This is a genomic window from Paenibacillus sp. Y5S-9, assembly GCF_036894235.1.
Classification (GTDB): Bacteria; Bacillota; Bacilli; order Paenibacillales; family Paenibacillaceae; genus Paenibacillus.
Genome location: NZ_CP145887.1, coordinates 1 through 57,671 on the forward strand (window position 1 = coordinate 1; position 57,671 = coordinate 57,671).

Genomic DNA, 57,671 nt, shown 5'->3' on the forward strand with positions numbered 1-57,671 from the left:
GTGGACAGCCATACTTCTGATTTATGGCAGCAAATTTTATCAATCATACAAAACAAACTCAGCAAACCCAGCTTTGACACCTGGTTCAAAGCAACCAAAGCCACCAAGCTAAATGACCGTTCAATCGTCATTTCCGCACCAACCACGTTTGCCGTCGAATGGCTGGAGAGCCGTTACACCAAATTGGTTGGCTCGACGGTATACGAGCTGCTTGGCAAGCAAGTCGATGTGAAATTTGTCATTGAAGAGAACAAGCCTGCTGAACCGGACCCGCAATTGCCGGCGCCAACGCCTACAGTTGTACAGGAAGAAGCGGTACTCAGCATGCTGAATCCGAAATATACGTTCGATACATTTGTCATCGGGCCGGGCAACCGTTTTGCCCATGCCGCATCGCTGGCGGTCGCTGAAGCGCCCGCCAAAGCTTACAATCCTCTCTTCCTGTATGGAGGAGTAGGACTCGGTAAAACACACTTGATGCATGCGATCGGACATTATGTTCTGGAGCATGATCCGGGCAGCAAAGTCGTTTATTTGTCGTCTGAGAAATTCACGAACGAATTCATTAACTCGATCCGTGACAACCGCGGGGAGAGCTTCCGTAACAAATACCGGAGCGTCGACATTTTGCTCATTGATGATATTCAGTTCTTGGCGGGAAAAGAATCAACACAAGAGGAATTTTTCCATACGTTTAATGCGCTGCATGAGGAACGGAAGCAGATCATCATCTCCAGCGACAGACCACCGAAGGAAATTCCGACACTGGAAGAACGACTTCGTTCTCGCTTTGAATGGGGGTTAATCACGGATATCCAGCCTCCAGATTTGGAGACAAGGATCGCAATTTTGCGTAAAAAGGCACGTGCGGAAAACTTGGATATTCCGAATGAAGCGATGATGTACATTGCCAACCAGATTGACACCAACATCCGTGAACTGGAAGGCGCCCTGATTCGGGTCGTTGCTTATTCTTCACTGACTAATCAAGATGTAACCACTCATCTGGCAGCTGAAGCACTGAAGGATATTATTCCTTCCAGTCGTCCCAAAATGATCACTATTCATGACATCCAACAAAAGGTCGGCGAGTATTATAGCCTTAAGCTTGAAGATTTCAAAGCACGGAAACGGACCAAGGCAGTTGCTTTCCCAAGACAGATTGCCATGTATCTCTCTCGTGAACTGACAGACTTTTCTCTGCCCAAAATTGGGGAAGCATTCGGAGGACGAGATCATACCACTGTCATACATGCTCACGAAAAAATCTCCCAAGCGATTAAAAACGATCAGGATCTCTATAAAGTTATCAACAACTTAACCGAAAAAATTAAGAATCCAACCTGAACAAGTCCCAAGCCTATGCACAACGTATACACATGTGGATAGGCTTGGGTGTACGGGTTTATACCCACTTATCCACATATTCAGTGCCCCTATTACTATTATTACTAAAAAGATCTTAAAGATATCATCTCCAAAATAGCCATTTCGGAGCTTAGCCTTCGGCCTTTGAAAAACACCTTTCAACACCCCAACACCCAAAAAATCAGCTAGGAGTGAAACCATGAAAATCAGCATAATGAAAAACTACTTAAACGATTCCATACAGCAAGTATCCAAAGCGATCTCGAGCCGTACGACGATTCCGATTCTGAGCGGTATCAAATTCGACGTGAATCATCAAGGTGTAACGTTGACAGCAAGTGACACCGATATATCCATTCAATCCTTCATCCCGCTTGAAGATGGAGATAAAAGCGTAGTTCAGGTAGATCAACCCGGCAGTGTAGTTTTGCCAGCCAAGTTTTTCGTGGAGATCATCAAGAAGCTGCCATCACAGGAAGTACACATGGAAGTCAAAGAGAACTTCAATACCTTTATCTCTGCAGGTGCTACCGAAATTCAACTGGTAGGTCTTGATCCGGAAGAATTCCCGGTACTGCCAAGCATCGAAGAAAACCAAACGGTCTCCATTCCAGGAGATTTGCTGAAAAATATGATTAAACAAACGGTCTTCTCCATTTCCACACATGAGACTACTCCAATCCTGACAGGTGTACTCTGGAGTTTGGGTGACAACGAATTGAAATTTGTGGCAACAGACCGTCACCGTCTTGCTACTCGATCAGCAATGCTGGATAATGCAGAAGGTATCCGCTTCAACAACGTGGTCATTTCCGGTAAAACGCTGAACGAACTCAGCAAAATTGTTCCGGATCAAAATACCCTTGTGGATATCGTTGTTGCAGATAACCAGGTCCTGTTCAAAATCGACCGTGTATTGTTCTACTCTCGTATTTTGGACGGAACATATCCCGATACTTCTAGAATTATTCCAACGTCATACAAAACAGAACTTGTTTTAGATACAAAAAAATTAAGTGAATCCATAGACCGGGCTTATTTGCTGTCGCGTGAAGAGAAAACAAACATCGTGCGTATGCAAACGATGGATTCGGGATCCGTTGAAATTTCTTCAAGCTCTTCCGAGCTAGGTAAAGTAAGAGAAGAAATCGAACCTGCCGAGTTTACAGGAGATCCGTTAAAAATTTCGTTCAACTCCAAATACATGCTGGATGTGCTGAAAGTTGTTGAAAGTGAGCAGCTGATGATCGCTTTTACAGGAGTCATGAGTCCAATTATCTTGAAACCGCTGGATGACAGTCACAGCCTTTACGTGATATTGCCATATCGGACGACCAACTAACGAAAGGAAGATCACTGTGAACCAAGTTACGATTCGTACGGAATATATTAAGCTTGATCAATTTTTGAAACTGGCTGATTGCATCCCAACTGGAGGTATGGCCAAAGCTTTGCTTCAGGAAGGTCTTGTACGTGTGAATAAAGAGCCTGAGGAACGCAGGGGACGTAAGTTATACCCTGGGGATATCGTTGAAGTGGACGGAGAAGGCACATTCGAAGTTGCTGCAGAATAAGAAGACCAGTTCGATCCTGCTGCCTCCTGACGGACGGGATAAAAGGGAGGTTACCGCGTGTTTGTGAACAGCATTGATCTGCAGAATTTCCGCAATTATGAACATCTGAGACTGGATTCTTTTGGTCCCGTAAACTTGTTGATCGGGCAAAATGCCCAAGGCAAGACCAATCTTGCAGAGGCGATTTTTGTACTCGCACTCACCAAGAGCCATCGTACATCCCGTGACAAGGAGTTAATCCGTTTCGGTGAGGAACGTGCCAGACTTGCAGCAGAGGTCGACAAAAAGTACGGATCGGTCAAGCTTGAACTATCTTTGTCGCAACAAGGCAAAAAAGCAAAGATTAACGGCTTGGAGCAGCGCAAGTTAAGTGATTTTGTCGGAGCGCTCAATGTTGTGATGTTTGCACCGGAGGATCTGGAGATTGTAAAAGGCACACCGGGGGTCCGCCGCCGGTTTCTTGACATGGAGATTGGACAGGTTGCACCTGGCTACCTGTATCACCTGCAACAATATCAAAAAGTGCTCGTCCAACGAAACAATTTGCTTAAGCAGTTATGGGGACAAGGGGCATCAGCCCAGACCATGCTTGAGGTGTGGAACGAACAACTGGTTGAGCATGGTGTTAAAATCGTCAAAAAAAGGAAACAATTCATAAAGAAACTGCAAAAGTGGGCAGAAACGATTCATCAGGGGATCACCGGAGGCGGAGAAGTCTTGCGGCTGGCCTACCTTCCTTCCTTCAGCGAAGCCGCTGAGGAAGATGAAGCTGTCTTAATGGACCAATTTATGATAAAATTATCACAAATGAAAGAGCAGGAGATTCGCCGAGGCACAACCCTTAGTGGGCCGCATCGGGATGACCTGTCCTTTTTCATTAACGATCGGGAAGTACAAACATATGGCTCGCAGGGGCAGCAGCGCACAACAGCGTTGTCCCTTAAACTTGCGGAAATTGAACTGATTCATGAAGAAATCGGAGAATATCCAGTTCTGTTGCTGGATGATGTTCTGTCCGAGCTGGATCCTTTTCGCCAGACGCAGCTGATCGAAACGTTCCAGAGCAAGGTGCAAACCTTTATTACGGCTACGGGGATCGAGAGCCTGAACGTTGACAAGCTCAAAGATGCCAGTATTTATCACGTTCATGCCGGACAGGTTGAACGCTAAGGAGTGAGGGGCTTATGTACATTCATCTGGGCGGTGAGAAGATCATCCGTTCTTCCGAATTGGTCGCTATTTTTGATATATCGATTGAAAAATCCTCAAAGATCTCCAAGCAGTATGTCACGCATGCCGAGCAGGAAAAAACAGTGGAACACATCGGTGAAGAGGAAGCGAAGTCCATTGTGGTGACCAAAAACATTGTGTACTACTCGCCTATTTCCTCAGCCACGCTGAAGAAGCGGGCTCACATTTTTCCTGATCTCTAGCGTTTGTGTCGCATAAGGTATGTCTTTTTCTGCTTGTTTTTATGTGGACATCTGGCTGAAATGAAGGACGTTGCCTATTTCAGCAAACATTATTAGTTAACGCATATTTACGATATTGAATCTATAGAAGTAGGTGAAAGGCATGTCTATGAATCAACCGTCATATGATGCGAATGAAATTCAGGTCCTTGAAGGATTGGAAGCCGTACGGAAGCGTCCGGGGATGTATATCGGTTCCACCAGTTCCAAGGGCCTGCATCATCTGGTCTGGGAAGTAGTGGACAACAGTATTGACGAAGCGCTTGCAGGTTACTGTGACCACATTGAGGTCAGTATCCATGAAGACAATAGCGTGACTGTAGTCGATAACGGACGGGGTATTCCTGTCGGCGAACATACCAAAATGAAACGTCCTGCACTTGAGGTAGTTATGACTGTCCTCCATGCAGGGGGGAAATTTGGCGGCGGCGGATATAAAGTATCCGGTGGTTTGCATGGTGTTGGTGTGTCCGTTGTGAATGCACTCTCTGAAAAAGTGGTTGTAACGGTTAAACGTGAGGGACATATCTATCAACAGGAATATCGCCGTGGAGCTCCACAGTACGACCTGAAAGTGATCGGTACAACCGACGAAACAGGAACAACGGTTAGATTCCATCCGGACCCTGAAATTTTCACGGAAACAAGAGTTTATGAATATGACATCTTGCTGGCCCGTATTCGTGAGCTGGCGTTCCTGAACAAGGGTATTGGTCTTACACTGACGGATGAGCGTACAGGTGCAACCAACTCATTCCTGTATGAAGGCGGCATTATCGAATACGTCTCCTTCCTCAACCAGAAGCGCGAAGTACTGCATGAGAATCCAATTTACGTTGAAGGTTCCAGAGATAACATCCAGGTGGAAGTTGCCCTGCAATACAATGACAACTACACCGAGAATATCTATTCCTTCGCAAACAATATCAACACGCATGAGGGCGGAACGCATGAATCAGGTTTCAAGAGTGCCCTTACGCGGATTATCAATGACTACGCCCGTAAGGCGGGGGTAATCAAGGACAGCACGGGGAACCTTTCCGGGGATGACGTGCGTGAAGGCTTGACAGCTATTATTTCGGTCAAGATTCCGGAGCCGCAATTTGAAGGACAGACCAAGACCAAGCTGGGCAACAGCGAAGTGCGTGGGATTGTCGAATCCTTGTTTGCCGAGAAGCTGCAGGAATTCCTGGAAGAGAACCCTTCCGTATCCCGTCGCATTTTGGAAAAAGGACTGCAAGCAGCACGTGCGCGTGAAGCTGCCCGTAAAGCCCGTGAACTGACACGTCGTAAAGGTGCACTCGAAGTAAGCTCACTTCCAGGTAAACTGGCAGACTGTTCATCCAAGGATGCTTCAATCAGCGAATTGTACATCGTCGAAGGTGACTCTGCAGGCGGATCAGCGAAGCAAGGTCGGGATCGTCATTTCCAAGCGATTTTGCCGCTGCGTGGTAAGATTCTAAACGTGGAAAAAGCTCGTCTCGACCGCATCTTGGGTAATGCGGAGATTAGAGCAATTATTACGGCAATGGGTACAGGTATTGGTGATGACTTCGATATTGCCAAAGCCCGCTATCACAAAATTATTTTGATGACCGATGCCGACGTCGATGGTGCTCATATTCGGACACTACTGCTGACATTCCTGTATCGGTACATGCGTAAAATCATTGAGGCAGGTTATGTGTATATTGCACAACCGCCATTGTTCAAGATTGAGCGTAACAAAGTGATTCGTTATGCCGGTTCCGAGAAAGAGCGCGATGAAATTATTGCAACGCTCGGGGAAAATGCGAAATTCAACGTTCAGCGTTACAAAGGTCTTGGCGAGATGAATGCCGGACAATTGTGGGAAACGACGATGGATCCGGAGAGCCGGACCATGATGCAAGTATCGATTAATGATGCCATCCTTGCTGATACCATGTTTGACACCCTGATGGGGGATAATGTTGAACCGCGTCGTGACTTTATCCAGGAAAATGCGAAATACGTGAAAAACCTCGACATTTAACACATTCGAAGAGGCGCCTGAGAGGGCGCCTTTTTTTATATTAGAGAAGTATGGAACAGGGAAGGCGTAACTTAGACTTCCGTACCCTTTGTTATCTACGTACACGTTTTTTGGCAGACGAGGCCTGTGCTTTGGGGGATGGACGGGAGCTCTTAGCCTTTTTGGAGGGCAAACGACCGTACGCAATCGCATAACGTTTGATCTTCCGGTACGCCTCCTTGTCCGGTAATAAGCCAAAAGCATAAATGCCTGGCAGTGTGTTGACTTCAAGAATCCAGGGACGCCCTGCTTCGTCTAGCGCAATATCAATACCAATCTCTTTGAGTCTTGGAAATGATGTTTGCAATTGTACAGCGGTATGAATACCTAAGCGGTACAGCTCAGTGCGGAGTTTCTTGAAGCCATCCTGGTGAAGATGGGGGAGTACGAGTTCTTCAAACGTGGCCAATCGCCCACCACCATGAATGTTGGTGATGATTTTGCCCGGCGCAGCAACACGTCCCAGAATACCTGTTGTTTCCCAGTTGTGTTGCAGATTTTTCTGAGTTAACACACGCAAGTCAAAAGGCAAATCTTCATGCTTCATCAGCGATATTCCCTGTTGAATGATATATTCACGTTCCTGAATGCGATCATTCAGTGCTCGTTCGAGTTCGTCCAGGGAATGAAATGATCTCTCCTCTGTACCGTATTGGAGTTGATATGTTGTTGTGAGATAGGTAGCTCTGGAGGTAACAGCACTTGCTTCGGGTTCATCAGGCAGGTTCCGATCATCGGTTTCTTCCGAAACCTCTGCATCTGTGGTGGAATCTTCTGAATTAACGACAGGTTCGTATATACGCGTTGTTTTCACCCGCATGACCCCATTACCGTAAGTACCACGATCCGGTTTGATATAGTTGGACTCAAATAATTCAGTCATTCGTTCCAGAGTTTGACGGCTATATTTTCGGGTCACTGGGATATATTCATTCACAATGCGACTGCGTTGTAATACAGCTGTTTTGGCCCATTTGCTGGAGACGCGTTGGATACCCAAGATTCATCAGTCCTTTCATGTTTTGCTTAGTTCTAAAGAGGGACAGACACGGAGAAATCAAAGGACAAGAGACGATTTCAGTGGTATAATAGAGAAATATGGCGTTTTGTGCGATGAGCTGCACAATTTGCAGTTTGATCGTAGGACGGGAATGGCTTTAGCCTCGGTAGGCACAGTACATATGCCGTTTTTCTAGCATTGTATGTGCAATTGGGGAGGAAGGCAGGGCGTATCCCTAGACACGCAGAAGTTCCCGGAAGAAAGGCTATTGCCCAGCGGACGTTTAATTGTGTAACTTTTGTGAAAGTAATATAATAAAGAGTAGCGTTCTTGCGCGGTTTAGCCTTGTTAGGCTTTTCACATATAATCAACTTTTTTTGCATGACGGAATGGAACGTTTGTTGAAGGACAAGAAGGAGGTCCAGCATGGCGGAAGAAATGAACTCTCAGATTACAGATCGGGATATAGGCGTCGAGATGCGTGAATCGTTTATGGATTATGCGATGAGCATCATCGTTAGCCGTGCCTTACCTGATGTGCGTGATGGATTGAAGCCGGTTCACCGGCGTATTCTGTACGCGATGTCAGAGCTTGGCATGACACCCGATAAACCACATAAAAAATCAGCCAGAATCGTCGGCGAAGTTATCGGTAAGTATCACCCACACGGTGACTCTGCTGTTTACGAGACGATGGTACGGATGGCACAGGATTTCTCCCTGCGTTATATGCATGTAGATGGACATGGTAACTTTGGATCGGTCGATGGTGATATGGCAGCAGCCATGCGTTATACCGAAGCACGTTTGTCCAAGATTGCTATGGAAATGCTCAGAGATATCAACAAGGATACGATTGATTTCCAGCCGAACTATGACGGTGAAGAACATGAGCCAATCGTTCTGCCTGCTCGTTTTCCTAACTTGCTTGTCAATGGGGTCGGCGGGATCGCGGTAGGTATGGCTACCAATATTCCTCCTCATAACCTGGGCGAGGTCATTGATGGTGTACAGGCCATGATTCAAAATCCGGACATTACATCCATGGAACTCATGGATTACATTCAAGGACCAGACTTCCCTACATCCGGCTACATTTTGGGCCGCTCAGGCATTCGCCAGGCGTATCAGACCGGACGTGGTTCAGTAACGATGCGGGCCAAAACCAACATCGAAGAGAACAACAACAAGGCGCGAATTATCGTTACGGAGCTGCCTTATCAGGTAAACAAGGCGAGACTCGTTGAAAAAATCGCCGAGTTGGTACGTGATAAAAAGATTGATGGTATTACTGACCTTCGTGATGAGTCTGACCGTAATGGTATGCGGGTTGTAATTGAGCTTCGCAGAGACGTGAATCCGGGGGTTGTCCTGAACAACCTGTATAAACATACATCGATGCAATCCACTTTCGGGATTAACATGCTTGCGATTGTTAATAAAGAACCTAAAATTCTGAACTTGCGTGAGGTGTTGTATCACTACCTGCAGCATCAGATTGAGGTTATTCGCAGACGTACGCAGTTTGAACTGAAAAAGGCTGAAGCTCGTGCACACATTCTGGAAGGCTTGCGCATTGCGCTGGATCATATCGACGAGATTATTACGTTGATTCGTTCATCCAGTAATGCGGATGCAGCAAGAGAAGGTTTGATTGAGCGTTTTTCACTCAGTCATGACCAGGCTCAAGCTATTCTCGATATGCGTTTGCAACGCCTCACAGGTCTGGAACGCGAACGTATTGAAAATGAATATAACGAACTGATGGTCAAAATCAGAGAGTATCGCGAAATTCTGGCCAATGAGCATCTGGTACTTGAGATTATCAGTACGGAGCTGCAAGAGATCCGCGACCGCTTCAGCGATGATCGTCGTACGGAGATCACTGTAGGTGAAGAGAGTATTCTGGATGAGGACCTGATTCCACGTGAAGAGGTTATCATTACGATTACTCATACAGGCTACGTGAAACGTCTGCCGGTATCCACATACCGCAGCCAGAAACGTGGTGGTCGTGGGGTCGTGGGTATGGATACGAAAGATACCGACTTTGTTGAGCATCTGTTCGTGACCAACTCTCACAATTACCTCATGTTCTTCACTGACAAAGGTAAAGTGTATCGTCTCAAAGCTTACGAGATTCCAGAGCTTGGACGTACCGCACGGGGAACGCCGATTATCAACCTGATCCAGATTGAGCAGGGTGAATCAGTTAATGCCGTGATTCCGGTTCAGGAATTCGAAAGTGACAGATACTTGTTCTTTGCTACCCGCCAAGGGGTTGTGAAGAAAACACCACTTGAGGATTACACCAATATCCGCAAAGGCGGCTTGATCGGTATTTCCTTGCGTGATGATGACATTCTGATCGATGTTAAGCTGACCGATGGACAGCAAGAGATCATCATGGGTACAGCTCACGGAATGTCTATTCGATTCTCCGAAGGTAATGTACGTTCCATGGGACGTAGTGCCACCGGGGTTAAAGGGATCACATTGGATGAACAGGATGCCGTTATCGGCATGGATGTAGTTGATAAAGACCTTGATGTTCTAATCGTTACAGCCAAAGGTTACGGTAAACGTACACCTGTGAGTGACTATCGAATGCAGACTCGTGGCGGTAAAGGGATCAAGACTATTAATGTCACAGAGAAGAACGGCGCAGTAGTCAGCCTCAAAATGGTTAAAACCGAAGAGGATCTGATGATTATTACGTCTAGCGGTACGTTGATCCGGATGAGCATGGAAGGCATATCCACTATGGGTCGATACACGCAGGGTGTGAAGCTGATTCATATTCGTGACGAGGATTCAGTAGCTACAGTCAGCCGAATTGATAAGAATGAAGAAGAACCAGACGATGAGTCGCTTGAAGGCTTGGAAGGCGAGGAGTCCCAAGCTCCGGTAGTAAGCTTGGAAGAAGGCACCATTTCTGATGCTGAGGTTAATGAAGTTGAGGGCGACGACGATTCCGGTTCGGAAGCATAAAAATAGAATGTTATAAAAACCGATCTCTTGGAGATTGGAAGAAGATTGCGAGGGCTCCCACAGGGAGCCCTTTTGTTGTATAAAGGAATCTCTTCGTGTATTCTTCCCAATCTGGGATGTACAGCCTGATTTCTGAGTAATATAATGGGAAATATCATGAAAAACCGGGACTATGGTCTTGTTTGTTATTAACATAGAAGAACGATGAGTGAGGGGAATACACATGGGATTAATCACCCTGTCAGAAGTCAAACCAGGACTCAAACTTGGAAGTGATGTGCAAACACTTCGCGGCAACGTTCTGCTTCAGAAGGGAAAAGTTATTTTACCCAAGGATATGGAAGTGCTCAGAGCCTTTATGATTCAACAGGTAGATATTGAACAAGAAAGAATGGCGCTGAGTAGTACAGCAACCAAAGGTGCCTCTGTGTCCGCAGGAAGTTCTGCCAATGACAAGAATGGTGAACGGGCAGGGAAGACAGGGAACGTCACCACAGCTCCTGTAGTAACGTCTTTGCAGGATGAGTATGAGAAGATGGTCGGACTAACGAAAAATGCTTTCCTGTCCTCTCTGGCGGCTGAATTGCCGGTCTATGAGTTACGTACACAGTTGGAGGCTGTGTTTGCACATCTCAAACAATATAATGTGCTTACCTTCAGTCCACGAGTAATGCAAGAACATGATTATGTATATCACCATGCCGTACTGAGTGCGATCACATCGTATCAACTGGCTCAATGGATCGATCTGCCCTCCAAGGATTGGATGCAAGTTGCTTTTGCAGGCTTGTTACATGATATTGGTAACAACAAGGTAGATCCGCAGATTCTCCATAAACCATCCACGTTGACGGCTACAGAGCAGGAAGAGATTCGCCAGCATACGAAATATGGTTATCAGATCCTTAAACAGGCAAAGGCCATTAACGAGGGAGCCAGACTTGCAGCTTTGCAGCATCATGAAAAAGTTGATGGATCAGGCTACCCGTTGCAGCTTAGTGGGACGCAGATTCATATTTATGCCAAGATTGTAGCTATTGCTGATATTTTCCACGCCATGACGCTGGAGAAGATCTACCGCAAGGCACAATCACCATACCTAGTACTAGAACAGATCCAAAGTGAGGCATTTGGGAAATTGGATCCTGCAATTGTAAGAGTATTTGTTCAACGTTCGACCCAGATCCATAATGGCATCCGAGTAAAACTCAGCAATAACCAAATTGGAGAGATCGTATTCTCTGATCGAGATCATCCTACACGGCCTATGGTGTCAGTAGAAGGAACCATCATTAACCTGATGCAGCAACGGCAGCTTCACATCCAAGAGGTTATCGGATAACAATAGATATTAAAGTAACTTGAAGAGAGGGCCTTTCTTTTATAGAGAGGCTTTTTACGTGAGATAAATGTGGGAATGTAGAAAAACCAGAAATATTATAGAAAGATATATAATTACTCAAAAAAAAGACTTGCATTCAGTATCTGTACATGGTATATTCTAATTCCGGCCAAGAAAACACGGTTTACACGGTGCGGCAAGCAAATGAAATAAGCTTCGAAAGAAACTTAAAAAAAAGAGCTTGCTAAGTTGGTTCGGAAGTGTTATGATATAAAAGTTGCTGAGGAGAACAACATTCGGCAGCGAAACAAGTTTGATCTTTGAAAACTGAACAACGAGTGAGTAAACATTCTGCTTGCAGAATGAAACGCGAAAGTTTGAAACAAGCCTTGGCTTGGATCGGCTGAAGCACAAATGAGATTTTTAATCTCGTCAGATTCAAAATGAGCTTATCGCTCTTTTCAATACTTTATTGGAGAGTTTGATCCTGGCTCAGGACGAACGCTGGCGGCATGCCTAATACATGCAAGTCGAGCGGACTTGAAGAGAAGCTTGCTTCTCTGATGGTTAGCGGCGGACGGGTGAGTAACACGTAGGCAACCTGCCCTCAAGTTTGGGACAACTACCGGAAACGGTAGCTAATACCGAATAATTGTTTTCTTCGCCTGAAGGAAACTGGAAAGACGGAGCAATCTGTCACTTGGGGATGGGCCTGCGGCGCATTAGCTAGTTGGTGGGGTAACGGCTCACCAAGGCGACGATGCGTAGCCGACCTGAGAGGGTGATCGGCCACACTGGGACTGAGACACGGCCCAGACTCCTACGGGAGGCAGCAGTAGGGAATCTTCCGCAATGGGCGAAAGCCTGACGGAGCAATGCCGCGTGAGTGATGAAGGTTTTCGGATCGTAAAGCTCTGTTGCCAGGGAAGAACGCTTGGGAGAGTAACTGCTCTCAAGGTGACGGTACCTGAGAAGAAAGCCCCGGCTAACTACGTGCCAGCAGCCGCGGTAATACGTAGGGGGCAAGCGTTGTCCGGAATTATTGGGCGTAAAGCGCGCGCAGGCGGTCATTTAAGTCTGGTGTTTAATCCCGGGGCTCAACCCCGGATCGCACTGGAAACTGGGTGACTTGAGTGCAGAAGAGGAGAGTGGAATTCCACGTGTAGCGGTGAAATGCGTAGATATGTGGAGGAACACCAGTGGCGAAGGCGACTCTCTGGGCTGTAACTGACGCTGAGGCGCGAAAGCGTGGGGAGCAAACAGGATTAGATACCCTGGTAGTCCACGCCGTAAACGATGAGTGCTAGGTGTTAGGGGTTTCGATACCCTTGGTGCCGAAGTTAACACATTAAGCACTCCGCCTGGGGAGTACGGTCGCAAGACTGAAACTCAAAGGAATTGACGGGGACCCGCACAAGCAGTGGAGTATGTGGTTTAATTCGAAGCAACGCGAAGAACCTTACCAGGTCTTGACATCTGAATGACCGGTGCAGAGATGTACCTTTTCTTCGGAACATTCAAGACAGGTGGTGCATGGTTGTCGTCAGCTCGTGTCGTGAGATGTTGGGTTAAGTCCCGCAACGAGCGCAACCCTTATATTTAGTTGCCAGCATTTCGGATGGGCACTCTAGATAGACTGCCGGTGACAAACCGGAGGAAGGTGGGGATGACGTCAAATCATCATGCCCCTTATGACCTGGGCTACACACGTACTACAATGGCCGGTACAACGGGCTGCGAAATCGCGAGATGGAGCCAATCCCAACAAAGCCGGTCTCAGTTCGGATTGCAGGCTGCAACTCGCCTGCATGAAGTCGGAATTGCTAGTAATCGCGGATCAGCATGCCGCGGTGAATACGTTCCCGGGTCTTGTACACACCGCCCGTCACACCACGAGAGTTTATAACACCCGAAGTCGGTGGGGTAACCGCAAGGAGCCAGCCGCCGAAGGTGGGATAGATGATTGGGGTGAAGTCGTAACAAGGTAGCCGTATCGGAAGGTGCGGCTGGATCACCTCCTTTCTATGGAGAATCGTTTCCTGCAACGGAAACATTCAAATAAGCAGCTAAGCTGCAAAACACTCACTCGTTGCTCAGTTTTGAGAGCTCAAACTCTCAAACAGCTTGCTTTTGCATGGAGCTTGTTCTTTGAAAACTAGATATCGAAACGAAACAAACGCGAATTAGAACATTCCTTTTTAGCTGAACTTGTGTTAAACAAGTTTCAATAAAAACGGTAGATTGCTATTGCTCATATTGAGCAATTGGTTAAGCTACTAAGAGCACACGGAGGATGCCTAGGCGCTAGGAGCCGATGAAGGACGTGGCGAACAACGAAACTGCCTCGGGGAGCTGTAAGCAAGCTTTGATCCGGGGGTGTCCGAATGGGGAAACCCAGCTGGGGTAATTTCCAGTTACACCTAACTGAATACATAGGTTAGTGTGAGGCATACCAGGGGAACTGAAACATCTAAGTACCCTGAGGAAGAGAAAACAATAGTGATTCCGTCAGTAGCGGCGAGCGAACGCGGAGAAGCCCAAACCAGAGAGCTTGCTCTTTGGGGTTGTGGGACGTCTCACATGGAGTTACAAAGGAACCGGTTAAGCGAAGAGGTCTGGAAAGGCCCGCCAAAGAAGGTAAAAGCCCTGTAGTTGAAAGTCTGTTCCCTCCGAGACGGATCCCGAGTAGTGCGGGGCACGTGAAACCCCGTATGAATCCGGCAGGACCATCTGCCAAGGCTAAATACTTCCTAGCGACCGATAGTGAAGCAGTACCGTGAGGGAAAGGTGAAAAGCACCCCGGAAGGGGAGTGAAATAGAACCTGAAACCGTGTGCTTACAAAAAGTCAGAGCCCGTTTTAGGGGTGATGGCGTGCCTTTTGTAGAATGAACCGGCGAGTTACGTTCCCGTGCAAGGTTAAGGTGAAGAGCCGGAGCCGCAGCGAAAGCGAGTCTGAATAGGGCGACTTAGTACGTGGACGTAGACCCGAAACCGGGTGATCTACCCCTGTCCAGGGTGAAGGTGCGGTAACACGCACTGGAGGCCCGAACCCACGCATGTTGAAAAATGCGGGGATGAGGTGGGGGTAGCGGAGAAATTCCAATCGAACTCGGAGATAGCTGGTTCTCCCCGAAATAGCTTTAGGGCTAGCCTCGGAAAACAGAGTCGTGGAGGTAGAGCACTGATTGGGTGCGGGGCCCGCAAGGGTTACCAAGCTCAGTCAAACTCCGAATGCCATAGACTTACTTCCGGGAGTCAGACAGTGAGTGCTAAGATCCATTGTCAAAAGGGAAACAGCCCAGACCATCAGCTAAGGTCCCCAAGTGTGTGTTAAGTGGGAAAGGATGTGGAGTTGCACAGACAACCAGGATGTTGGCTTAGAAGCAGCCACCATTGAAAGAGTGCGTAATAGCTCACTGGTCGAGTGACTCTGCGCCGAAAATGTAACGGGGCTAAACACACCACCGAAGCTATGGCTTGATGCTTTGCATCAGGGGTAGGGGAGCGTTGTATAAGGGTTGAAGGTGTACCGTAAGGAGCGCTGGACATTATACAAGTGAGAATGCCGGTATGAGTAACGAAAAGATCAGTGAGAATCTGATCCGCCGAAAGCCTAAGGGTTCCTGAGGAAGGCTCGTCCGCTCAGGGTAAGTCGGGACCTAAGGCGAGGCCGAAAGGCGTAGTCGAAGGACAACAGGTCGAAATTCCTGTACCACCGTAAGCCGTTATGAGCAATGGGGGGACGCAGTAGGGTAGTGACGCGGACTGATGGATGTCCGTCTAAGCAGTAAGGCTGATGTGTAGGCAAATCCGCACATTGTAAGGCTGAGCTGTGATGGGGAGCGAAAATTATAGTAGCGAAGGTCATGATCTCACACTGCCAAGAAAAGCCTCTAGCCAGGTGAAGGTGCCCGTACCGCAAACCGACACAGGTAGGCGAGAAGAGTATTCTAAGGCGCGCGGAAGAACTCTCGTTAAGGAACTCGGCAAAATGACCCCGTAACTTCGGGAGAAGGGGTGCCCCGGTAGTGTGAATAGCACGAGGGGGCCGCAGTGAAAAGGCCCAAGCGACTGTTTAGCAAAAACACAGGTCTGTGCGAAGCCGTAAGGCGAAGTATACGGGCTGACGCCTGCCCGGTGCTGGAAGGTTAAGGGGAGTGGTTAGGAGCAATCCGAAGCTGTGAACCGAAGCCCCAGTAAACGGCGGCCGTAACTATAACGGTCCTAAGGTAGCGAAATTCCTTGTCAGGTAAATTCTGACCCGCACGAATGGCGTAACGACTTGGGCGCTGTCTCAACGAGAGATCCGGTGAAATTTTAATACCTGTGAAGATGCAGGTTACCCGCGACAAGACGGAAAGACCCCATGGAGCTTTACTGCAGCTTGATATTGAATTTGGGTACGATCTGTACAGGATAGGTGGGAGCCTTTGAAACGTGAGCGCCAGCTTGCGTGGAGGCAACGTTGGGATACCACCCTGATCGTATCTAGGTTCTAACCTGGTACCGTAATCCGGTGCGGGGACAGTGTCAGGTGGGCAGTTTGACTGGGGCGGTCGCCTCCTAAAGAGTAACGGAGGCGCCCAAAGGTTCCCTCAGAATGGTTGGAAATCATTCGAAGAGTGCAAAGGCATAAGGGAGCTTGACTGCGAGACCTACAAGTCGAGCAGGGACGAAAGTCGGGCTTAGTGATCCGGTGGTACCGCATGGAAGGGCCATCGCTCAACGGATAAAAGCTACCCTGGGGATAACAGGCTTATCTCCCCCAAGAGTCCACATCGACGGGGAGGTTTGGCACCTCGATGTCGGCTCATCGCATCCTGGGGCTGAAGTAGGTCCCAAGGGTTGGGCTGTTCGCCCATTAAAGCGGTACGCGAGCTGGGTTCAGAACGTCGTGAGACAGTTCGGTCCCTATCTGTCGTGGGCGTAGGAAATTTGAGAGGAGCTGTCCTTAGTACGAGAGGACCGGGATGGACGTACCGCTGGTGTACCAGTTGTTCCGCCAGGAGCACCGCTGGGTAGCTATGTACGGACGGGATAAACGCTGAAAGCATCTAAGCGTGAAGCCCCCCTCAAGATGAGATTTCCCAGTATGTAAGACCCCTTGAAGACGACGAGGTAGATAGGCTGGGGGTGGAAGTGCAGCAATGCATGGAGCTGACCAGTACTAATCGGTCGAGGGCTTATCCAATTAGCAAGTGATAATTCGCATGTTTCGTTTCGAATCTAGTTTTCAGAGAACGATCTCTGAAATGTAAGCTATGCGTTTGGTGGCGATGGCGGAGGGGTTCCACACGTACCCATCCCGAACACGACCGTTAAGCCCTCTAGCGCCGATGGTACTTGGACCGCAGGGTCCTGGGAGAGTAGGACGCCGCCAAGCAAAGAACCACTGCCGATGTTATTCGGTGGTGGTTTTTATTTGTTTGTAAGGATTAGATACGATGCGCGGAAGCCCTGACATGATCGATACTGGAAGGTAACATTTTTGTTACGGATAACAGCGGCAAAACCAGTATAATAGGACTATGTTAAATATGCTAAAAGTACCTGACCACAGAGCTGGAATGTGCAGCTGTGAAAAGGAGGGTGTGTGTGTTAAGTTGGCGGAGACTTGGACTACAATCATTTCTGTTGCTTTGTTTGACCGTTGTTCTGGCAGGATGCGGTGAAGCTTCAGGATCTGTATGGACTTCATATGAAGGTGCGGTGAACGAGAAAAGTTTTCCGGTGCCTAAAGTAGCGAATAAATCTGACCAGTCTGAAAATAATTCGGATATGGATTATGTTCGATATACGCTGTCTGGTATTAGTGAGAGTACTAGCTTACCTGAGGTATATCTAGACGAGATTAAAAGCTGGGGTTGGACAGAGAGGCAAGCCAAGGGTACATCCAATGAATCCAGTACCTTGCGCGTATTTGCAAAGGAAGGACATACTGTGCATTTAGCGGTACATGATGGTTCCTTTACACTAATGGTTCCTAGAAATGATGCTACTCAAACGACAGTTAAATCATTGGCTGAAGATGATTGAGCTGGTTCAGCTATGGTTCGGTATGATTAATTAACGCTGTGATGTTCCTTATAATATAGTAAGCTCCCGTGTACATGATCGGGGGCTTTTTGTTATTTAGCGAAGTAGGTTTTAGTAATGGTGGGAGAACTTATCACGTATGGTGGATCAGAGGTCATACAGGTACAGAAGGAATGGAGTGGTTTCTTTTGTACACGTATAGGTGGTATGTGTGCTTGAAGTGTAGGGGAGTGTGGACCACTAAAATAGAGGCGGAGGATATAAGTTGTATAAAGCTATTGAGGTAATAAGTGGCTGATGGGAAGCAATTAGAAGGCATATAGAGCTGAGACCGAGCAAGAGATTGCTCAAAGGTGCAAGATCTACGAGATATCTGGGGTTATGAGGAGATGGAACACCGGAGGAAAAGAGGAGAAGAGTAGAGCCTCGAGTGGGGATAACTCATTTTACTATACCCATACTGTGGATAAGGGATAAGAAGGGGACGATAAATAAAGGTTATCCACTGTGGATAACCTTTATTTGAGCATGTGAGGCTGAGTCAACTGAACGATACACGATCATGTTTTTGTATCAGATTACTCGAAGGGCTCAGCGATTATGTATTACAGGTAAGTGAGGTACGTTTAGCATTGCATAACTGAGGGAGCGTTATTGCAGATAGTATGAGACATCTTGTTCATTCAATTTGATGAGTCCATCTTTGCGCTCACGGGAGAGTACCATTACAACATACAAGCGAGGACCCAGCAACCACAAATGCCAGAAGATCAGCGAGAGGGTGAAGGACAATGGGGACCATATCAAACATACAGTAATGATACATAGTCCAATCCAGCTCATATTAAGGTGTACCCGGACAAACATACGGAAGCTGAAATGCTGATCAGGGATATAACCTAACCAGGGCATACGCATATTCCAGCGCCAGCGTTTGGCGTAAGAGGTACGGACCAGCAGTAATATCGTTCTGGCGATGACATAATGAATCCAGATGGTGATTGGACCTGCCAGTACAAAAAAGAAGAGGCCAGTCCAGGAGAATGCGAGTAGATTGAATAAGAGCATGATGACCGGCAGACACAGATAGCTGTAAATGACACTGCGGGCGATAGCCTTTTTTTTCAGAAGCCGGTATTGATAAAATGTTGCTTTATTCTCCGGTTCGGCGATCATACGATTATATATCCTCCTTCGGATTCACGTTTGTGTGGGAGTAGGTATTCGTTTTTCTTACACGAGTAAAAGGGAATGAATTATACATGTATGTATATATGAACCTTGTATCTCACGACATGACGATTGTACAAGATATTGAGATTCGACGGAGCTTATCTCAGTATACTCCCGAATACACGGACTGTCAGGCTTTGATATCGTTATCATGTATTATATATCGGCTGGGATTCCAAGTTTTTTTAAGGAAATTGAATATAAGTTTGAGTCAGGCCAAGGGATACGTGATGTAGAGGTAATTGCGATGGAATGCAGGATTACTGTATATACATAAGCAGGTGAATGTTCTTGTAGGGAGAATGAATGTATTTTTCGGTACAGACACCCAAGAGGGGGTGAGCGAATATATATATTTTATAGAAAGAAAGCACTATGAAAATGTTTAAAATAATAGAAACTGTGCAATACTGATAGTAAACGTAAAACAAGGTGGGATGGTTCATGGAAGAACATGCCGAACACACATGTATTATCTGCGAGCAAAGAAAAAAAGAAGGCATTTTTATTGTATCTGAATTCATATGTGACAGTTGTGAAGCGGAAATGGTTCATACCGACGCGCAGGATGCCAAGTACAATTATTTTATTCATCAAATGAAGCAAATTTGGGTACAAAAAAACGCATAATGAATGTTGCTAATAGAAGTAGAAGCGAAACATCACATTGTAACGATGCTGATGTGTATAGAGGCCCAATGGGCCTTTTTCTGTTTTTAAGAGGAGAGATTATCTTGTATGCCATCTTGGGAAGGCGTATGCTGATATAATGATATAGAGATTTTTGCAGTAGCGCGTGTGGAGATGGGGAAGAAGGGTGTTCCTTAGATTAGGAAGCGTACTGGAGCGTATCGGGCGCATATTATATATGTACAGGATGGTTATTTCATGGATCATAAAAATAAATCAACTAGAGCCCCTTTATATGAAGCGTTGCTTGCGTATCGTGATTCGAAGCAGCGTTCTTTTCATGTGCCTGGGCATAAGAATGGACAAGCTTATCGACATTTGGTAGAACAAGCAGAAGCAGGGCAACCTCCAGTTAAGGATATCGTTAATGAGGAACACCAGCACAACGGAGAGATTCAGACCGATGCAGGAGGGAATGTTAACGGAGGGATAGAGCGATCCAGTTCAGTGGAGAAACATGGGGCAGACATGAGGAGTGGGGAACGTCTTAGCGCTGAAGGAACTCGTTCGGAAATAGGATTGGTACCGGATCGTTCATTTCTGGAGATGATGGAGATGGATGTTACGGAGATTACGGGCACCGACGATTTGCATCATCCGGAAGGTGTGATCCAGGAAGCACAGGAGCTGGCGGCAGATTGTTTTGGTGCTGAGGAGAGTTTCTTCCTTGTGGGAGGCAGTACGGCAGGTAATTTGTCTCTATTGCTAACTGTGTGTGATGAGCCAAACAGTATTGTACTGGTGCAACGGAATGTGCACAAATCTGTTATTCACGGTTTGATGCTGGCAGGCGCAAGAGCTGTATTCCTGGAGCCATGGGTCGATCCTGCGTCTGGACTTGCGGTCATGCCGTCGGTGGAGACGGTGCAGGCTGCTGTCCAGTCCTATCCTGAGGCAAAGGGCGTACTTGTCACTTTGCCCAATTATTACGGCATGGGCGATGATCTGACGCCCATAGCCGAGGTATGCCACGCCGCTGGCATGCCATTGCTCGTGGATGAAGCGCATGGCGCGCATTATGGGCAGCATCCGGAGCTGCCTGTCTCTGCACTGTCGTGCGGAGCAGACGGTGTTGTGCAGTCGACGCATAAGATGCTGACGGCCTTCACCATGGGTGCCATGCTGCACATTCAGGGACCACGGTTAAACCGGTCCCTGTTAAGGCAGCGCCTGGCCATGGTGCAAAGCTCAAGCCCATCATACCCGGTGATGGCTTCGCTTGATCTGGCGCGCCGCCTGCTGCATGTGCAGGGCGCGAACACTTTCACGGCGGGGCTCGCCGCCGTGAATGCTTTTAAGCGCGGCCTCGCGGAGCTTCCGCGCTTTCAGTTGCTGCAGCCTGCACAGCCGCTGCAGCAAGAACCGCCAGCCGGAACAGCGAAGCCGGCTGGCCTGTCCGTGTCCGCTGCGCAGCAGACACGGGAGGGCCTGACCGCGGCGGCGAAGCCTTCTGCCGCGGGGTATACCGCTCAGGACCCATTCAAGGCAGTCATTTATGACGGCGCAGGGGTGCTGAGCGGTTATGGGCTACAGCAGCAGCTGGAAGCATGCGGCTGTGTGCCCGAGATGAGCGACGAACGGTACGTCGTCTTGCTCTTCAGCCTGGGCTCAACGGTGCAAGATGCTCAGCACCTGTTGCAGGCTTTACACCATATCAGCTCTGCCAATGGGCATGAGCAGGTCCAATCTAATACAGAGTCATCTCATCAGCTTGCGAAAGGTTCGGCGCATTATATTTCCACGTGGAACAATTTACAAGAAAACACTCGCTACTCGGAACCGATCTCCTTCACGCTGCAACCGATTGTGGATACGGATACGGTCAATGTTCCGATAGAAGAAAGCGTGGGTTGTCGATCAGCTGAGATGGTAGTCCCGTATCCTCCAGGGATTCCGCTTGTGTATCCGGGTGAACGCCTAAGTCCATCGATGGTGACACGTATACAACTCCTGCGGGATGAAGGAGCAAAGTTTCACGGGGTATCCGATGCATCTCTACAGGTATTGAAGGTCATGAAGAATTGACGATACACATGAAAAACTGAATTGCATTCACCAATAGGTAGTCTATATGACCAATACGGATAGCGATACTGGACCCTACATATGTGAGGGTCTCTTGGTCATTAATTTAGTTGCTAGGGTGTGTCTTCAAACTCAGGCATGCAATACGTTGAAGGATGTCAGGTCCAACATCTGGAAGTCAAGTGGTTGCTGATCTGGCGAATTGTCCAGACGATTTTGTAAGGAACAGAGGACGTCTTATTTAACCGTAGAGTCCTCCTTTTATTTTGTATGGAATCTGAGACACGTTATTAACCAAAATCATCTAACAAACACGCTGTAAACTGCCGGTTATTCCAACATAGCGTGTTTCAGATTCCTTAGATTGCTGCGGGCGTTTCAAATTGCTAAATAAGATGTCACAGGGTCGTTAGGGCTCCCGCTCCATGCTCTACTCCAGACACGTTCAGTTACGTTCCTGCTTTCGGCAGGTATGAAGACACGCTCTAGTTCAACTTATAGAGATAGACAGAAGAAAGAAGGGAACACTTTGGGTATTCCGCTAAAAAAATATACAGGAATAGTCCTGCAAGTTTTGCTGATGTACGGTTTTTATTGGATTGGAAACTTGATTCAAGCTGTATTACATCTGCCGTTAACAGGCAGTATTGTGGGCATGCTGGTTTTGTTTGTCACTATTCAACTGGGATGGATCAAAATGAGCTGGGGAGAAGAAGGGTCAACGTGGCTTCAATCTCATCTGCAATTGTTGTTTATTCCGCCAACTGTGGGCATTATGAATCATTTTGAATTTTTTAGAGCCAACACATTATTATTGGTTCTTGGTTTGATCATTAGCACATTAATCACATGTCTGATATCTGCCAAATTAAGTGAGTGGCTTATGACATGGAGATCGTCTCATTCAGGCAAAAAGGAGGCGATCACTTGTCAGCATTCATCCTCGGAATTGGAATGATCGCGCTAACCATCGCTGTATATATTCCAGCCACTCGTCTATATAAAAGGCTGAAATGGCCGATACTTATGCCTGTACTCACAACAACTGCCATACTGATCCTGATCTTGGTGATTTCCGGTATAAAGCTGGATACGTACATGCTGGGTGGCAAATGGATACAGGAGCTCTTGGGACCAGCAGTTGTATCTCTCGCTTTTCCCTTGTCCAGACATCTGCATGTGCTGAAGCAAAATATCATTCCAATTGTGGGTGGAACAATCGGAGGCAGTATTACAGGTGTCTCCACAGGTGCTTTAATCGCCATTCTGCTTGGCTATCCTCAAGAGATGGTTATCGCTTTATTGCCAAAATCCGTGACCACTCCTGTGGCTATTCAACTCGCTAATCAGGTTGGAGGGAATGCCTCATTCACATCGCTGTTTGTGATGATTGCAGGATTCTCAGGGATATTATTGGGGCCGATGCTCTTGAAATGGGCCAAAGTCCGCAGTAAACATGCCTATGGAATTGGACTGGGTTCAGCATCTCATGCCCTCGGCATGGCAAGGTCTTTTGAATATGGAGAGAATGCAGTAGCCCTTAGTTCAGTATCCATGATTGTCAGTGCCATTGCCGGATCAATTATGCTTCCATTATGGGTATGGATCATCTACGGTTGAACGCTTTACTTTGTTGTTCATGTTGGAGTAACCGCTGACCTATAGTATGATAGAAAGAAACAAGCTTGTATGATCTTGGTTTTATTATTACGTACCGATATAGCTGTAGCTATACACCTCTGGGCGGGGGATATCATATCCTGTAGCAAGAGGGTCTAAGCATATTCATTACAGCAGCAATAGATGCAATTATCGACATAGAAAGCAGGGAAGCATATGCAGGGCAGAGGTAAATTCATTACGCTGGAAGGGGGAGAGGGTTCCGGTAAAACAACGATGATCGGTAGAGTAGGTTCTTATTTTGAAGAACGGGGTATACCTTACGTAGTTACGCGAGAGCCTGGCGGAATTGAGATTGCGGAGAAAATACGTTCAATTATCCTGGACCCTCTTCATACGGCAATGGATTCTCGAACCGAAGCACTATTGTATGCAGCTGCACGCAGCCAGCATCTGGCGGAGAAAGTAGAGCCTGCTCTGAGAGCTGGAAAAGCAGTCATTTGTGACCGATTTGTCGATAGCAGTCTGGTCTATCAAGGATACGCTCGTGGACTCGGGATAGAGAATGTATGGGCCATTAATCGCTTTGCGATTGGTGATCTCATGCCGGATGTAACCTTATATCTGGACATTGAGCCTGAAGTGGGGCTTGCCCGGATCGATGCTCATGATGGCCGCGAAGTGAACCGTCTGGATCTGGAAAATCTGGAGTTTCACCGTAAAGTACGAGAGGGTTACTTCCTATTAAAAGAGCAGTTCCCGGAACGAATCAGAGTTATCGATGCTTCCATGAAGCAGGAGGATGTTTTGGCAGCGATGATTTTGTCGCTGGAGACAGGGATTTTGAAGGATTTTGACGAGTAATTGTCTAATATATAGACAGGGCATTTAGTAAAGGTGCTTATTCTAAAGGAGGTTATGCAGGATGAAACTGATTGTTGCGATTATACAGGATAAAGACAGCAACCGATTATCCAGCGCATTGGTCAAAGCAAACTTTCGGGCAACAAAGCTTGCCAGTACGGGCGGATTTTTGAAGGCAGGCAACACGACGTTTATGATCGGTGTCGATGATGGTCAAGTCGAATCCGTAATGAACGTCATTCGCAGCAGCTGTAAGGTTCGTGAACAGCTCGTGACTCCGGTCACACCGATGAGTGGAACAACCGACTCTTACCTGCCGCTACCTGTTGAAGTTCAAGTAGGCGGAGCTACTGTATTTGTTCTCCCGGTAGATCGCTTCGAACATTTCTAATTAAACCTATTGCATGGATCTCATGAGGATCCTTCATGATCGATAGCATGTTGGAAACGATGGATGCAAGAAGAGTTAACAGAGTTCGTGCGTGCCACTTACGGAACGCCTTTCTTGATGAGAAGAATCAGCATACTCTTTCCGGATGAGCATTTCCCAGCTGGGGAATGGTTCATCTAGGAAAGAGGTTGACTACAAAGAACAAGTCCTTGATGGTGATGTGTATCTACCATTATATATAGAGTGTGATCAGCATATATAAAAGCCTCATTCTCACGCACAGGCGCAACGCGCACTGTGCTGATGGGCGATTGGCTATCTATGATAGAAAGCGGGCGTATCCATGAAAATCAATCCTGGATTCAGACCGATTCAGAGCGGGATCAGTTCTACTGATTCAGGTTCCAAACCGGTTCAATCCAAAAATTTCTCTGATATGATGAATCACCAGGGGGAACGGGCCTCACAAGCTGAACTGAATCGCCGGTTTAGTGAAATCCAGCTTCAGGGCGATCGCTTGGCACGTTCCATGACGATTCGTGAACTGAAGGCGTATAAGCAACTTGTTAAAAGGTTCCTGGAAGAGACCGTTCGTCGCGGTGTATCCATGAAAGAGACAAGGGGTTGGGATCGTCGTGGCAGAGGCAAGCGGTATAAGCTGATTGATGAAATTGACTCCGCTCTGTTATCCATGGCTGATGAACTGCTGGATACAGAAGAAGGAAAAATCTCTCTATTACAACAAGTAGGCGAAATTCGGGGGATGCTTATTAATTTAAGCTTCTGAGGAGGAAGTATGTCCTTTCAACAGATTATGGGTCAACAAGCGGCCAAGCAAATGTTACAGAGCAGTTTGAGACGTCATGCAATAAGCCATGCGTATTTGTTTAGTGGTCCAGCTGGTAGCGGGCAACGGAAGACGGCAATTACCTTTGCCAAGGCAATATTCTGTACAGAGCTTGAAGATGACGCTTGTGGGCAGTGTCTTGAATGTCGTAAGGTGGATCATGGTAACCATCCGGATCTAACCATGCTTGCACCAGATGGAAACAACATTAAAATAGATCAAATCCGGGATCTGCAGCGTATCTTTTCATACCGATCAGAGGCAGGCCATCCCAAAGTATATATTATAGAACAAGCCGAGAAAATGACGGTGCAGGCAGCAAACAGTTTGCTCAAATTTCTGGAGGAACCGCAGGTACCAGCAGTCGGCATCCTGATTACAGATAATGGACAGGCCATGTTGCCAACCATCCGCTCACGCTCTCAATTGGTGCCGTTCAGCGCACTGAATCCGGAAGAGATGCTTCAATCACTAATTGAGGAAGGGCACCCTGCCAATCTGGCTCGCTCTGCCGTCCATTTAGCGTCAGGATTGGAAGCATGTAGAGAAATTCTCCAGCAGAATTGGTTTGCAGAAATTAGAAACGTAATGTTACAATTAGGGAAGGAGTCCCTGGGTAGAGGAAGTACATCATTGATCTCTGCACAGCAGAAGCTTTTTAAAACCGGACTCTCTGAACACCTGGACATGTTACTTAGTTTGTTCCATCTATGGTTTAGGGACATGCTGTATGTTCAGTACGATAGGCATGAACATATCGTTTTTATAGATCAGTTAGACATGTTATCTCAGTTGGCACATACCCGCAGCACAGAGCAGTGGGTCTCCTATATGGATATGGCCGCAGCATGCAGAAAAAAATTGCGTTTCAACGTCAATGGCCAGCTTTGTCTGGAGCAATTTTTGATCGGTTTGGCATAAGACTGGGAGAGGGCAGAGTTAGCTCCAATCATATGCAAACGGTTATAACTTCATCCGGTTCCCTAAGAAGACGGGGCTTCAGACGAAGTGGGGTTGGCTTACAAGGGGGTTAATTTTTTGTATAGTGTAGTGGGTGTCCGTTTCAAAAAAGCGGGCAAAATTTATTACTTCGATCCCCTGGACCTTCCCATTGAGAAAGAAAACTGCGTTATCGTGGAGACAGCGCGGGGGGTTGAGTACGGTAAGGTTGTCGTAGGTAAGAAGGAAGTGGGCGAGTCCGATGTGGTGTTGCCGCTGAAGAAAGTCATCCGCGTTGCGGGCGAGACAGATGCCCGTGTGGTTGATGAGAACAAGCGTGCAGCGAAGGAAGCATTCGGTACTTGTTTAAATAAAATCAAAGACCATGGCCTCAAAATGAAGCTGGTCGATGTGGAATTTACGTTTGATCGCAATAAAATTATATTTTATTTTACAGCTGAAGGAAGAGTTGATTTCCGGGAGCTGGTCAAGGATCTGGCAAGCATATTCCGGACACGAATCGAGCTGAGACAGATTGGTGTACGTGATGAAGCGAAGATGCTTGGCGGAATCGGACCTTGCGGCCGTGTGTTGTGTTGTTCTTCCTGGCTGGGAGACTTTGAGCCGGTATCAATCAAGATGGCTAAAGATCAGAGCCTGTCACTGAATCCGACGAAAATTTCAGGGTTGTGCGGAAGACTCATGTGCTGTCTGAAATTTGAGCATGATAACTATGAAAGTGTGAGAGAAGAACTGCCAGCTGTAGGCAAATTGGTCGTCACCTCATTGGGTGAAGGAAAAGTTGTCGGAATTAATGCCGGTAGCCGCACAGTCCATGTTCAACTGTTCGACATCAGTAAAGTCAAAGAACTTCCGCTGGATGACGTCGTTATCAAGTAAACCATAAAGGTTGCTTCGGGGTGGAAACTTGGAAAAGAAAAATCTGTTTACGCACATTCATGAAATGGAAACCCAACTGGGTCAGTTGCACGGTGATTTAGGAGAGTTAAAAATGATTGTGAAGGAGCTGCTTGAGGATAATCAGCGGCTTACCATCGAGAATGAGCAGTTACGCAAACTGCTCAAACGTGAGGCTCCGACAGATCTGCCGATCTCCTCAGCACTCGCTCCTGTAGCAAGACCAGCAGGCCCGGCTACAGGCGAGGACGTTGTCGGTGAAGGGTATGATAATCTGGCCCGGTTGTATCACGAAGGCTTCCATATCTGCAACGTCTATTATGGACATTTGCGGACGGAAGGCGATTGTCTGTTCTGCCTGTCTTTTTTGAATAAATGAAGTGACCGTAGGGATCCCCTACGGTTTTTTTTCAAGGTTATAAACCTAAACTCAACAAACATGTGATAAGAGTACCGGAGGATGAGCGTAACATATGAAAGCAAATGAAGTTGTGTTACATGAGTCAGAGCGGATTGATGATCTGCTCTCTCATGATCTGAGAATTATTCAAAGTGATGAAGTGTTTAGTTTTTCGATGGATGCCGTATTATTAGCCCGGTTTGCTTCCGTACCTAAACGGGGTCGTGTACTTGATTTGTGTACAGGTAACGGGGTGGTTCCCATTCTGCTTACAACGCGTACGCAGGCTAGTCTGGAAGGGATTGAGATCCAGCCACGTTTGGCTGATATGGCACGTCGCAGTGTGCAATTAAATACATTGGACGAGTCGATTATGATTCGTGAAGGTGATTTGCGAGAATTGGTGAAAGAAACAGGACACGCTGTATACGATGCAATTACGGTTAATCCTCCATATATGCCTTTGAATGGCAGTGACCTTAAGATGAACACACATCAGGCAATGGCACGTCATGAAATCGGATGTACCCTGGAAGAAGTGATTCAGGCTTGCAGTCGACTTGTACGTAATGGCGGCAAAGTATCGATGGTTCATCGTCCACAGCGCCTTGCAGAGATTATCTCGCTCATGCGCGAATATAAGCTGGAGCCAAAACGGATTCGGATGGTACATCCCCGTGCTCATCTGGAAGCCAACATGGTATTAATTGAAGGCATGAAAGATGGTAAACCCGAAGTAAGGATGCTTCCTCCACTCATTGTCTACAATGAAGAGGGGAAATACTGCGAAGAGATTATGGATATTTACTATGGTCAGCAACATGCTGAGCGTACTACGAAAGGAGGGATTTAGATGACTTTGCATATTCAGAAAAGCTATGCGGAGCAGCCTGAAGGATCAGGCAAGCTATATCTGGTTGGAACACCTATTGGTAATCTGGAGGATATGACCTTCCGGGCCATCAAGACATTGCAGAGTTGTGACATCATTGCAGCAGAAGATACACGCCAGACCCGAAAGCTGCTTACCCATTTTGAAATTACACCTTCGATGCTGTTTAGTTATCATGAGCATAATAAGGGGGCAAGTGGACCTGAACTGATACGATATATAATAGAAGGAAAAAATTTGGCACTCGTCAGCGATGCCGGTTTGCCAGCCATTTCGGATCCTGGTTCCGACCTTGTACAGCTTGCATTGGAAGCCGGAATAACGGTCATTCCCATCCCTGGACCCAACGCTGCGTTGTCTGCTCTGATCGTGTCCGGATTACCGACGGAGCGTTTTACATTCGGCGGTTTTTTGCCGCGGGAGAAAAAGGACATGCGAAAAGTGCTGGAGGCTTTTGACGAATCGAACGGGACTTTGTTATTTTATGAATCGCCTCACCGTATTCGGAAAACATTAGTCCACCTCGAAGAAATTCTGGGTGATCGCTCGATTGTCCTGGCTCGTGAACTAACCAAGCGTCATGAGGAATTCGCAAGGGGCACTGTGAAGGAATGTATAGATTGGCTTGAAGAACATCCGCCTCTTGGCGAGTACTGTTTGCTGGTAGAAGGCATTAAGGAAGAGGAGCGTAAGGCTGAACGCGAAGCATGGTGGCAGCTCATGTCACTCGCGGATCATGTCAGCCATTATGAGGGTGAAGGACATAACCGTAAAGATGCAATGAAAAAAACGGCTACCGATCGCGGCCTGACGAAGCGTGATGTATATAATGCATTAATCGAGTAGTAATCTAACCAAATATCTTCTGTTGTGGGGAACATAACCTGAAAAGAAGCTTATATCCAACCTTAGTGGAATATTAAAAAGAGCAGAGTGGCTCAAAAAATTCCAAACAAAATTTATCGTTCTCTTCCGGTTCGCGTGTAACAGAATCTTTTTGGGTAAAGGAACCCATAACAGGGCAAAAAAATACCTTCCGCGGTGGGGTTCACACCGGGAAGGTCATTAAGGAATATTAAAAAGGTTAGAAATAACAATTTAGATAAGTCCAGTATACCTGGTTTTTCTTATTTTGTCACAGGTGCAGGGATTTCAGAAATACATTCATTACAAACAATTTTACCTTTGAAGTAAGTAACGTTCTCTGCATTACCACAGAAGATACAAGCAGGCTCGTATTTTTTCAACATGATGCGCTCGCCGTCAACGTAGATTTCCAGAGCATCTTTTTCACCAATACCGAGCGTACGGCGCAATTCAATTGGAATAACTACCCGTCCCAGTTCGTCCACTTTTCTTACAATACCTGTTGATTTCATCATTATAATCAGTGCTCCTCTCAGCTAACTATCTTTGTCATTATTCGACATTATTTTATGTTTTATGATACTCATCATACCAACGATTCCCAAATCAGTCAACCTTAAAATTAGCTTAAAATTAAGGCTGTTTTTCATAAGGTTACTGGTGGTAAGGGATTGGAAGCCGTTTTTCGCATTTAAACCTCAATGTCAGCTTTGTCGATTTGGAAAACGACAAAACTACTTCATTCGACAAGATTCGTCATCTGGTGTCGAATCTTAGGTGAATCGCAGAGCTCAAAGCGTTAATATAAAAGAAATTAAAGGAGTGAGTCGACATGGAACAACGTTTAACGGAAGAGAAAGTATTCAAAGATCCGGTACATAATTATATCCACGTGCAAGATCCGGTTATATGGCAGTTAATTAACACCCCGGAATTTCAGCGTTTACGCCGGATTCGTCAGCTGGGTACTTCTTACCTTACCTTTCACGGAGCAGAGCATAGTCGGTTCTCACATTCACTAGGTGTTTATGAGATCACCCGCAAGATCATCTCTCAATTTGAAAGAAGTCATTATTCGGATTGGCCAAAGGAAGAAAAGATTGTAGCTCTGTGTGCAGCTCTACTTCATGATCTCGGACATGGGCCATTCTCTCACTCCATCGAGGAAGCTTTTGACATGAATCACGAAGATTGGACTTGCCGCATTATTACAGGTGATACCGAAGTAGGGGCGATCTTAAGACGGTATGCTCCTGATTTTCCTGAGAAAGTAGCGTCTGTCATTCAAAAAACGTATGAAAAGCCGATTGTGGTGAACTTGGTGACCAGTCCGCTTGATGCAGACCGAATGGATTATTTGCTCAGGGATGCCTATTTTACAGGTGTAAATTACGGCACGATTGACCTTGATCGTATCCTTCGGATGCTGCGTCCTTATCATGGGCGGATTGTAGTCAAGGAGTCAGGCATGCATGCTGTGGAGGATTATCTAATGTCTCGGTATCAGATGTATTGGCAGATTTACTTCCATCCGGTAACTCGTAGTTCTGAAATTATATTGCGGCAAATATTCAAGCGAGCGAAAACACTCATACAGCAAGGTTTTCAATTCCGCTTCATGATTGATCCACTCCCTCAATTATTTGATGGAGAATTATCCGTAGATGAATATTTGCAGTTGGATGAAGCATTGATTCAGACGGCATTTACGCAGTGGCGCAAGGAGGACGATACTGTTCTGAGTGAGTTATGCGAACGTTTTATGGATCGCAAGTTATATAAGTATGTAGAGCTTGAACAGGTCGACTTGACAATGATGGAAGAGATTCGGGAAGCTTTTGTACAGGCAGGCCTCGATCCCGAATATGATCTTGAAATTGATTTTCCTTCGGATAATCCGTATGATGTGTTTCGTCCGGATGAATCCACAGATAAGCAGATTCTTCTTCTGGATCGACAGGACAATTTACGTGAGTTGTCAGAAGTATCTGACATTGTCCGTTCCATAAGTGGGCTTCACCGAGGGAAACATCATTTGTATTACCCGCAAAACAAGGTGGATGCGATTATTCACGAATTACCGTCACATATACGCCCCTATTTCTTGTAATCATGTGGGTATAATCCGATGAAGAATTTTGATATCAAAACACTTTCTAAAAGAGCTATTTTTCATGATACAGTAATCTGCTTTAATGGGGAGTATATGTAGATCGACATAATTTTGTAAATGCAAGCAGGTAGAGTGGGCACAATCAGCAATATATAGATCAGAATATCCGTTTATCTTCTATATATTGTAGTTGTGAAGAAACAAACGTAATGATGTAATACACAGATACCCAAAATGTTTTATGTATGAGTCATTGAATTATTGAATTTTACAAATTGAATTTTGATAAAGAAGATAGTCGTTATTTCGACATGAAGGGAGATACAAACATGATGCTGTTCGACACACATACACATCTGGATGCACCACAATTCGACGAGGACCGCGAGGACATGATTCAGCGTGCTGTGGATGCAGGAGTTGGTCGCATGATCAACATTGGCTTTAACCGGGAGACGATTCCAACCACAATGAAACTCGCTGAAACATATGACTTTATCTATGCAGCTGTAGGGTGGCATCCCGTAGATGCGATCACAATGCAGGAGGGCGATTTGGAGTGGATTGCATCTTTATGCAAGCATGAAAAAGTGGTTGCGATCGGTGAGATTGGATTGGATTATCACTGGGATACTTCACCAAAAGAAATACAGCATCGCGTATTACGACAACAAATTGCTTTGGCGCGTGAAGTGAACATGCCGATTGTCATCCATAATCGGGATGCACATGAGGATATCATAAGAATTTTGCGTGAAGAGAAGGCGGGTGAGGTTGGTGGTGTAATGCACTCGTTCTCGGGCAGCTGGGAAACAGCGAAAAGTTGTCTCGATATGGGCTTCCATCTCTCTTTCGGAGGACCGATCACATTCAAAAATGCAAAGCAGCCCAAAGAGGTGCTGGCGAAGGTTCCTATGGACCGGTTTTTCATTGAAACAGATGCTCCATATTTGACACCTCACCCTTATCGTGGGAAGCGAAATGAGACAGCGCATGTACGTCTGGTTGCAGAGGCAGCAGCGGAAATTAAAGGCATTTCGGTGGAGGAAATTGCTGCAATAACAACCAAAAATGCCATGGAACGATTTGGAATTCGTTAAAAAAACGAGCAAATGAGGTGAAAAAGGCAGGTAAGCGGAGGTAATTTGCCCTTTGCTCCAAATAAATCAAGAATATTACAATATTTTAACCAAATATTCAGAAAAACGTACTTGATCAACGCTTTACAACATGCATCAAAACAGGATATCATCTTTTCAGTGAATTGTTGTGCGGAAAATTGGACAGATGTTCGGGGGATGAACAAAGGGACACTTTCCGATGAAACAACATTACTTTCATGAATCAGTCTCGCTGAGTCTCCGTTAACGGAGAGCGGGGGAACCAATAGGGCTTAAACATCGGTGTATTTGGCCGATGCGCAACGTTCGCTGACCCAAAAGCAGCGAAGGGAACTGCGAAGCCGTATTTGATTTCTTCTTTGGGTCTCGGGGTGAATTCAAGGGCGTCCGCCATGAGCGGGTGACCTAAGATAGGGCGGCTCTCTTTCGCCCGAACCCGACAGCTAACCTCGCAAGCGGAAAAAGAGAGGCAACCTCGTGCATGAATTTCCGATATTCAGAATCATTCGGAAGCCACGAAAGAGTTCCTCTTACACTCTTTCTTTGGCTTTTTTGTTTTTGAATAAAAGAAATATTGTCATCATACGGTAGGTATTCAGGAGGATGACATCATGTTGCGAAGATTGATTCATGGTGCAGAACCGGATTATGTTGGTCCAATCTGTGTTCTGTAGAAAATTTGGTATAGTCACGTCAAAGACATCATGCATTACTTTAGACGGCGAGGCTATGAAGGAGGACGGAGAAGTGGGCACATTCCAACCAGAAGAGACCCATGAGTCACGATCATCCAGTAAGTCTTTCGCGTTGCGGTGGAAGCATGAGAACATGCGTCAAATGGCATTGATCGCGATTTTCTCAATTGCGCTTACAATCATGATCTTGTTAGTCGTTTACGGTCAGGCCGGGAAACAAATTTCACTGGTTATTGATGGCAAAGCTCAGGTGGTAGAGACTCGTACAGGAATGCTTCAGGAAATGCTGGAGGAGCAGTCGATCACAGTCAGCCCTCACGATAAGGTATCCATGTCCATGAATGGGGCGATTACAGATGGAGACCGAATCGTTATTGAGCGGGCCGTTCCAGTCAACATTACGGCAGACGGAGACACCAAGACTCTGTATACAACGGATTCATCGGTAGAAGATGCAATTCAAAAATCAGGTATTCAAGTTGAGAGTAATGATAAAGTGTATCCGGCGCTTGGAACTGCCATCAAAGCGGATATGAAGATCCGTGTAGTGCGCGTAACAAAGCGTACAGTGGAGGTAGAGCAGCCAATCGCTTACAAAGTCATTAAAACGGCTGACCCTAGCTTGTACAAAGGGGATAACCGTGTCGTTGTAAACGGCAAAGAAGGCACACTTGTACAGCATATCGAAAAGGTATTTCAGGATGGAGAATTGGTCTCCAAAAAAATGGTCGGCAAATCTGTCGCGAATAATCGTGTAGATAAAGTGATCGCTGTCGGCACCAAAGCAAAACCGGTCGTGAAAGAACCTGTGATTCAGACCGTATCGGCTCAAACTTCAACAACCAAAAAGGCTACAACAACGAACTCGAAGAAAACATCTGCCTCGGGCAGCAAAGTCATTACCGTATCCGGGACTTCTTTTAAATACTCAAAAGTACTTAAAAATGTATCCATGACTGCCTACTCTTCCGAAGAGCCTGGCATTGGAACTAAAACAGCTTCCGGTACTCGTGTAACGGAAGGGCGCACCATTGCGGTTGATCCCAAAGTCATTCCAATTGGCTGGTGGGTATATATCGAAGGTCTGGGATTCCGTCGTGCGGAAGATACAGGCGGTGCCATTAAAGGCAACAAAATTGATGTATATTATGACAGTGTGAAGCATGCCCTGAATTTTGGACGTAAGAAAGGCAAGACGGTCTACGTGATCGGTCCGGTGAAGCCGGAAGCGAACTAAAATCGTTTTACTTTGAAATGGGAATGCTATAAAATAGTTGCATGAATGATTCATGCGGAATATGCGGCGGAGGAGTCTGAATTCAGTCTCCCCCGCCGTTGGCAGAGAAGAGGATATTCCTCTTCTTTTTGCGTTAGAAAGGAAGAAATGGAACATGATAAAAGAAGTCATTGTGGTGGAAGGCCGTGACGATACGGTAGCCATCCGTCGGGCCGTTGAAGCCGATACAATAGAAACAGGTGGCTCAGCAATCAACCAACGCATTCTGAAGCGGATTGCGCTTGCTCAGGAGAGACGGGGAGTCATTGTACTGACAGATCCGGATCATGCTGGCGAACGCATTCGTAAAATTATTGCGAACAAGGTGCCTGGCTGCAAACATGCCTTCATTCCGGAAGCCGATGCAACACGCAAAGGGGACATTGGGGTGGAGAATGCCTCACCGGAGGCGATCCGTCATGCTCTGGCACGCGTACATACTTCATACGAAGGTGCTCCGAGCCTGATCGATTGGGAGGACCTGATCGCGGCAGGACTTATCGTGCATCCGCAGGCTGCTGCACGTCGCATGGAGATGGGCAATCTGCTGGGCATCGGTTATTGTAACGGGAAGCAGTTCCACAAACGTCTCAGTGTATTTCAGATTACACGGGAAGAGTTCTCTACAGCATTAGCGCAAATTGAACGTGAAGGATTGTGAGCATATGAAGGACATGGAAGAGACGATAGAAATTGCAACGCCCAAGCGAACGAAAGAGATTATTCAAAGACACGGATTCTCATTCAAGAAAAGTCTGGGTCAGAACTTTCTGATCGATCAAAATATATTGAACAAAATCGTTAATGCAGCCGATTTGGACGAGTCCAAGGGCGCGTTAGAGATCGGGCCGGGTATTGGAGCCCTTACGGAGCGACTGGCTCGGGTAGCCGGTCCTGTCACAGCCGTAGAGATTGATCAGCGCTTAATCCCAATCCTGGGAGAAGTGATGCAGCCTTATTCAAATGTACGTGTTCATCATGGGGATGTGCTGAAGCTTGATCTGGCTGAATTGTTTAATACGGATTTTGCATCCGTGGACAAAGTCAGTGTTGTGGCTAACCTGCCTTATTATGTAACGACTCCAATCATGATGAAACTGTTGGAAGAGAAGCTGCCGGTAGACAGTATTGTTGTCATGATCCAAAAAGAAGTGGCTGAACGCATGGCGGCTGCACCAGGATCAAAAGACTACGGCAGTCTGAGCATCGCAGTTCAGTACTACAGTATGCCGGAGCTTGTGTGCATTGTGCCTCCTACAGTCTTCATTCCGCAACCTAATGTGGAATCAGCTGTCATTAAGCTGAAAGTGCGTGAGCAACCGCCAGTGGAGATTCCGGATGAAGCACACTACTTCGAAGTGGTACAGGCTTCTTTTGCCCAGCGGAGAAAAACAATCTCAAACAACTTGAAGGCACGCTTCTTCACGAAGGAGAACCGGGAACAGGCAGACATTCTGCTGGAGCAGGCAGGTATTCAACCGTCCCGACGTGGAGAGACGTTGAGTCTGCAGGAGTATGCTACACTCAGCACCGTAATGTGGGAAGCAGGGGTACGTGCAGCGCTGTAAAATTTGAATGAACCAAACCGGGTCTTTGCCCATACGATGGGGTAGAGGTGATTACGTTGATGAATATCGGAGACTTGGTCGTTCGGAAGTCATACGGCGGCGATGTGACTTTTCGGGTGGAAGGCCTCCAGTTGGATGCTGCGGTCATTAAAGGGACTGAGTTCCGGCTGATTGCCGATTCCCCGGTGGACGATTTGATACAGGTTCCCTACGAACCACAAAGCGCCAAGACCAGACAGGCGCATATTAAAGCACATCAGACCCTGTCCCGTCTGCAGCAGAATCGTATGGAACAGGCTGAGCGGAATCGTGAAGGTCTGGTACAGGATTGGTCTGTTCAGCAGGAACCAGCTTATTTTGAAATGCCTGGAAAGGTGCTTCATCTGGATGGAGATCCGAACTATTTGAAAAAAAGTATGGATCTCTATGAGCAACTTCGTGTGCCCGCAGAGGGACAATATGTCCATGAATCGGCAATGGCAGATACCTTATACCGTTTATTACCCAAAGTACGTCCGGATATCGTAGTTATTACGGGTCATGATGGGGTGTTAAAGACACGTCAGCCCTATGACTTATATAGTCTTGGTAGCTACAAAAACTCGCAAAATTTTGTGTCGGCCATTCAGGTGGCCAGACAATATGAACGCCATCTGGACGCACTCACTATTGTGGCAGGGGCCTGTCAGTCCCATTTTGAGGCACTACTGCGCGCTGGAGCGAACTTTGCCAGTTCTCCAGGCAGAATTCTCATTCATGCACTTGATCCGGTCTATGTGGCAGCCAAGGCCTCCTTCACCTCTGTGCGGGATACGGTTAACATGAGTGATGTTCTGCACAATACCATCAGTGGTAGCCAAGGTGTGGGTGGTGTCGAGACACGGGGGAGTTACCGGGTAGGTCTGCCGGGGCTGAATGATTTATCCACGCTAAAAGTGAACCCGTCGGCAGTCTGATGTAGGCCATTTAAAGTCCCAATTTGGGGCTTTTTTTGTTTGCAAAAAAATTCATTGACAACAACTTTTTGATGCTGATATAATAATTAGTTTTGATTTGACAATGACTGTAAAATCCGGTATAATGGACAAGAAAAGAGGTGGTCGTCGACAATGGCTAAAAACACGCTGTTGGATATCAAACGCAATCTCGATGCACATATTGGTCAGAAAATTATGCTGCGGGCTAATGGTGGCCGCCGTAAGACCATTGAGCGTACGGGTGTATTGGAAGAAACGTACCCTTCTGTTTTTATTGTTAAGCTTGATGAGGAACAAGAAACCTTCAAGCGAGTATCTTATAGTTATGCGGATATACTTACGGAATCGGTGGAAGTCATGGTTTTTGACCCGGGCAGCCAGACGCATAGCTCCTATATGGAGACGTAAGTATCGATTTACAGGCGATTCGCCCCACAAGGCGGATCGCTTTTTTATATTTTCTTTTTCTATAAAATCACCCGTCCATCTTCTAAACTAACCCATACATACTCAGGAATGAGCGAGGAACGGTCGCGGCATACTATATGGACAGGTGAAGGGACAGTTTCTTGAGCAATGCAGGAAACTGAATTTGGCCTGATGGCAAGATGTCCAAAACGTGAACGAACTCATCACATTATGAAGGATACATTGGAGGAGGATGGTTCATGAGTCGCAGAAGAAGAAGTGTCATGTCAGAGGATCTGAAGAATGAGCTTGCGAAAGACCTGGGCTTCTATGATACGGTCCAACAGGAAGGTTGGGGTGGAATCAAAGCCAAGGATGCAGGAAACATGGTGAAAAGAGCCATTCAACTTGCTGAGCAGGCTGCCCGCAAATCTTAATCCGGTTCAAGCAGACTGAAAAGCGGGGAAATCCGTCAGGAACAACCCCGCTTTTTCCCCTTAGATACGGAATAGAAATGACTTGACAGCCCCATTTTGATATAATATGTTAAGTTGTCTTAGGGAAAAGGTGAGGACGGGTGAACGCCTTGAAAATTTACGAAAAAGCGCCTGCTAAAATTAATTTGATGCTGGACGTTTTACATAAAAGAAGCGATGGATTCCATGAAGTTGAAATGATCATGACCATGGTCGATCTGGCTGATCGACTGGAAATGTCGGAGCTGCCGCGAGATACTATTTTCATCTCCAGTCAGGCGGGTTATATTCCGCTGGACGAGAAGAATCTGGCTTTCCAGGCAGCCAGACTCATTAAGGAGCGCTATAACGTGCGTACGGGCGTCCATATTCATCTGGATAAAAAGATTCCAGTTGCAGCCGGACTTGCCGGGGGCAGCAGTGATGCAGCAGCAGCGCTGCGTGGATTGAACCGTCTGTGGCGGTTGAATATACCGGATCACGAACTGCAGGAGCTTGGAGCTGAACTTGGTTCTGATGTTCCATTTTGTATCACAGGAGGGACTGCACTTGCTACAGGCCGTGGTGAGAAGTTAACTCCCATTCCTAATCCGCCGCAATGCTGGGTGATTCTGGCCAAGCCTCCGATTAATGTGTCTACAGCCGATGTGTACGGACGTTTCCGTAGTGACAAGATTGTTCGTCATCCGAGTGCGGCTAAAATGGAGCAGGCTATTCGCAACCAATCATTTACGGAAGTCTGTAACCAGATGGGCAATGTGCTTGAAGATGTAACGTTGAAGCTGTATCCGGAAGTTCAGCATCTAAAGGATGCCATGATTCGATTGGGTGCAGACGGCGTGTTAATGTCCGGTAGTGGCCCAACGGTATTTGGGCTGGTTTCCAAAGAATCGAAGGTTGCCCGGATATACAATGGTCTGCGTGGTTTCTGTAAAGAAGTGTACGCTGTACGTATGTTGACGTAAAAGTTCGCTTTTATAATATACAAACACGTATAAAGGTGGTATATTTTTAAATAATTATTCGGATTTGGATGTTTCCGTGATCGTGAGGATGGATCTCTGTGAAGAAGTTAAAACGAAGCGCAAGGCTGGTTGAAATGACGCAATACTTATTGTCCAGACCGCATACGGTTATTCCGTTGACCACATTTGCCGAACGTTATGGAGCCGCAAAGTCTTCAATTAGTGAAGATTTGGCGATTATCAAGGAAGTGTTCGAAGAAGGTGGGTCAGGAGAACTGCATACACTGGCTGGAGCAGCCGGGGGAGTAAGATGGATTCCGAAGGTATCCCGAGAACTGGCACTGGCATTTGCGGAGCGGCTCTCGACCCAGCTCGCGCAACCTGATCGGATCTTGCCTGGAGAATACCTGTACATGTCCGACTTGCTTGGTCAGCCCGCATTGATGAATGAAGCCGGCAAGATTTTTGCAACGGCCTTTGGCAATATGAATATTGATGTGGTAATGACGGTAGAAACCAAAGGAATTCCACTGGCTTATGCGACCGGAGCCCAGCTCAACCTGCCTGTCGTGCTCGTACGCAGGGACCATCAGGCTACAGAAGGATCGGCCGTAAGTATCAATTATGTATCCGGGTCCCATAAAAGTCTGCATACCATGTCCCTCTCTCGTAGGGCGATGCGTGAGCATTCCAGAGTACTTATTGTGGATGACTTCATGAAGGCCGGGGGTACGGTGCAAGGAATGATCGATCTTTTGGCCGAGTTTAATGCTACAGTTGCCGGGGTAGGGGTACTGGTGGAATCTGGTTCTGTAGATTCAGAAGAACGCCTGCTAACAGATTATGTATCTCTGGCGAAATTGACAGCGGTCGATGCCAAGAGCAGACAGATTTCCGTCAAGCCTGGCAACTATTTTGACCTGTAGAAAGATGACGAATGTTATGTCGTTAAAAGGTCTTTTCCATCGACCTGGCATGAACGTTGTCGAATTGTGTATTAAATAAAAAAATTCCTGAAATTAGGAAATTTTTGTGGTTATAAAAAGAAGGAGTTCGTATATGCTGTGTGGAATTATACACCAAGTTCTGATGGAAAAAGGTGGTGAACACACACATGCAAATTACGGATGTCAGACTCCGCCGTGTTAACTCGGAGGGGAGAATGAAGGCTATCGCATCCATTACCATCGATAACGAATTCGTCGTTCATGACATTCGTGTCATTGATGGTAACAACGGAATGTTTGTTGCTATGCCGAGCAAACGTACTCCTGATGGAGAGTTCCGTGATATCGCCCACCCGATCTCTTCCGGTACGCGTGAGAAGATTCAGGCAGCAGTTTTGACTGAATACGATCGTGCGGCAACTGAGGAAGAAGTCATTGAAGAAGGTGCCTGAGAACATTATTGGGGTTCGAAGGAAAAGAGAGCCATGTCTTATGGCTCTCTTTTCTTTTTGACCGGAATAAGATATATTCAGTATTGAGTTTATTAGCAGAGAACAAAAAGCGCATCGTGCGCTTGGTGGCAGGGCGGCATCTTAGGAATCATCGGGATTCGGTTAAGCTCGCAGGTACACGGCGTATACATATAGGTCACGATTCGTAGGTGTCCGCGTTGTTACGTGTGATTACAGAGACAGCAGGCGATGAACAGGCCCGGCTTGAAGCCGGCTGAACGATACTCATTGGATATAGATCAGCAGTGCATTTCAATGGGATTTTCAGAACAGGAGGTCGTTAATTTTGAAACGAATGGCAATCGTTCTTGCCGCAGGGCAAGGAAAACGAATGAAATCAAAATTGTACAAAGTACTGCATCCCGTATGCGGTAAACCTATGGTTGGACATGTGCTGGATGCAGCACTCAGCGCAGGCGTTGAACGCAGTGTGGTTGTAGTCGGTCATGGTGCCGAAGCGGTGCAGTCATTTTTGGGTTCCAGAGCGGAGTATGCACTTCAGGCGGAACAATTGGGTACAGGTCATGCAGTGAAGCAGGTTAAATCCTTGCTTGGCGGAGAGACAGGTTCTACAATTGTGGTCTGTGGAGATACACCGCTTGTGACCAGTGAGACGTTGGAAGGTCTGATGAAGCTCCATGAGAGTAGCGGAGCAGCAGCGACAGTTCTTACGGCTCAGTTGGACAATCCCAAAGGTTATGGCCGCGTTATTCGCGGAGAAGATGGATCTGTACAACGGATTGTGGAACAGAAGGATTGCACGGAGCAGGAAGATGCTGTGAATGAGATTAACACGGGCACATACTGTTTCGATAATGCAAAATTGTTCGCTGCCCTAGAAAAAGTGACGAATCAGAACGCTCAGGGAGAGTATTATCTCACAGACGTAGTTGGCATTTTCCGCAATGATGGAGAAGTGGTTGAGGCTTACATGTCAGATGACATCGCAGAATCCATCGGGGTTAATGATCGACTCGCACTTTCGCAAGCAGAAGCCTTCATGCGTGAACGTCTTGCCGTACGCCATATGTTGAACGGTGTTACAATCATTGATCCGTCATCGACATATATCGGAGCGGATGTTACGATTGGATCAGATACAGTTCTGTATCCGGGGACAATCCTCAAAGGCACAACTTCCATTGGTGAAGCATGTCATATTGGTCCTCAGGCAGATGTGGAAGACAGCGTTATTCAGGACGGAGTTACAATTAAACATTCGGTAGTATCCAATGCCGAAGTGGGTTCTGATGCAACGGTTGGTCCATATGCTAATTTGCGTCCAGGTACTAAACTGGGCCGCAACGTAAAAATTGGTGACTTTGTTGAAGTGAAAAATGCTACAATTGATGAAGGTTCCAAAGTATCTCATCTCAGCTATATTGGAGATGCCAAAGTAGGGAAAAACGTAAATGTTGGATGCGGGGCAATAACTGTCAATTATGATGGTTATAATAAAGCTGTGACAACGATTGAAGATGATGCTTTTGTAGGAAGCAACGTCAATCTGATTGCACCGATTACGGTAGGAAAAGGCGCTTATGTGGTTGCTGGCTCGACCGTTACCCATTCCGTTCCCGAGAATGATCTGGCCATTGCTCGTCCACGTCAGGAGAATAAACCTGGTTACGCGGAGAAGATTCGCGGACGTGCCAAAGCCAAGAAACAAAATGCCAAACCCCAATAAGGGGTTTTGATAACAAGATTGCCTCCCGAAGATCGGGGAGGTGCCGACATGTCGCAGACGCTTATTGATTCCAATGAACCAGCACGGAGGGTTTTTATTTTATGACTTATTTTGATTCGAAATTAAAAATATTTACTTGCAATTCTAACCCCAAGCTTGCCCATCAAATTGCTGATTATATCGGGATCCCTATGGGTGAATCTCACACAACCAGCTTTAGTGATGGCGAGATTCAAGTGAAACTCTCCGAGAGTGTTCGGGGTTGTCACGTTTACATCGTGCAGTCCACTTGCTTGCCGGTTAATGATAACCTGATGGAAATGCTCGTTATGATTGATGCACTCAAACGGGCATCTGCCAAGACGATTAACGTCGTTATTCCTTACTATGGCTATGCAAGACAGGATCGCAAGGCACGTTCGCGTGACCCGATTACAGCGAAACTGGTTGCTAACCTTATTGAAAAAGCGGGTGCAACCCGTGTCATCGCGATGGACTTGCATGCAATGCAGATCCAGGGATTCTTCGACATTCCGGTCGACCATTTGCTTGGCGTACCAATTCTGGCTCAATATTTCCGGTCGAAACAGATCGAAAATCCGGTTGTTGTGTCGCCTGACCACGGTGGCGTAGTGCGCGCACGTAAACTGGCTGATTTCCTGAATGCACCCCTGGCGATTATCGATAAACGTCGTCCTGAGCCAAATGTGAGCGAAGTGATGAACATTATCGGTAACATCGAGGGTAAAACAGCCATCCTGATCGATGACATTATTGACACGGCGGGAACGATTGTACTGGGAGCGAATGCTCTGATGGAAGGCGGCGTAAAAGAAGTATACGCGTGCTGTACTCACCCGGTATTGTCCGGACCTGCGATGGAACGTTTGGAGAATGCACCATTGAAGGAAGTCATCGTAACGGATACCATTCCAATTACGCATGCTAATCCGACAAGCAAACTCAAAGTGTTGTCTGTAGCGCCTTTGCTCGGAGAAGCGATTATCCGGGTTCATGAGGAATTGTCAATCAGCAAGCTGTTTGAAATTGAATAAGGATGTCTGCATAAAGTAGTAGAGGGGTTACGTTTTCCGGTTCAATGGAAAATGTAACCCCTGTCGGCGTGCCGTTTTATTAAAAGTGAAACAGACGCTGGTCATTCCATATAATTTGAACTACTAATTTACACAGAACGAAGAGGGCAGAAAGGATCTGAAGAAGTGAAGTTAAAAGCTTTCTGAAAGAAAGCTGCTTCAGAAGCATATGCTTCGACTTAACAGCGATCGGAAGATGTTTCTGCACGCGCAGTGATCCAGTGTAAAATGGTTCGTTCATCTTATATGGTTAATACCCGGGGCGGGAGATAAATCGGAAACGACGCCGATGAAAAAGCGTGTCGGCAATTTCGACGAATTGATTATCGAAACGTGTGATTAGACCAATCTCAATATGGGTGTCGCGGTCGTATACCTGTACAGGTACGTGATATTCGAGATGATAGATAAAATCGCTATGTTGAGTCAGTTGTCCATTGTCTTCGCGCAAAACCCGCTCACCTTCCTGGGTCGATAAAATATGAACTGTAAATACTACAGTAAATCGATCTTTACTTTCCTGATATTATATGAAATATAAGATTCGAAGTCTATGCCTCACCTCAGGCTAATCCGAAGGAGGGAACAAGATGAAGTGGATTGTCGGACTTGGAAATCCAGGCTCGAACTATGCCAAAACCCGTCATAATATCGGTTTTATGGCACTGGATCGGTTGGCTGATCGTCATAATATCTCCATTACACAGAATAAATGTAAAGCGCTGATTGGAGAAGGCAATATTGGCGGTGTGAAAACCGTACTGATCAAACCAATGACCTATATGAACTTGTCTGGTGAATCGGTTCGAGCATATATGGATTTTTATAAAGTTAGTCTTGAAGATCTGATTGTTGTGTACGACGACATGGATACAGAGATTGGCAAAGTCAGATTGCGTTACCAAGGTAGTGCAGGCGGACATAATGGAATCAAGTCCATTATTCAGCATACCGGTACACAGCAGTTTAACCGGGTGCGCATGGGAATATCCCGGCCTGAACCAGGACATGCCATTGTTGATTATGTACTGTCGACATTCATGAAGAAAGAAAAGGAAGCCCTTGATCAGACCATTGAGCAAACGTGTGATGCCCTGGAGCATAGCTTGACTCATACGTTTGAACAAACAATGGCGAAGTTTAACGGTTAATTTTGTAAGACATACTGGTAAAATGATCATACAAGACGGGTTCGATTCAGCCATACTGGACATACTGGATGTATAAACCATGTTCAGGAGGCATAAACATGTCAGTGAATTACGTATGTAGGCATTGCCGTACCTTTATTGGACGAATCGATTCTGCCCGGATAACGGAAGTAGAGCTTGGCTTTCATTTCTTGACCCCCGACGAGCGGAGGGATATAATAGCGTATAATTCCGGTGGTGACATTACCGTTCGGATTACATGTGATTACTGTAAGGAAGCCCTGGAGCACAATCCGGAGCTTAGCCTGCTCGCGAGTCCGCTTCAGTAGACACGTACAGGATCGAATGACAGTTGAGGGCGGTTGCGTAATAACGCTCCACCTTTTATAGCCTTGGCAGCCTGCTGAGGCTTCTTTTCAGTTGGCATGAAAGCCATCGCTAGCTCGAAATTAGGCTCAGCCGCATCAACAGATGTGGCAATGTTGCGAGTAATCCGATATGATGAAACAGGACAAAAAGGAATTTGTATCCATTTTAATAGTGATGCTACGCGTATGCGTGAGATAATCAAGTAAGTTATAAGAGAGGTGCCCCTTTTGTTACAAGCACTTATACAGGCTTTTTCCAAAGATCCGGACTTCGGGTCCATTACAGCCGGAATCAAGTCCGGCATGAAGGAACAATTGGTTTCGGGTCTATCCGGCTCGGCGCGTCAGATTATGCTGGCTGCTCTGCATCAGGAAATGAACCGACCATTGCTCGTAGTAACGCACAATATGTTTTCAGCTCAAAAAATTGCAGAAGATTTACAGGAAGCGCTTTCACCTGATCAGGTGTTGATCTATCCTGCCAACGAACTTGTCGCTGCTGAAGCTGCTGTTTCCAGCCCGGAAACATTGGGTCAGCGTATTGATGTGTTGGTCCGCTGCGCCCAGGGATTCAGGGGCGTTGTTGTTATTCCATTTTCCGGGGTAAGACGTTATGTTCCACTTCCGGAAGTGATGGCCAATGCTCGAATTTTGATTAAACAGGGTAACACACTTCAACTGGACTCCTTCCTGCTGGAGATGGTAAAGCTCGGATATGAGCGTGTGGAGCGCGTAGAATCTCGTGGTGAGATGAGTGTACGCGGAGGTATCATCGATTTCTATCCGGTTACTTCATCGATCGCATATCGAGTGGAGCTATTTGATGACGAAATCGATTCCATTCGGACATTTGACCCGGCCGATCAGCGTTCAATTGAACGGATTGAAGAGATTACGGTTTTGCCATGCAAGGAATTAATTGCAGATCGTGAACGTATGGAAAAGGCTGCCGATGCGGCTGCTATTTTGCTGGAGCAACAGCTGGAGAAAATGACGGATCGACAGGCGAAGCTGCGTCTTCGTGAAGAAATTCACCGGGAGATCGAGCTTTTGCGGGAGCACGTGTATTTCTCTGAAATGTATAAATATATCTCTCCGCTCTATCCGGAGAACAAAACGATATACGACTATATGCCAGAAGATACCCTGCTGGTTCTTGATGAACCTGCGAGACTATCGGAGACATCGAAACAGCTTGACCGTGATGAATCGGAGTGGAACCTGCATCTGATGCAAAACGGAAAAACACTTCCGGACCTTCCATTATCCGCAGACGGTGATGAACTATTGTATGAGCGTCCATTCCAGACGCTGTTTATGTCAATCTTTTTGCGTCAGGTTCCACATACCCAACCACAAAACATTCTGAACTTCATCAGTCGTGGCATGCAGGATTTCCATGGACAGATGAACGTATTGAAGGCAGAGATGGAGCGCTGGCAGAAGGCCGGAGTTCAAGTGCTCATGCTGGCAAACGGTGAGGAGAGACTCGAGCGGATGCGCCGGGTACTGATGGACTATGATATTCCAGAGCCAGAGATGATGATCGGTAACTTGCAAACGGGATTTGAAATGCCGTCCATTCATTTGGCTGTCGTGACCGAGGGCGAGATGTTCTCGCAAAAACAGCGTAAAGTACGCAAACCAATTCGGAATGTAGACAATGCTGAACGGATCAAATCCTATAGTGAGCTAAAAGTGGGCGATTATGTCGTTCACCAGAACCACGGGATTGGTAAGTACCTTGGTATCGGCACCCTCGAGGTTGGTGGTATTCATAAGGACTACATGCATATTCTCTATGCGGGTGGAGACAAACTGTCTGTACCGATTGAGCAGATCGATCTGATTCAGAAATATGTTGGTTCCGAAGAGAAAGAACCGAAAATATACAAGCTGGGCGGAAATGAGTGGACACGGGTTAAAAATAAAGTCCGCACATCCGTACAGGATATTGCTGATGATCTGATCAAGCTGTATGCCGAGCGTCAGACCTCCAAAGGATTTGGATTCGACAAGGATTCTGCAGAGCAGCAGGAGTTTGAGGACATGTTCCCTTACGATGAGACACGTGATCAGGTGCGTGCGATCGAAGAAATCAAAAAGGACATGGAACAAAACCGTCCAATGGACCGTTTATTGTGTGGGGATGTTGGTTACGGCAAAACCGAGGTGGCTATTCGGGCTGCATTTAAAGCAGCGATTGAAGGCAAACAGGTGGCGGTACTCGTTCCAACAACGATTTTGGCACAGCAGCATTTTGAGACGTTCCGTGAGCGGTTCTCCGGTTATCCGTTCAACATTCATGTGCTTAGCCGGTTCCGCTCCCGTAAAGAGCAGAATGAAACAGCTAAAGGCATCAAGGCAGGCACAGTAGATATTGTCATCGGGACGCATCGATTGTTGTCGCAGGATCTGGTGTTCAAGGACCTGGGGCTGCTCATTGTTGATGAAGAACAGCGCTTCGGAGTAACCCATAAGGAGAAACTGAAGAAGCTGAAAACCAATGTGGACGTGCTTACGCTGACGGCAACGCCGATTCCGCGTACGCTTCATATGTCGATGTTGGGTGTTCGTGATCTGTCTGTTATTGAGACTCCGCCAGAGAATCGGTTCCCGGTACAGACCTATGTGGTTGAACACAGCCAGGCGCTTGTTCGCGAAGCCATTGAACGTGAGCTTGCTCGTGGTGGGCAAGTGTATTACCTCTACAACCGTGTTCAGGGAATTCAGGAGATGGCTGCCGAAATTTCTGAACTTGTGCCTGAAGCCAAGGTTGGTGTGGGACATGGTCAGATGTCGGAAACCGAGCTGGAGAAGACGATTCTGGACTTCCTGGATGGTGAATATGACGTGCTTGTGAGCACAAGTATCATCGAGACCGGGGTAGATATTCCGAACGTAAATACACTGATCGTACATGATGCGGATAAAATGGGACTGTCCCAGCTGTATCAGCTGCGCGGACGTGTGGGTCGTTCCAACCGTATTGCGTATGCCTATTTTACGTACCAACGGGATAAAGTGCTTACTGAAGTTGCTGAGAAACGTCTGCAATCAATTAAAGAATTCACTGAACTGGGTTCAGGATTCAAAATTGCCATGCGTGACTTGTCGATTCGTGGTGCGGGAAACCTGCTAGGAGCGGAGCAACATGGTTTCATCGCTTCCGTTGGGTTTGATCTGTATTCCCAGATGCTCGCAGAGGAGATCAACAAACGCAAAGTTACGATGCTTGGCGAAGAGCCGGTACCTTCAGACCAGTGGAACACAACCCTGGATCTCAGTATCGATGCCTACTTGCCGTCCGATTATATCTATGACAGTATTCAGAAGATTGAGATCTACAAAAAAGTGGCGGTTATTGCATCCTTCGACGATGCGATGGAGTTGGAAGACGAATTGGTTGACCGATTCGGTGATCTTCCGGAAGCCGTCATTAACTTGCTGGCTGTTGCGCGGATGAAAGTATACGGCAAAATCTACGGTATTGAGTCCATTTCCCAACGTGGTGAGGACATTACCGTGAAGTTTTATGAAGGGCGTGAACATGCCTTTGAACTCTCGAAAATCGCGCACATTGGAAATCAGTTCGAAAGACGTGTACAATTTGAACAAGGACCCCATATGCTGATTCACGCTAAAGGCAAGGGGCTTGGGGATAAGCAACTGATGGAGCTGGTAGAGAAAATTCTGGAGTCCATGAAAACTGCTTTTAAATCAAAGGGGGAACTAAAGGATGTTACCAAAGTATAAAAAAGTAGGAAAAGTACTGTCTGTGAGCATGGTCGCAGTACTATCCTTATCACTGCTTGCTGCATGTGGCAAGAAGGAAGAAGCAAAAACACCGGAATCGACGGATACAAGTGCTGTAGTCGCTACGTATGATGGTGGTACCATTACAGCCAATGAATTCGACATGGAGCAACGTGTCATGAAATTCCTCTATCCGGAGTATGCACAAATGATGGATATGGACGATTTCAAAGAGTATCTGGTAAAACAGGAAGTTGCTTATGAATATCTGAGTGGCAAAGCAAGCGAAGATGCCAAAACAGCCGGTACCAAAGCGGCAACTGAGCAATTCGATAAAATGAAAGCTTCTGTTCAGGCAGATCAATGGACAGAAATGCTCAAAGCTCAGAACCTGACAGACGATAACATTAAAGACTACATGACTCGGATCATGACAGTAATCAAAGACAAAGAAACAGGCGTTACGGACGATGCAATTAAGGCTGAGTTTGAGAAAAACAAAGATCAGTTCACAACGGCTTCCGTTCGTCACGTGCTGATTAACTTCACAGATCCAAAAACGCAAAAAGAGCGTAAAAAAGAAGATGCACTTAAAATTGCAAAAGAAGTAAAAACCAAGTTGGATGGCGGCGCTGATTTTGCTGAAATTGCAAAAAAATATTCAGAAGATCCAGGTTCTGCTGAAAAGGGTGGACTGTATGAAAATACACCTGTAGGCAGCTGGGTAGAGGCATTTAAGGAAGCTGCAAAAACGTTGCCGCTGAACAAAATCAGTGATCCAGTAGAGACAGAGTACGGTTACCACGTCATGAAAGTGGAAGCTCGTACTGAAGCGGACTTCACCAAATTGACGGCTGAGCAAAAAGAAAGCCTGAAGAGCCAATTAGCAGCTGCTGAGATCGATACGTTCATGCAAAATGAATTGGACAAGATCGTAAAAGAAGTTAATCTGCCAAAAACAGAAAAAGCTGAAGAAGGCACAACTGAAGGTACGACTGAAGGAACAACGGGTACAGGAACTGAAGGAGAGAAAACAACCGAACCAAAAACGGATGACTCCACAGGTACGGATACCAAGACTGACCAAGGTACGACTGGAACAGACAAAGATGCAACTACAGATGAAGGTACAAGCAGCAAGTAAGCTGGCAAAATTGCTGTGTTAGCATACGTTCAGGGTTAAATTCGCCAGAATGAATGCCTTGTACTACGTAAATATGGACAACCATACAGAGAAGCAAGGGGAGGACTTAGGACCTCCTTCTTGCTTCTTCTTGTATATATTCAAGCCGTATGGGTACATGGTCGCCTTCTTCGAAAGTTACACAACTATATTCTCCGAAGCATGTATAAGGAAATGGGAACAGATGAATACTATGGTCAAGATATCACACTAAACGTTCTGGGACTTTCCTCTACCCATTAAGGAACAGTAGTTGAAAAATCTTCTCGAGAAAGTGGGGCAACATGTGAAATGAAAGCTACTGGTATTGTCCGCCGTATAGATGACCTTGGTCGTGTGGTCATTCCAAAAGAAATCCGCCGTACGTTACGTATTCGTGAAGGTGATCCACTGGAAATTTTCGTGGATCGTGATGGAGAAGTTATCCTTAAAAAATATTCGCCAATTGGCGAACTTGGTGATTTTGCCAAAGAATATGCAGAATCCCTGTATGAGAGTACAGGACATGTAACGATGATTTCTGACCGGGATACCATTATCACGGTGGCAGGTGGTTCGAAAAAAGAGTATTTGGACAAGCAGGTAGGTCAACTGTTAGAGGGATGTATGGAAAACAGGAAGACCATTCTGGAAACAAACAACGGTTCTTATGAGCTTAGCAAAGATCATGACGAGACGTTATCCTCTTTTGTTATTGCGCCGATTATTTCAGGTGGTGACCCCATCGGAACGGTTATCCTGTTCAATAAGGATGAATCGGTGAAGATGTCTCAGATGGAAGTGAAGATGTCCGAGACAGCTGCTGGTTTCCTTGGCAAGCAAATGGAACAATAGACCGCAGATCAACTCCTGGTGCCCTGTCTTGGGCATACGGGAGTTTTTGCATTTTAAGGGACAACGAAGTTAATCTGATGATTATGATGGGGAGGGTTAGTCTGTGTGCCTTCAGGCAGTTATAATAGCAAGGTATGCTTAAAAGGATTACGCGGGAGGGACTTATGAAACAGCCGTCTACAGGCTCAAGGCTGCTACAGGGTGCATTTATACTTGGGCTTGCTGCCATTATCTCTAAAATCATTGGTGCTTTTCAGAAGATTCCGCTGCAGAATCTGGGGGGAGACGGTGTATTTGGCATCTACAATACGGTATATCCGTTATATATGCTCATTATTACACTTGCTGCTGCAGGACTGCCTCTGGCCGTATCCAAATTCGTAGCAGAGCAGAATGCACTTGGTAGACCAGACGAGAGCAGAAGAATTATCCGGTTATCTTCCTTACTGCTCGGGGGAATTGGAATTATAATGGCGCTCTTGATGTATGCAGGTGCGCCACTGATCGCTGACATGATTGGCAACCGCCATGTGGTTCCATCGATTCGTGCAGCTTCATGGGCGTTATTGTTCGTCCCGGTGATGACAGGGCTGCGTGGATATTTTCAGGGATTACAGCAGATGGTCCCAACAGCGGTATCACAAGTGGTGGAGCAGACGATACGTGTCACCGTCATGATTATTCTGCTTCTGTGGTTGATGAGACGGGACGCTTCGCTTGAGACTATTGCCGCTGGTGCCATGATGGGCTCCGTTGCCGGCGGAATGGTTGGGCTGCTTACCATGTTAGGGTACATGGCTCGTCATCGGCGGAAAGGCAAGGAAGTGCGAACTGGGCAACTGGTTTCGGAATGGAGCAGTAAAGGCGGAGAGGTTAGAGCGGACAGGCATGAGCGTCAGGAGCATAGGCTGGTTACGCTGCAAAAGAAAACGGTGAGTGCTATTAATCCCGCTCTGGGAGAACGGCCACGATCCAACGGGGAATGGATCAGGACGCTGCTCATGTATGCTATTCCTGTCTGCCTGGGGTCGCTCGCCGTGCCGTTGATGAATCTGGTGGATACCTTCACCGTGCCACGGCTGCTGCGGGGAGAAGGGCTGGATGAGCTTCAGTCGATGGTTTCCTTCGGCATCTACAACCGTGGATTGCCGCTGGTTCAACTGGTGACGATGCTGGCCACGTCACTATCTGTGCTGTTTATTCCGGCGATGGCGGAAGCCCGGTTAAAGGTCGGGCCAGAAGCCGTCCGGCAACAAGCAGGCCTCGCGCTGCGCTGGTTCTGGTTAATCGGCCTGGCGGCATCCGCGGGTCTCGCGGTGCTGGCGGAGCCGATTAACCGCATGCTGTACGGAGATGCCGCAGGCACGGAAGCACTGCGGTACATGGCGCTGACGGCTGCGGGCAGCACCGTCAGCATTATTGCGGCGGCGCTGCTGCAAGGCCTCGGCGCCGTGCGCGCACCCGCGTTCAGCATGCTGGCCGCCGCAGGCGTCAAGGCGCTGCTGAACGTCATGCTTGTGCCGGCGCTGGGCATCAGCGGCGCGGCCCTGGCAGGCGCAGTCGCCTACATGTTGGCGGCTGGCCTGAATGTGGCGCTGCTGGCGCGAATTGTCGCCCTGCGCCCTGCCCCTGGCGCCGTCCTGGCGAAGCCGGCGCTGGTGATCGCCGCCATGAGTCTGGCGGCGGTAGGCACGGCCTGGGCCGCCGAAGCGGTACTCGGCGGCATGGGTATCGCGGCCGACCGCCGGCTGGCCGCGATGGGCGTGAGCCTGCTGGGCATTGCCGCAGGCTCGGCCGTGTTCTTGCTGGCGGCGGCCCGGACAGGGCTACTGACCGCCGCGGAGCTGGCGGCTGTGCCCAAGTTGGGGCATCGCCTGGCCAAGCTGCTGCGCAGACTGCGTGTGCTGCGCTAGCTTCATGCTCACGGTGCTTCTACACCCAGCACAGCTAATATGCAATTATAGGATATCGAATGATTCTGGTATAATACGTGTAATTAGTCCTGTTCAGGCACGATGAATCAGTGAGCCTGAACAGGATAGTCCGGATGGAGGTTTACGTAATGAGTGCAGCTTTAACCGTAGTGGGTCTTGGATCTGGAGATGCAGACCAACTGACCGTAGGTATTATCAAAAAAATGAAACATGCAGCTACGCTGTATGTACGTACCCTGGATCATCCCGTATTGAATGATCTGAAGCAAGAGGGGCTGGAGATGACATCATTTGATGCTATCTATGAGGCGAAGTCCTCCTTCCCCGAAGTATATGATGAGATCGCGAATCAACTCATAGAAGCCGCTCGCAAGGGTGAGGCCGGAACTGAGATTGTGTATGCCGTACCTGGTCATCCGATGGTGGCAGAAGCAAGTGTACGCCTGCTCAAAGAGCGTTGTCCGCAGATGGGCATTTCACTGCGTGTCATGGGCGGAGAGAGCTTCCTGGATGAAGCTTTTATCCGGCTTGGATTCGACCCGATTGAAGGCTTTCAACTCCTGGATGCCAGCAGTCTGAACACGGAACTGGTACAACCACAGCTACATACATTGATTGGACAAGTCTACGATGTGTTCACTGCTTCGGATGTGAAGCTATGCCTGATGGAGGTTTACCCGGATGATTATCCGGTATTTGTGGGTCACGCGTTGGGTGTACAGGGCCAGGAGGTCATTCACAAGATTCCATTGCACGAACTGGACCGGATCGAAGGATACGGCAATCTGTCACTGATCTATGTCCCGAAGAACACCGATGATGCCCTGCGTCGTCGATCCTTTGCACGTTTGCATGAGATCGTCAATATTCTTCGCAGTCCGGGTGGCTGTCCATGGGATCAGGAGCAGACACATCAATCCATTCGCAAAAACCTGATTGAAGAGACCTATGAGGTCATTGAGACGATTGATGAGGATGACCCCGACCATATGAAAGAAGAGCTGGGTGATCTGCTGCTGCAGATTTTATTGCACTCCCAGATGGAAGAAGAAGTGGGCACATTTAATGTGTATGATGTCATCGAGGGTTTGAATGATAAGCTGATCTTCCGCCATCCACATGTGTTTGGCGATAATCAGGCAGAAGATGCGAATGAAGCTCTTCAGAACTGGGAACAGATGAAAGCAGAGGAGAAGAAGCGCAAAGGCCAGGATCAGCAGAACGTTTCCGTGCTGGACGGTATACCGCGTGACTTGCCTGCATTGATGAAGGGATACAAGTTACAGAAGAAAGCAGCCAAAGTTGGCTTTGACTGGGATGATGTTGAAGGTGTGTTTGCCAAGATCGAGGAAGAACTGGCGGAGTTGAAAGAAGCGGTGCAACAAGGCCAGTCTGCGGAAGAACGGAAGCTTGAACTGGGTGATTTGTTATTCGCAGCCGCGAACGTTGCAAGATTTATCGATACGGACCCGGAAGAGGCACTTGCTGCGACCAACCGCAAGTTCGTTGGGCGGTTCCAGTATATCGAGGAGCGTTTGCGTGAACAGGGAAGAACACCAGCAGATAGCAATGTAGAAGAGATGGAGAAATTCTGGCAGGATGCGAAGAAGGCAGGATTATAACGGGTTCAATTTTCTGGAAAATACCGATAAACCTTATTCCATCATGTTATGCAGTGTGTTATGATATACGAACATGTGTTCATCTGTGTAAACTGGAGTTGGTGTTTAGCGCCGGATAGTTTCGGGTACTGGTCTTAGACTGTTCCCTGCGGACCATCGACAAAAAGCTAAAAAAAGTCGCGGACCAAGGCAGGATTTCAGATGCCAAGCCAGAATACATGTGTAGTGACCTAACGCGAATCAGCGGCAATCCATGTATTGTCAGGAATCGCAGATACTTTTTTTTCAATTTGGGAGGCTTTTAAAAATGAACAAAACAGATCTGATTAACAACATTTCAACCAAAAGTGGTTTGACTAAAAAAGACGTTGAGTCCGTATTGAACGGCTTTTTGGGAGAAATTACAGATGCACTTGCCAGCGGAGACAAAGTACAATTGATCGGCTTTGGCACTTTTGAGACCCGCAAACGCTCCGGTCGTACCGGACGTAACCCACAAACAGGGAATGAAATCGTGATTCCTGAGTCTACTGTTCCTGCATTCAAAGCAGGCAACAAACTTAAAGAAGCCGTAAAATAATGCGTCTTGATAAATTCCTGAAGGTCTCCCGGCTAATCAAACGCCGCACTGTGGCCAAGGACGTCTCTGAACAGGGACGTGTTCTGGTGAACGGACGTGAAGCAAAGCCTAGCGCCGCTGTCAAAGTGGGCGATGAGCTGACGGTTCAGTTCGGTCAGAAACTGGTCACCGTGAGGGTGGAACGAATTGCCGAGAGTACTAAGAAGGATGAGGCGAGCAGCCTCTACACCTTGGTGAAGGAAGAGCCGATCGCCAAGGATAACGGAATGAACTGGTAACAGTACATCTGGTATTAAATATTCATTTAATGCAAGTTGAATCGAAACGTCCTCCTGTAACAGGGAAGGGCGTTTTTGTTTTTACTGGATGCCCAGTTATTTGTTCAACAACGCTGGTTCTATTCGAACCTCCACACCCATAAGCTAGGTGTAAGAAGGAGGGGTACATGCCATGGTTGAGCACGGTAAGGCCAAACAGCATCATCTGAGCATGCAGAATCGGAAACTGCTGGATCTGACGGGTGTCTCCAACGTGGAGAGCTTCGACAGTGAGGAATTTTTGCTGCAGACTGAACTTGGGCATCTGACCATCCGGGGGCACAATTTACATATCAAAAACCTGAGCCTGGAGGAAGGTCTGTTATCCATTGAAGGCACAGTCAGTTCGCTCCAATATCTGGACCCCGGTTCCCAGTCCAAAAATGGTAAAGGCCTGTTTGGCAAGATGTTCCGATGAGTCCGGATACTCAATGGATCACAATGATGTGGATGCTTACTTCGGGGGTCGTGATGGGAATGGCCTACGACAGTTACCGGGTACTGTCCGGACAGCTACGGTTTCCGAGATGGAGTATTCACACGCTCGATCTGTTGTACTGGGTTGCTTCCGCGCTGTTCGTTTTTCGGATGCTATACGCCGGAAACCACGGACAGTTGCGGTTTTATGTCTTTTTGGGGCTGATTATAGGGGTTTGCTTCTATTTTTGGCTTTTAAGTGTTACAACCCAGCGTTTTGTGGTAATGTTAATTAAACTCGCAAGAACGCTGATTCATTGGTGTGGACATATCCTTAACATCCTGATCGTTATGCCGGTTAAAGGAATTTATAAGTTAGTTCGCGTATTATTCGGTTTTGTAATTGCGATACTATTATTCCTGGGCAGGCTGGTGCTGCAGTGTTTGGTACCTTTCGGCAAGTTGTTCCGCTGGATGTTTAGGCCGCTCCTGAAACATTGGGTAACGCCACGCTTCATGATCCGTGTGGGTACAAGAATTGCAGCGATGTGGAAACGCTGGTTTTAAGGAGGTCCGTAATGGGTAAAACACCTGTGGGCAGAGCAAAGGCTCCAACTAACCAAGGAAAATCTGCCGGTGCAAAAAGGCGCCTCATGCTTTGGATGACGTTTATGATTGTATTTGTAATATGGGCAGGATATACATTCCTTGTGCAGACTGCACAAATTTCGGACAAGAGTTCTCATCTGGCCACTCAGCAAGCTTCAAAGGAAGATACCTTGAAGAAGCTGGAACAGTTGAAGTACGAAGTCAGCCGGTTGAATGACCCTGAATACATAGGACAGCTGGCACGGAAAAAAGGATATTATCTTCCTGAGGAAACGCCGATCCAGGTTGAAGAGTCAGGGAACTGATGGAATTCGGTCTATTACCGAGCTAGGTTTGTTATCCGTGTGTCTGAAGCCGTTAAACCGGAAAAAATAGGCTCTCTGATGGGGTAGTGTTCAGTTGACCTTGGTTTACGGCATAAGGTATAATTACATTAGCGCAGCATTGATTTTGGCATTCAAAAAATCGGGTTGTATATTTTTAAGGGAGGATCATTTTATTCTATGGCAATTGAAGTGGGCACCAAGTTAGAGGGCAAGGTGACAGGAATCACGCATTTTGGAGCATTTGTGGATCTGTCAGGAGGTGTCACGGGTCTCGTTCACATCTCGGAAATCGCCGACAATTACGTCAAAGATGTCAACGACCACCTGAAGCTGAATGACCTCGTTACAGTGAAGGTTATCAACGTTGACAAGGATGGCAAGATCGGACTTTCCATTAAGCAAGCTGTTGACAAACCGGTTGAGCAACAAACCCAATCTAGACCCCCGAGAGCTCCTAGACCGGAACGCAGTGGAGGAGATCGCGAACGATTCAGCGGCGGAGGCCCAAGTGGTGGCCAAGGTCGTGGTGGTGGCGGCGGTGGATTTAACCGTGGTGACCGCGGAGGCCGTTCTTTCAAGCCCGCAGCAGGCAAACCTTCATTTGAGGATAAAATGTCACGCTTCCTGAAAGATAGTGAAGAGCGGATCTCTTCGCTTAAGAAGAACACAGAAGGCAAACGCGGAGGCCGTGGAGCCAAGCGTGTGTAATCTGTCACAACCTGATCTAAACATATAAGTAAAACCGTTAGCCCATGGGCTAACGGTTTTTTTGCGTTTCTTTCACAGATAAGTAGTTGAATAGCTTTTTTTGTAAGGTGAAGCTCCATATCCCCAGTTTTTCTGCACGGCAAAATGGAACCATAAGAACATTTGTCGTCTACCATTTTTTACCGACAGGTTTCCGTGGCATTCCACAGTTATCCTGCTCAAATGATGGCGAGACCCAACCATCGCCGGTTCAAAATCAGACATTCCGATTGTCGGAATCAAGTAGCAGAATGAATGAAACCACAATAAGGCCGGGGGTTTCGCTCCACCGCGCCAGGCTTGTTTCTTTTGTCGTAAACTTTTTGGACCCTGCCCACCTATTCTGACAAACTACGTCTTCTAATCTATCTATAATCAGAACCATCGAGAACGAAACACGAAAATTCAAATTAATCGAATGGGGTGCCTTGAGGATGATGGAAAAGTGGAATGTCATTCAATTTC

At 46.9% G+C, this 57,671-nt stretch carries 52 protein-coding genes, 3 rRNA genes and 1 riboswitch (1 of these 56 running past the window's edge); of the genes, 51 read left to right on the plus strand and 4 right to left on the minus strand.

Annotation, left to right across the window (positions count from 1 at the left end; genetic code table 11):
- The 6 genes from dnaA to gyrB all read left to right on the plus strand — a co-directional run bounded on the left by dnaA (window position 1) and on the right by gyrB (window position 6,428).
- Window positions 1-1,347 (plus strand): chromosomal replication initiator protein DnaA, encoded by a 1,347-nt coding sequence (gene dnaA / locus V6669_RS00005; protein WP_036611990.1) that lies wholly within the window; start codon window positions 1-3, stop codon window positions 1,345-1,347.
- A gap of 220 nt (window positions 1,348-1,567) precedes the next feature.
- Window positions 1,568-2,710, plus strand: coding sequence for a DNA polymerase III subunit beta (gene dnaN, locus V6669_RS00010; RefSeq protein WP_017691408.1), 1,143 nt, complete (start codon window positions 1,568-1,570; stop codon window positions 2,708-2,710).
- A gap of 16 nt (window positions 2,711-2,726) precedes the next feature.
- Entirely contained in the window at window positions 2,727-2,942 is a 216-nt protein-coding gene (gene yaaA, locus V6669_RS00015) for a S4 domain-containing protein YaaA (protein WP_036611994.1), read from the plus strand.
- A 57-nt stretch (window positions 2,943-2,999) separates the two neighbouring features.
- The gene (gene recF, locus V6669_RS00020) at window positions 3,000-4,112 is read left to right on the plus strand and encodes a DNA replication/repair protein RecF (RefSeq protein ID WP_076216624.1); all 1,113 of its coding nucleotides are present in this window, start codon (window positions 3,000-3,002) and stop codon (window positions 4,110-4,112) included.
- Window positions 4,113-4,126: 14 nt separating this feature from the next.
- Window positions 4,127-4,375: an extracellular matrix/biofilm biosynthesis regulator RemA family protein gene (locus V6669_RS00025; protein ID WP_017691405.1), complete on the plus strand. Its 249-nt coding sequence runs from the start codon at window positions 4,127-4,129 to the stop codon at window positions 4,373-4,375.
- Between the two features lie 142 nt (window positions 4,376-4,517).
- On the plus strand, window positions 4,518-6,428 hold the full coding sequence (gene gyrB / locus V6669_RS00030) for a DNA topoisomerase (ATP-hydrolyzing) subunit B (RefSeq protein WP_076216622.1): 1,911 nt from the start codon (window positions 4,518-4,520) through the stop codon (window positions 6,426-6,428).
- Window positions 6,429-6,519: 91 nt separating this feature from the next.
- Here gyrB and V6669_RS00035 read toward each other — a convergent pair whose 3' ends face one another.
- Window positions 6,520-7,467: a YheC/YheD family protein gene (locus V6669_RS00035; RefSeq protein ID WP_338589682.1), complete on the minus strand. Its 948-nt coding sequence runs from the start codon at window positions 7,465-7,467 to the stop codon at window positions 6,520-6,522.
- 426 nt (window positions 7,468-7,893) lie between these two features.
- Here V6669_RS00035 and gyrA point away from each other — a divergent pair, with 426 nt between their 5' ends.
- From gyrA to V6669_RS00065, 6 genes are all read left to right on the plus strand, one after another.
- Complete coding sequence (gene gyrA / locus V6669_RS00040) at window positions 7,894-10,458, plus strand: DNA gyrase subunit A (RefSeq protein WP_338589684.1); 2,565 nt, start codon at window positions 7,894-7,896, stop codon at window positions 10,456-10,458.
- Between the two features lie 223 nt (window positions 10,459-10,681).
- Window positions 10,682-11,800, plus strand: a complete 1,119-nt coding sequence (locus V6669_RS00045; protein ID WP_338589686.1) for an HD-GYP domain-containing protein — start codon at window positions 10,682-10,684, stop codon at window positions 11,798-11,800.
- A 469-nt stretch (window positions 11,801-12,269) separates the two neighbouring features.
- Window positions 12,270-13,822: ribosomal RNA gene (locus V6669_RS00050) — 16S ribosomal RNA — on the plus strand.
- 244 nt (window positions 13,823-14,066) lie between these two features.
- A 23S ribosomal RNA gene (locus tag V6669_RS00055) occupies window positions 14,067-16,992 on the plus strand.
- A 75-nt stretch (window positions 16,993-17,067) separates the two neighbouring features.
- A 5S ribosomal RNA gene (rrf, locus tag V6669_RS00060) occupies window positions 17,068-17,184 on the plus strand.
- Together the 16S, 23S and 5S rRNA genes form the textbook arrangement of a ribosomal RNA operon.
- Window positions 17,185-17,396: 212 nt before the next feature.
- A complete protein-coding gene (locus tag V6669_RS00065) occupies window positions 17,397-17,837 on the plus strand; it encodes a hypothetical protein (RefSeq protein ID WP_017691399.1) in 441 nt (146 codons plus the stop codon).
- Window positions 17,838-18,488: 651 nt separating this feature from the next.
- Here the strand turns inward: V6669_RS00065 and V6669_RS00070 are convergent.
- The gene (locus V6669_RS00070; RefSeq protein WP_036606136.1) at window positions 18,489-19,013 is read right to left on the minus strand and encodes a hypothetical protein; all 525 of its coding nucleotides are present in this window, start codon (window positions 19,011-19,013) and stop codon (window positions 18,489-18,491) included.
- Between the two features lie 501 nt (window positions 19,014-19,514).
- Between V6669_RS00070 and V6669_RS00075 the strand changes: the two genes are divergently transcribed.
- From V6669_RS00075 to rsmI, 12 genes are all read left to right on the plus strand, one after another.
- On the plus strand, window positions 19,515-19,700 hold the full coding sequence (locus tag V6669_RS00075) for a sigma factor G inhibitor Gin (RefSeq protein WP_338589691.1): 186 nt from the start codon (window positions 19,515-19,517) through the stop codon (window positions 19,698-19,700).
- Window positions 19,701-19,958: 258 nt separating this feature from the next.
- Window positions 19,959-21,785, plus strand: a complete 1,827-nt coding sequence (locus V6669_RS00080; protein ID WP_338589693.1) for an aminotransferase class I/II-fold pyridoxal phosphate-dependent enzyme — start codon at window positions 19,959-19,961, stop codon at window positions 21,783-21,785.
- A gap of 529 nt (window positions 21,786-22,314) precedes the next feature.
- Window positions 22,315-22,743 carry a CidA/LrgA family protein gene (locus V6669_RS00085; RefSeq protein WP_338589695.1) on the plus strand — a complete coding sequence of 143 codons (429 nt, stop codon included), beginning with the start codon at window positions 22,315-22,317 and terminating at the stop codon, window positions 22,741-22,743.
- Complete coding sequence (locus tag V6669_RS00090; RefSeq protein ID WP_051449580.1) at window positions 22,713-23,405, plus strand: LrgB family protein; 693 nt, start codon at window positions 22,713-22,715, stop codon at window positions 23,403-23,405. The genes V6669_RS00085 and V6669_RS00090 overlap by 31 nt, the downstream gene beginning before the upstream one ends.
- A 216-nt stretch (window positions 23,406-23,621) precedes the next feature.
- Entirely contained in the window at window positions 23,622-24,269 is a 648-nt protein-coding gene (gene tmk, locus V6669_RS00095; protein WP_338589699.1) for a dTMP kinase, read from the plus strand.
- A 61-nt stretch (window positions 24,270-24,330) separates the two neighbouring features.
- A complete protein-coding gene (locus V6669_RS00100; RefSeq protein WP_017691391.1) occupies window positions 24,331-24,660 on the plus strand; it encodes a cyclic-di-AMP receptor in 330 nt (109 codons plus the stop codon).
- A gap of 343 nt (window positions 24,661-25,003) precedes the next feature.
- Window positions 25,004-25,447 (plus strand): YaaR family protein, encoded by a 444-nt coding sequence (locus V6669_RS00105; protein WP_017691389.1) that lies wholly within the window; start codon window positions 25,004-25,006, stop codon window positions 25,445-25,447.
- Between the two features lie 9 nt (window positions 25,448-25,456).
- The gene (holB, locus tag V6669_RS00110; protein WP_076216771.1) at window positions 25,457-26,428 is read left to right on the plus strand and encodes a DNA polymerase III subunit delta'; all 972 of its coding nucleotides are present in this window, start codon (window positions 25,457-25,459) and stop codon (window positions 26,426-26,428) included.
- Window positions 26,429-26,545: 117 nt separating this feature from the next.
- The gene (locus V6669_RS00115) at window positions 26,546-27,346 is read left to right on the plus strand and encodes a stage 0 sporulation family protein (RefSeq protein WP_053778939.1); all 801 of its coding nucleotides are present in this window, start codon (window positions 26,546-26,548) and stop codon (window positions 27,344-27,346) included.
- A gap of 28 nt (window positions 27,347-27,374) precedes the next feature.
- On the plus strand, window positions 27,375-27,743 hold the full coding sequence (gene yabA / locus V6669_RS00120; RefSeq protein ID WP_315939725.1) for a DNA replication initiation control protein YabA: 369 nt from the start codon (window positions 27,375-27,377) through the stop codon (window positions 27,741-27,743).
- Between the two features lie 94 nt (window positions 27,744-27,837).
- Window positions 27,838-28,617, plus strand: a complete 780-nt coding sequence (locus tag V6669_RS00125; RefSeq protein WP_338589708.1) for a tRNA1(Val) (adenine(37)-N6)-methyltransferase — start codon at window positions 27,838-27,840, stop codon at window positions 28,615-28,617.
- The gene (gene rsmI / locus V6669_RS00130) at window positions 28,618-29,502 is read left to right on the plus strand and encodes a 16S rRNA (cytidine(1402)-2'-O)-methyltransferase (RefSeq protein WP_307540904.1); all 885 of its coding nucleotides are present in this window, start codon (window positions 28,618-28,620) and stop codon (window positions 29,500-29,502) included. It begins immediately after the preceding gene.
- A gap of 281 nt (window positions 29,503-29,783) precedes the next feature.
- Here the strand turns inward: rsmI and V6669_RS00135 are convergent, their stop codons facing one another.
- Window positions 29,784-30,038, minus strand: a complete 255-nt coding sequence (locus V6669_RS00135; protein WP_024633700.1) for an AbrB/MazE/SpoVT family DNA-binding domain-containing protein — start codon at window positions 30,036-30,038, stop codon at window positions 29,784-29,786.
- A 317-nt stretch (window positions 30,039-30,355) separates the two neighbouring features.
- Here V6669_RS00135 and V6669_RS00140 point away from each other — a divergent pair, with 317 nt between their 5' ends.
- The 13 genes from V6669_RS00140 (at window position 30,356) to V6669_RS00200 (ending at window position 43,323) form a co-directional block, all read left to right on the plus strand.
- On the plus strand, window positions 30,356-31,633 hold the full coding sequence (locus tag V6669_RS00140) for an HD domain-containing protein (RefSeq protein ID WP_338589711.1): 1,278 nt from the start codon (window positions 30,356-30,358) through the stop codon (window positions 31,631-31,633).
- Window positions 31,634-31,965: 332 nt separating this feature from the next.
- Complete coding sequence (locus tag V6669_RS00145; RefSeq protein WP_190945000.1) at window positions 31,966-32,736, plus strand: TatD family hydrolase; 771 nt, start codon at window positions 31,966-31,968, stop codon at window positions 32,734-32,736.
- Window positions 32,737-32,977: 241 nt separating this feature from the next.
- Window positions 32,978-33,231, plus strand: a riboswitch (cyclic di-AMP (ydaO/yuaA leader).
- 273 nt (window positions 33,232-33,504) lie between these two features.
- Window positions 33,505-34,689: a ubiquitin-like domain-containing protein gene (locus V6669_RS00150; protein WP_338589713.1), complete on the plus strand. Its 1,185-nt coding sequence runs from the start codon at window positions 33,505-33,507 to the stop codon at window positions 34,687-34,689.
- A 154-nt stretch (window positions 34,690-34,843) separates the two neighbouring features.
- Window positions 34,844-35,389 (plus strand): ribonuclease M5, encoded by a 546-nt coding sequence (gene rnmV / locus V6669_RS00155; RefSeq protein ID WP_017691379.1) that lies wholly within the window; start codon window positions 34,844-34,846, stop codon window positions 35,387-35,389.
- Window positions 35,390-35,393: 4 nt separating this feature from the next.
- A complete protein-coding gene (gene rsmA / locus V6669_RS00160) occupies window positions 35,394-36,296 on the plus strand; it encodes a 16S rRNA (adenine(1518)-N(6)/adenine(1519)-N(6))-dimethyltransferase RsmA (protein ID WP_272907837.1) in 903 nt (300 codons plus the stop codon).
- A gap of 59 nt (window positions 36,297-36,355) precedes the next feature.
- Window positions 36,356-37,252, plus strand: a complete 897-nt coding sequence (gene yabG, locus V6669_RS00165; RefSeq protein ID WP_338589717.1) for a sporulation peptidase YabG — start codon at window positions 36,356-36,358, stop codon at window positions 37,250-37,252.
- 153 nt (window positions 37,253-37,405) lie between these two features.
- Window positions 37,406-37,681, plus strand: coding sequence for a Veg family protein (locus tag V6669_RS00170; protein WP_053778931.1), 276 nt, complete (start codon window positions 37,406-37,408; stop codon window positions 37,679-37,681).
- Between the two features lie 260 nt (window positions 37,682-37,941).
- Window positions 37,942-38,118 carry a small, acid-soluble spore protein, alpha/beta type gene (locus tag V6669_RS00175; protein WP_017691375.1) on the plus strand — a complete coding sequence of 59 codons (177 nt, stop codon included), beginning with the start codon at window positions 37,942-37,944 and terminating at the stop codon, window positions 38,116-38,118.
- Window positions 38,119-38,267: 149 nt separating this feature from the next.
- The gene (ispE, locus tag V6669_RS00180) at window positions 38,268-39,122 is read left to right on the plus strand and encodes a 4-(cytidine 5'-diphospho)-2-C-methyl-D-erythritol kinase (protein WP_036606140.1); all 855 of its coding nucleotides are present in this window, start codon (window positions 38,268-38,270) and stop codon (window positions 39,120-39,122) included.
- Between the two features lie 98 nt (window positions 39,123-39,220).
- Window positions 39,221-40,048 (plus strand): pur operon repressor, encoded by an 828-nt coding sequence (gene purR / locus V6669_RS00185; RefSeq protein WP_017691373.1) that lies wholly within the window; start codon window positions 39,221-39,223, stop codon window positions 40,046-40,048.
- A gap of 188 nt (window positions 40,049-40,236) precedes the next feature.
- On the plus strand, window positions 40,237-40,521 hold the full coding sequence (spoVG, locus tag V6669_RS00190; protein ID WP_017691372.1) for a septation regulator SpoVG: 285 nt from the start codon (window positions 40,237-40,239) through the stop codon (window positions 40,519-40,521).
- 346 nt (window positions 40,522-40,867) lie between these two features.
- Window positions 40,868-42,268, plus strand: a complete 1,401-nt coding sequence (gene glmU, locus V6669_RS00195) for a bifunctional UDP-N-acetylglucosamine diphosphorylase/glucosamine-1-phosphate N-acetyltransferase GlmU (protein WP_338589723.1) — start codon at window positions 40,868-40,870, stop codon at window positions 42,266-42,268.
- A 101-nt stretch (window positions 42,269-42,369) separates the two neighbouring features.
- Window positions 42,370-43,323 carry a ribose-phosphate diphosphokinase gene (locus V6669_RS00200; RefSeq protein ID WP_017691370.1) on the plus strand — a complete coding sequence of 318 codons (954 nt, stop codon included), beginning with the start codon at window positions 42,370-42,372 and terminating at the stop codon, window positions 43,321-43,323.
- Window positions 43,324-43,612: 289 nt separating this feature from the next.
- Here the strand turns inward: V6669_RS00200 and V6669_RS00205 are convergent, their stop codons facing one another.
- Window positions 43,613-43,813 carry a hypothetical protein gene (locus V6669_RS00205; protein WP_024633712.1) on the minus strand — a complete coding sequence of 67 codons (201 nt, stop codon included), beginning with the start codon at window positions 43,811-43,813 and terminating at the stop codon, window positions 43,613-43,615.
- Between the two features lie 139 nt (window positions 43,814-43,952).
- Here V6669_RS00205 and pth point away from each other — a divergent pair, with 139 nt between their 5' ends.
- The 14 genes from pth to spoIIE form a co-directional block, all read left to right on the plus strand.
- The gene (pth, locus tag V6669_RS00210; RefSeq protein ID WP_036606126.1) at window positions 43,953-44,513 is read left to right on the plus strand and encodes an aminoacyl-tRNA hydrolase; all 561 of its coding nucleotides are present in this window, start codon (window positions 43,953-43,955) and stop codon (window positions 44,511-44,513) included.
- 98 nt (window positions 44,514-44,611) lie between these two features.
- Entirely contained in the window at window positions 44,612-44,842 is a 231-nt protein-coding gene (locus tag V6669_RS00215; RefSeq protein WP_017691368.1) for an anti-sigma-F factor Fin family protein, read from the plus strand.
- A 267-nt stretch (window positions 44,843-45,109) separates the two neighbouring features.
- On the plus strand, window positions 45,110-48,637 hold the full coding sequence (mfd, locus tag V6669_RS00220; protein ID WP_338589727.1) for a transcription-repair coupling factor: 3,528 nt from the start codon (window positions 45,110-45,112) through the stop codon (window positions 48,635-48,637).
- On the plus strand, window positions 48,621-49,781 hold the full coding sequence (locus V6669_RS00225) for a peptidylprolyl isomerase (RefSeq protein WP_338589729.1): 1,161 nt from the start codon (window positions 48,621-48,623) through the stop codon (window positions 49,779-49,781). The genes mfd and V6669_RS00225 overlap by 17 nt, the downstream gene beginning before the upstream one ends.
- A 330-nt stretch (window positions 49,782-50,111) precedes the next feature.
- Complete coding sequence (gene spoVT / locus V6669_RS00230; protein ID WP_036606123.1) at window positions 50,112-50,654, plus strand: stage V sporulation protein T; 543 nt, start codon at window positions 50,112-50,114, stop codon at window positions 50,652-50,654.
- Window positions 50,655-50,818: 164 nt separating this feature from the next.
- On the plus strand, window positions 50,819-52,567 hold the full coding sequence (locus tag V6669_RS00235; protein ID WP_338589732.1) for a polysaccharide biosynthesis protein: 1,749 nt from the start codon (window positions 50,819-50,821) through the stop codon (window positions 52,565-52,567).
- A gap of 149 nt (window positions 52,568-52,716) precedes the next feature.
- The gene (gene mazG / locus V6669_RS00240) at window positions 52,717-54,210 is read left to right on the plus strand and encodes a nucleoside triphosphate pyrophosphohydrolase (protein ID WP_338589734.1); all 1,494 of its coding nucleotides are present in this window, start codon (window positions 52,717-52,719) and stop codon (window positions 54,208-54,210) included.
- Window positions 54,211-54,517: 307 nt separating this feature from the next.
- Window positions 54,518-54,790, plus strand: coding sequence for an HU family DNA-binding protein (locus V6669_RS00245; RefSeq protein WP_017691362.1), 273 nt, complete (start codon window positions 54,518-54,520; stop codon window positions 54,788-54,790).
- On the plus strand, window positions 54,790-55,068 hold the full coding sequence (locus tag V6669_RS00250) for an RNA-binding S4 domain-containing protein (protein WP_017691361.1): 279 nt from the start codon (window positions 54,790-54,792) through the stop codon (window positions 55,066-55,068). Before V6669_RS00245 ends, V6669_RS00250 begins: the two co-directional genes overlap by 1 nt.
- A 172-nt stretch (window positions 55,069-55,240) precedes the next feature.
- Window positions 55,241-55,525, plus strand: coding sequence for a sporulation protein YabP (gene yabP / locus V6669_RS00255; RefSeq protein ID WP_036606119.1), 285 nt, complete (start codon window positions 55,241-55,243; stop codon window positions 55,523-55,525).
- On the plus strand, window positions 55,522-56,091 hold the full coding sequence (yabQ, locus tag V6669_RS00260) for a spore cortex biosynthesis protein YabQ (protein WP_338589738.1): 570 nt from the start codon (window positions 55,522-55,524) through the stop codon (window positions 56,089-56,091). The genes yabP and yabQ overlap by 4 nt, the downstream gene beginning before the upstream one ends.
- Before the next feature lie 11 nt (window positions 56,092-56,102).
- Window positions 56,103-56,438, plus strand: a complete 336-nt coding sequence (locus tag V6669_RS00265; protein ID WP_278297461.1) for a septum formation initiator family protein — start codon at window positions 56,103-56,105, stop codon at window positions 56,436-56,438.
- Between the two features lie 198 nt (window positions 56,439-56,636).
- On the plus strand, window positions 56,637-57,167 hold the full coding sequence (locus V6669_RS00270; protein WP_017691357.1) for a S1 domain-containing RNA-binding protein: 531 nt from the start codon (window positions 56,637-56,639) through the stop codon (window positions 57,165-57,167).
- A gap of 473 nt (window positions 57,168-57,640) precedes the next feature.
- Window positions 57,641-57,671 carry the 5' portion of a stage II sporulation protein E gene (gene spoIIE, locus V6669_RS00275; RefSeq protein WP_338589742.1) on the plus strand. It continues 2,477 nt past the right edge of the window, so 31 of the gene's 2,508 nt are visible here — the first part of the coding sequence; its start codon is at window positions 57,641-57,643; the stop codon falls past the right edge of the window.

Bases quoted from the DNA above. Each gene is read 5' to 3' on its own strand.
- V6669_RS00140 (WP_338589711.1), top strand. From the start codon at position 30,356: ATGGAACAACGTTTAACGGAAGAGAAAGTATTCAAAGATCCGGTACAT.
- V6669_RS00225 (WP_338589729.1), top strand. From the start codon at position 48,621: ATGTTACCAAAGTATAAAAAAGTAGGAAAAGTACTGTCTGTGAGCATG.
- tmk (WP_338589699.1), top strand. From the start codon at position 23,622: ATGCAGGGCAGAGGTAAATTCATTACGCTGGAAGGGGGAGAGGGTTCC.
- V6669_RS00235 (WP_338589732.1), top strand. From the start codon at position 50,819: ATGAAACAGCCGTCTACAGGCTCAAGGCTGCTACAGGGTGCATTTATA.
- yabP (WP_036606119.1), top strand. From the start codon at position 55,241: ATGGTTGAGCACGGTAAGGCCAAACAGCATCATCTGAGCATGCAGAAT.
- pth (WP_036606126.1), top strand. From the start codon at position 43,953: ATGAAGTGGATTGTCGGACTTGGAAATCCAGGCTCGAACTATGCCAAA.
- holB (WP_076216771.1), top strand. From the start codon at position 25,457: ATGTCCTTTCAACAGATTATGGGTCAACAAGCGGCCAAGCAAATGTTA.
- V6669_RS00045 (WP_338589686.1), top strand. From the start codon at position 10,682: ATGGGATTAATCACCCTGTCAGAAGTCAAACCAGGACTCAAACTTGGA.
- V6669_RS00105 (WP_017691389.1), top strand. From the start codon at position 25,004: ATGAAAATCAATCCTGGATTCAGACCGATTCAGAGCGGGATCAGTTCT.
- gyrB (WP_076216622.1), top strand. From the start codon at position 4,518: ATGTCTATGAATCAACCGTCATATGATGCGAATGAAATTCAGGTCCTT.
- V6669_RS00200 (WP_017691370.1), top strand. From the start codon at position 42,370: ATGACTTATTTTGATTCGAAATTAAAAATATTTACTTGCAATTCTAAC.
- yabG (WP_338589717.1), top strand. From the start codon at position 36,356: ATGAATATCGGAGACTTGGTCGTTCGGAAGTCATACGGCGGCGATGTG.
- V6669_RS00075 (WP_338589691.1), top strand. From the start codon at position 19,515: ATGGAAGAACATGCCGAACACACATGTATTATCTGCGAGCAAAGAAAA.
- V6669_RS00270 (WP_017691357.1), top strand. From the start codon at position 56,637: ATGGCAATTGAAGTGGGCACCAAGTTAGAGGGCAAGGTGACAGGAATC.
- dnaN (WP_017691408.1), top strand. From the start codon at position 1,568: ATGAAAATCAGCATAATGAAAAACTACTTAAACGATTCCATACAGCAA.
- rnmV (WP_017691379.1), top strand. From the start codon at position 34,844: ATGATAAAAGAAGTCATTGTGGTGGAAGGCCGTGACGATACGGTAGCC.
- V6669_RS00070 (WP_036606136.1), bottom strand. From the start codon at position 19,013: ATGATCGCCGAACCGGAGAATAAAGCAACATTTTATCAATACCGGCTT.
- yabQ (WP_338589738.1), top strand. From the start codon at position 55,522: ATGAGTCCGGATACTCAATGGATCACAATGATGTGGATGCTTACTTCG.
- rsmI (WP_307540904.1), top strand. From the start codon at position 28,618: ATGACTTTGCATATTCAGAAAAGCTATGCGGAGCAGCCTGAAGGATCA.
- V6669_RS00080 (WP_338589693.1), top strand. From the start codon at position 19,959: ATGGATCATAAAAATAAATCAACTAGAGCCCCTTTATATGAAGCGTTG.
- V6669_RS00125 (WP_338589708.1), top strand. From the start codon at position 27,838: ATGAAAGCAAATGAAGTTGTGTTACATGAGTCAGAGCGGATTGATGAT.
- V6669_RS00250 (WP_017691361.1), top strand. From the start codon at position 54,790: ATGCGTCTTGATAAATTCCTGAAGGTCTCCCGGCTAATCAAACGCCGC.
- spoVT (WP_036606123.1), top strand. From the start codon at position 50,112: ATGAAAGCTACTGGTATTGTCCGCCGTATAGATGACCTTGGTCGTGTG.
- rsmA (WP_272907837.1), top strand. From the start codon at position 35,394: ATGAAGGACATGGAAGAGACGATAGAAATTGCAACGCCCAAGCGAACG.
- V6669_RS00175 (WP_017691375.1), top strand. From the start codon at position 37,942: ATGAGTCGCAGAAGAAGAAGTGTCATGTCAGAGGATCTGAAGAATGAG.
- V6669_RS00025 (WP_017691405.1), top strand. From the start codon at position 4,127: ATGTACATTCATCTGGGCGGTGAGAAGATCATCCGTTCTTCCGAATTG.
- V6669_RS00265 (WP_278297461.1), top strand. From the start codon at position 56,103: ATGGGTAAAACACCTGTGGGCAGAGCAAAGGCTCCAACTAACCAAGGA.
- V6669_RS00145 (WP_190945000.1), top strand. From the start codon at position 31,966: ATGATGCTGTTCGACACACATACACATCTGGATGCACCACAATTCGAC.
- mazG (WP_338589734.1), top strand. From the start codon at position 52,717: ATGAGTGCAGCTTTAACCGTAGTGGGTCTTGGATCTGGAGATGCAGAC.
- V6669_RS00100 (WP_017691391.1), top strand. From the start codon at position 24,331: ATGAAACTGATTGTTGCGATTATACAGGATAAAGACAGCAACCGATTA.
- spoVG (WP_017691372.1), top strand. From the start codon at position 40,237: ATGCAAATTACGGATGTCAGACTCCGCCGTGTTAACTCGGAGGGGAGA.
- V6669_RS00135 (WP_024633700.1), bottom strand. From the start codon at position 30,038: ATGATGAAATCAACAGGTATTGTAAGAAAAGTGGACGAACTGGGACGG.
- V6669_RS00245 (WP_017691362.1), top strand. From the start codon at position 54,518: ATGAACAAAACAGATCTGATTAACAACATTTCAACCAAAAGTGGTTTG.
- V6669_RS00215 (WP_017691368.1), top strand. From the start codon at position 44,612: ATGTCAGTGAATTACGTATGTAGGCATTGCCGTACCTTTATTGGACGA.
- V6669_RS00170 (WP_053778931.1), top strand. From the start codon at position 37,406: ATGGCTAAAAACACGCTGTTGGATATCAAACGCAATCTCGATGCACAT.
- gyrA (WP_338589684.1), top strand. From the start codon at position 7,894: ATGGCGGAAGAAATGAACTCTCAGATTACAGATCGGGATATAGGCGTC.